This is a genomic window from Acinetobacter sp. ANC 4470, from assembly GCF_002135335.1.
In the GTDB taxonomy this organism is placed as follows: domain Bacteria; phylum Pseudomonadota; class Gammaproteobacteria; order Pseudomonadales; family Moraxellaceae; genus Acinetobacter.
The window spans coordinates 115,343-173,013 of sequence record NZ_NEGC01000004.1 but is presented as its reverse complement, the minus strand read 5'-3'; the positions used below and the strand labels follow the sequence as shown (position 1 = coordinate 173,013).

47 protein-coding genes, 1 tRNA gene and 1 CRISPR repeat array (1 of these 49 cut by a window edge) are annotated in these 57,671 nt (G+C 36.7%); of the genes, 33 read left to right on the top strand and 15 right to left on the bottom strand.

All coding sequences use genetic code 11. From position 1 onward, the window contains the following. Positions 1 to 114 precede the first annotated feature (114 nt). The 3 genes from B9T25_RS07725 to B9T25_RS07715 form a co-directional block, all read right to left on the bottom strand. Positions 115 to 1,074 carry a lipase secretion chaperone gene (locus B9T25_RS07725; protein WP_086187868.1) on the bottom strand — a complete coding sequence of 320 codons (960 nt, stop codon included), beginning with the start codon at positions 1,072 to 1,074 and terminating at the stop codon, positions 115 to 117. A gap of 9 nt (positions 1,075 to 1,083) precedes the next feature. Then, a complete protein-coding gene (locus tag B9T25_RS07720; protein ID WP_228146868.1) occupies positions 1,084 to 2,406 on the bottom strand; it encodes a sphingomyelin phosphodiesterase in 1,323 nt (440 codons plus the stop codon). 334 nt (positions 2,407 to 2,740) lie between these two features. Further along, positions 2,741 to 3,763, bottom strand: coding sequence for an AraC family transcriptional regulator (locus B9T25_RS07715; protein ID WP_086187866.1), 1,023 nt, complete (start codon positions 3,761 to 3,763; stop codon positions 2,741 to 2,743). A gap of 155 nt (positions 3,764 to 3,918) precedes the next feature. On the opposite strand from B9T25_RS07715, the gene B9T25_RS07710 reads away from it, so the two are divergent. From B9T25_RS07710 to B9T25_RS07675, 8 genes are all read left to right on the top strand, one after another. Next, positions 3,919 to 4,689 (top strand): SDR family NAD(P)-dependent oxidoreductase, encoded by a 771-nt coding sequence (locus B9T25_RS07710; RefSeq protein ID WP_086187865.1) that lies wholly within the window; start codon positions 3,919 to 3,921, stop codon positions 4,687 to 4,689. Positions 4,690 to 4,949: 260 nt separating this feature from the next. Further along, a complete protein-coding gene (locus B9T25_RS07705) occupies positions 4,950 to 6,086 on the top strand; it encodes an acyl-CoA dehydrogenase family protein (RefSeq protein ID WP_086187864.1) in 1,137 nt (378 codons plus the stop codon). A 243-nt stretch (positions 6,087 to 6,329) separates the two neighbouring features. Further along, on the top strand, positions 6,330 to 7,976 hold the full coding sequence (locus B9T25_RS07700; protein ID WP_086187863.1) for an AMP-binding protein: 1,647 nt from the start codon (positions 6,330 to 6,332) through the stop codon (positions 7,974 to 7,976). Between the two features lie 79 nt (positions 7,977 to 8,055). Next, positions 8,056 to 12,825: a CRISPR direct-repeat array (repeat unit 28 nt; unit sequence TTTCTAAGCTGCCTATATGGCAGTGAAC). A gap of 232 nt (positions 12,826 to 13,057) precedes the next feature. Continuing rightward, on the top strand, positions 13,058 to 13,831 hold the full coding sequence (locus tag B9T25_RS07695; protein ID WP_171262747.1) for a HesA/MoeB/ThiF family protein: 774 nt from the start codon (positions 13,058 to 13,060) through the stop codon (positions 13,829 to 13,831). Between the two features lie 59 nt (positions 13,832 to 13,890). Beyond that, positions 13,891 to 15,189 carry an ABC1 kinase family protein gene (locus tag B9T25_RS07690; RefSeq protein ID WP_086187861.1) on the top strand — a complete coding sequence of 433 codons (1,299 nt, stop codon included), beginning with the start codon at positions 13,891 to 13,893 and terminating at the stop codon, positions 15,187 to 15,189. Between the two features lie 119 nt (positions 15,190 to 15,308). After that, positions 15,309 to 15,689: a dihydroneopterin aldolase gene (folB, locus tag B9T25_RS07685; RefSeq protein WP_086187860.1), complete on the top strand. Its 381-nt coding sequence runs from the start codon at positions 15,309 to 15,311 to the stop codon at positions 15,687 to 15,689. After that, positions 15,646 to 16,083 carry a 2-amino-4-hydroxy-6-hydroxymethyldihydropteridine diphosphokinase gene (locus B9T25_RS07680; protein ID WP_086187859.1) on the top strand — a complete coding sequence of 146 codons (438 nt, stop codon included), beginning with the start codon at positions 15,646 to 15,648 and terminating at the stop codon, positions 16,081 to 16,083. The genes folB and B9T25_RS07680 overlap by 44 nt, the downstream gene beginning before the upstream one ends. Before the next feature lie 49 nt (positions 16,084 to 16,132). Next, positions 16,133 to 16,606 carry a hypothetical protein gene (locus B9T25_RS07675; RefSeq protein WP_228146866.1) on the top strand — a complete coding sequence of 158 codons (474 nt, stop codon included), beginning with the start codon at positions 16,133 to 16,135 and terminating at the stop codon, positions 16,604 to 16,606. Between the two features lie 71 nt (positions 16,607 to 16,677). Here B9T25_RS07675 and coq7 read toward each other — a convergent pair whose 3' ends face one another. After that, the gene (gene coq7 / locus B9T25_RS07670) at positions 16,678 to 17,313 is read right to left on the bottom strand and encodes a 2-polyprenyl-3-methyl-6-methoxy-1,4-benzoquinone monooxygenase (RefSeq protein WP_086187858.1); all 636 of its coding nucleotides are present in this window, start codon (positions 17,311 to 17,313) and stop codon (positions 16,678 to 16,680) included. A gap of 4 nt (positions 17,314 to 17,317) precedes the next feature. Then, a complete protein-coding gene (locus B9T25_RS07665) occupies positions 17,318 to 18,640 on the bottom strand; it encodes an MFS transporter (protein ID WP_086187857.1) in 1,323 nt (440 codons plus the stop codon). Positions 18,641 to 18,817: 177 nt separating this feature from the next. On the opposite strand from B9T25_RS07665, the gene B9T25_RS07660 reads away from it, so the two are divergent. The 3 genes from B9T25_RS07660 to B9T25_RS07650 all read left to right on the top strand — a co-directional run bounded on the left by B9T25_RS07660 (position 18,818) and on the right by B9T25_RS07650 (position 27,469). After that, a complete protein-coding gene (locus tag B9T25_RS07660) occupies positions 18,818 to 21,550 on the top strand; it encodes an autotransporter assembly complex protein TamA (RefSeq protein ID WP_086187856.1) in 2,733 nt (910 codons plus the stop codon). 22 nt (positions 21,551 to 21,572) lie between these two features. Next, on the top strand, positions 21,573 to 26,087 hold the full coding sequence (locus B9T25_RS07655) for a translocation/assembly module TamB domain-containing protein (RefSeq protein ID WP_086187855.1): 4,515 nt from the start codon (positions 21,573 to 21,575) through the stop codon (positions 26,085 to 26,087). Between the two features lie 431 nt (positions 26,088 to 26,518). Beyond that, a complete protein-coding gene (locus B9T25_RS07650) occupies positions 26,519 to 27,469 on the top strand; it encodes a putative solute-binding protein (protein ID WP_416202358.1) in 951 nt (316 codons plus the stop codon). A gap of 624 nt (positions 27,470 to 28,093) precedes the next feature. On the opposite strand, the gene B9T25_RS07645 is transcribed toward B9T25_RS07650, so the two are convergent. Then, positions 28,094 to 28,303 (bottom strand): cold-shock protein, encoded by a 210-nt coding sequence (locus tag B9T25_RS07645; protein WP_004648869.1) that lies wholly within the window; start codon positions 28,301 to 28,303, stop codon positions 28,094 to 28,096. Positions 28,304 to 29,108: 805 nt separating this feature from the next. Between B9T25_RS07645 and B9T25_RS07640 the strand changes: the two genes are divergently transcribed. The 9 genes from B9T25_RS07640 (at position 29,109) to B9T25_RS07600 (ending at position 37,267) form a co-directional block, all read left to right on the top strand. Beyond that, a tRNA-Met gene (locus tag B9T25_RS07640) sits at positions 29,109 to 29,185 on the top strand. A 157-nt stretch (positions 29,186 to 29,342) separates the two neighbouring features. Beyond that, complete coding sequence (locus tag B9T25_RS07635) at positions 29,343 to 29,702, top strand: hypothetical protein (RefSeq protein ID WP_086187853.1); 360 nt, start codon at positions 29,343 to 29,345, stop codon at positions 29,700 to 29,702. A gap of 157 nt (positions 29,703 to 29,859) precedes the next feature. Then, positions 29,860 to 30,129, top strand: coding sequence for a hypothetical protein (locus B9T25_RS07630; protein ID WP_086187852.1), 270 nt, complete (start codon positions 29,860 to 29,862; stop codon positions 30,127 to 30,129). Positions 30,130 to 30,424: 295 nt separating this feature from the next. Further along, complete coding sequence (locus B9T25_RS07625) at positions 30,425 to 33,064, top strand: bifunctional aconitate hydratase 2/2-methylisocitrate dehydratase (protein ID WP_086187851.1); 2,640 nt, start codon at positions 30,425 to 30,427, stop codon at positions 33,062 to 33,064. A 132-nt stretch (positions 33,065 to 33,196) separates the two neighbouring features. Next, positions 33,197 to 34,468, top strand: a complete 1,272-nt coding sequence (locus B9T25_RS07620) for a PD-(D/E)XK nuclease family protein (RefSeq protein ID WP_086187850.1) — start codon at positions 33,197 to 33,199, stop codon at positions 34,466 to 34,468. 154 nt (positions 34,469 to 34,622) lie between these two features. Beyond that, positions 34,623 to 34,844, top strand: coding sequence for a hypothetical protein (locus tag B9T25_RS07615; protein WP_086187849.1), 222 nt, complete (start codon positions 34,623 to 34,625; stop codon positions 34,842 to 34,844). Positions 34,845 to 35,133: 289 nt separating this feature from the next. Continuing rightward, complete coding sequence (gene gltS, locus B9T25_RS07610; protein ID WP_086187848.1) at positions 35,134 to 36,357, top strand: sodium/glutamate symporter; 1,224 nt, start codon at positions 35,134 to 35,136, stop codon at positions 36,355 to 36,357. A gap of 177 nt (positions 36,358 to 36,534) precedes the next feature. Continuing rightward, the gene (locus tag B9T25_RS14780) at positions 36,535 to 36,660 is read left to right on the top strand and encodes a hypothetical protein (protein ID WP_265733490.1); all 126 of its coding nucleotides are present in this window, start codon (positions 36,535 to 36,537) and stop codon (positions 36,658 to 36,660) included. 424 nt (positions 36,661 to 37,084) lie between these two features. Further along, complete coding sequence (locus tag B9T25_RS07600) at positions 37,085 to 37,267, top strand: hypothetical protein (RefSeq protein ID WP_086187847.1); 183 nt, start codon at positions 37,085 to 37,087, stop codon at positions 37,265 to 37,267. A gap of 233 nt (positions 37,268 to 37,500) precedes the next feature. On the opposite strand, the gene B9T25_RS07595 is transcribed toward B9T25_RS07600, so the two are convergent. Both B9T25_RS07595 and B9T25_RS07590 read right to left on the bottom strand, forming a co-directional pair. Next, complete coding sequence (locus B9T25_RS07595; protein ID WP_086187846.1) at positions 37,501 to 37,716, bottom strand: hypothetical protein; 216 nt, start codon at positions 37,714 to 37,716, stop codon at positions 37,501 to 37,503. A gap of 561 nt (positions 37,717 to 38,277) precedes the next feature. After that, positions 38,278 to 39,138: an alpha/beta fold hydrolase gene (locus B9T25_RS07590; RefSeq protein ID WP_086187845.1), complete on the bottom strand. Its 861-nt coding sequence runs from the start codon at positions 39,136 to 39,138 to the stop codon at positions 38,278 to 38,280. Between the two features lie 123 nt (positions 39,139 to 39,261). Here B9T25_RS07590 and B9T25_RS07585 point away from each other — a divergent pair, with 123 nt between their 5' ends. Beyond that, positions 39,262 to 39,720, top strand: coding sequence for a hypothetical protein (locus B9T25_RS07585; RefSeq protein ID WP_086187844.1), 459 nt, complete (start codon positions 39,262 to 39,264; stop codon positions 39,718 to 39,720). A gap of 61 nt (positions 39,721 to 39,781) precedes the next feature. Here the strand turns inward: B9T25_RS07585 and B9T25_RS07580 are convergent, their stop codons facing one another. Further along, positions 39,782 to 40,024, bottom strand: a complete 243-nt coding sequence (locus B9T25_RS07580) for a hypothetical protein (protein WP_086187843.1) — start codon at positions 40,022 to 40,024, stop codon at positions 39,782 to 39,784. Positions 40,025 to 40,542: 518 nt separating this feature from the next. Further along, entirely contained in the window at positions 40,543 to 41,835 is a 1,293-nt protein-coding gene (gene brnQ, locus B9T25_RS07575; RefSeq protein WP_086187842.1) for a branched-chain amino acid transport system II carrier protein, read from the bottom strand. 349 nt (positions 41,836 to 42,184) lie between these two features. On the opposite strand from brnQ, the gene map reads away from it, so the two are divergent. Beyond that, positions 42,185 to 42,979: a type I methionyl aminopeptidase gene (gene map / locus B9T25_RS07570; protein ID WP_086187841.1), complete on the top strand. Its 795-nt coding sequence runs from the start codon at positions 42,185 to 42,187 to the stop codon at positions 42,977 to 42,979. Between the two features lie 415 nt (positions 42,980 to 43,394). Here map and B9T25_RS07565 read toward each other — a convergent pair whose 3' ends face one another. Continuing rightward, positions 43,395 to 44,294 (bottom strand): LysR family transcriptional regulator, encoded by a 900-nt coding sequence (locus B9T25_RS07565; protein WP_086187840.1) that lies wholly within the window; start codon positions 44,292 to 44,294, stop codon positions 43,395 to 43,397. A 137-nt stretch (positions 44,295 to 44,431) separates the two neighbouring features. Here B9T25_RS07565 and B9T25_RS07560 point away from each other — a divergent pair, with 137 nt between their 5' ends. Then, positions 44,432 to 44,662, top strand: coding sequence for a hypothetical protein (locus B9T25_RS07560; protein ID WP_086187839.1), 231 nt, complete (start codon positions 44,432 to 44,434; stop codon positions 44,660 to 44,662). Between the two features lie 136 nt (positions 44,663 to 44,798). On the opposite strand, the gene B9T25_RS07555 is transcribed toward B9T25_RS07560, so the two are convergent. Together B9T25_RS07555 and B9T25_RS07550 are read right to left on the bottom strand one after the other, a co-directional pair. After that, positions 44,799 to 45,707 carry an alpha/beta fold hydrolase gene (locus B9T25_RS07555; protein WP_086187838.1) on the bottom strand — a complete coding sequence of 303 codons (909 nt, stop codon included), beginning with the start codon at positions 45,705 to 45,707 and terminating at the stop codon, positions 44,799 to 44,801. A gap of 18 nt (positions 45,708 to 45,725) precedes the next feature. After that, positions 45,726 to 46,268: a PadR family transcriptional regulator gene (locus B9T25_RS07550; protein WP_086187837.1), complete on the bottom strand. Its 543-nt coding sequence runs from the start codon at positions 46,266 to 46,268 to the stop codon at positions 45,726 to 45,728. A gap of 134 nt (positions 46,269 to 46,402) precedes the next feature. On the opposite strand from B9T25_RS07550, the gene B9T25_RS07545 reads away from it, so the two are divergent. From B9T25_RS07545 to B9T25_RS07515, 7 genes are all read left to right on the top strand, one after another. Further along, positions 46,403 to 48,427: an FAD-dependent oxidoreductase gene (locus B9T25_RS07545; protein ID WP_086187836.1), complete on the top strand. Its 2,025-nt coding sequence runs from the start codon at positions 46,403 to 46,405 to the stop codon at positions 48,425 to 48,427. A gap of 73 nt (positions 48,428 to 48,500) precedes the next feature. Next, complete coding sequence (locus tag B9T25_RS07540) at positions 48,501 to 48,911, top strand: nuclear transport factor 2 family protein (RefSeq protein ID WP_086187835.1); 411 nt, start codon at positions 48,501 to 48,503, stop codon at positions 48,909 to 48,911. 113 nt (positions 48,912 to 49,024) lie between these two features. Next, positions 49,025 to 50,116, top strand: a complete 1,092-nt coding sequence (locus tag B9T25_RS07535; RefSeq protein ID WP_086187834.1) for a YheT family hydrolase — start codon at positions 49,025 to 49,027, stop codon at positions 50,114 to 50,116. Between the two features lie 250 nt (positions 50,117 to 50,366). After that, complete coding sequence (locus B9T25_RS07530) at positions 50,367 to 50,597, top strand: hypothetical protein (protein ID WP_416202354.1); 231 nt, start codon at positions 50,367 to 50,369, stop codon at positions 50,595 to 50,597. A gap of 1,185 nt (positions 50,598 to 51,782) precedes the next feature. After that, complete coding sequence (locus B9T25_RS07525) at positions 51,783 to 52,004, top strand: hypothetical protein (protein ID WP_086187833.1); 222 nt, start codon at positions 51,783 to 51,785, stop codon at positions 52,002 to 52,004. Between the two features lie 14 nt (positions 52,005 to 52,018). After that, positions 52,019 to 52,222, top strand: coding sequence for a hypothetical protein (locus tag B9T25_RS07520; RefSeq protein ID WP_086187832.1), 204 nt, complete (start codon positions 52,019 to 52,021; stop codon positions 52,220 to 52,222). A gap of 188 nt (positions 52,223 to 52,410) precedes the next feature. Then, positions 52,411 to 52,668, top strand: a complete 258-nt coding sequence (locus B9T25_RS07515; RefSeq protein WP_086187831.1) for a hypothetical protein — start codon at positions 52,411 to 52,413, stop codon at positions 52,666 to 52,668. A 43-nt stretch (positions 52,669 to 52,711) separates the two neighbouring features. On the opposite strand, the gene B9T25_RS07510 is transcribed toward B9T25_RS07515, so the two are convergent. Then, on the bottom strand, positions 52,712 to 52,951 hold the full coding sequence (locus tag B9T25_RS07510) for a DUF2171 domain-containing protein (RefSeq protein ID WP_086187830.1): 240 nt from the start codon (positions 52,949 to 52,951) through the stop codon (positions 52,712 to 52,714). Positions 52,952 to 53,227: 276 nt separating this feature from the next. Continuing rightward, positions 53,228 to 53,842, bottom strand: a complete 615-nt coding sequence (locus tag B9T25_RS07505) for an SOS response-associated peptidase (protein ID WP_086187829.1) — start codon at positions 53,840 to 53,842, stop codon at positions 53,228 to 53,230. A 337-nt stretch (positions 53,843 to 54,179) separates the two neighbouring features. Between B9T25_RS07505 and B9T25_RS07500 the strand changes: the two genes are divergently transcribed. The 3 genes from B9T25_RS07500 to B9T25_RS07480 form a co-directional block, all read left to right on the top strand. After that, complete coding sequence (locus B9T25_RS07500; protein WP_086188014.1) at positions 54,180 to 55,595, top strand: cryptochrome/photolyase family protein; 1,416 nt, start codon at positions 54,180 to 54,182, stop codon at positions 55,593 to 55,595. 228 nt (positions 55,596 to 55,823) lie between these two features. Next, complete coding sequence (locus tag B9T25_RS07495; protein ID WP_086187828.1) at positions 55,824 to 56,294, top strand: hypothetical protein; 471 nt, start codon at positions 55,824 to 55,826, stop codon at positions 56,292 to 56,294. A gap of 1,003 nt (positions 56,295 to 57,297) precedes the next feature. Further along, positions 57,298 to 57,671, top strand: the 5' portion of a protein-coding gene (locus B9T25_RS07480) for an I78 family peptidase inhibitor (RefSeq protein ID WP_086188013.1). 61 nt of this gene lie beyond the right edge of the window; the window shows 374 of its 435 coding nt (coding positions 1-374); the start codon lies at positions 57,298 to 57,300; its stop codon lies beyond the right edge, outside the window.

The following is a 57,671-nucleotide window of genomic DNA, read 5'->3' as shown; positions in this document are numbered from 1 at the left end:
AAACTAAAAAATATCAAAGAAATTCAAGTCATAATGACAAGCTAAAGCAACATTATTTCCATAACTTTGCTTTAGCTGTACTTTTTTGGCTTGAAATGGTGAATGCTTAAGCCACTAATTAAAGTGTTTTTGCCTGAGTTGTTCCAGCCGTAATTGATATTGCTGCTGCCAAGTACTTTCAGGCAAGTTTTGTTTTTGCTGGTTCATTTCTTGGTTTAAAGTTGCAAGCTCCGATTGATAACTCGCTACTTGTTGCTGTTGCTGAACGACTTGTTGTTCACGCGCAGCCAATTGTGCAGCTTCTTTAGGTGAGAAGTAACTGTTAAGCAACTGTTGGGTAATCTTTTGTTGTTGTGCAGGGTCGGTGACACCAATTAAAGCCAATTTAAGGGCTTTATCATAACTGCCACTTTGACCATCAATATTTTTGCTTGGGTTTTTATATTGTTGTTGCAGTTGTGCAAGTTCACTTAGACGTTGCTGTTGCGTCATCTGCGGTGCTCGATTCAGTAGTTCGCCATAGGCAAACTGATAGCTGGAAAATTCTTTTTCTTCAGCAAAACCGAGTTGTGCTTCTTTCTGACCTAAAATCTGCTCACGTAAATGCCAAATTTCCTGATAACGCTGCTGTGGCGTCATTTGCGTTGACATTATCTTGGCTTGCATTTCTTTTTCATAAAGCGGTAGGCGTTCAAGCAATTGCTCTAAGGTCTGGGCAAATTGTTGATCAGGATATTCGGCTAATACCTGTTTTAATAGTGCCTGACAGTTTGCATCAGGGCAGTTTTGCTGTAACTGGGTCAATAATTGTGTGACATTGCCCGGATTTTTTTGAAAGAGTTGAATCATTTGCTTCATCGATTCTTGTTGCTGCTGTTGCTGCATTTTTGATTCGTCATTGTTTGCAGCGGCAAGCTTGTCTTGCAAACTGCTTGGCTGACTAGTTTTTGTGAGGGAGGGTGATGACGTCTGAGTTTGATCTGATGTGGCATATGATGGGCCAAGACCCAACCATATAACCACACCAATCACCAATAAACTCAGCACCAAAGCAATAAGCCCAAAGCGCTTCATTGATATTCCTTATGGGTTATATTGGAATTGACCCATGACAGGGAAGTGGTCAGATAAATCCCAAGTCATAAATAATGGATCGGCAGTTGAGCGGATAATGCGTACATCATTACGTGCTTGCATGGGCTGACGATGATTATTAGACGACACAACATAGTCTAGATATTCAACTGTAGAACCACCCGTTAAGCCAGCACCCGATAGCTTATTCACACGTGGATCAAAAGTTGATTCTGTGTATCCCGTGCTAACTGGATCGGTGCCATTAAGGTTACTCAACATCTGGGCATAATCTTGTGGCCACAGTAGTTTGTTGACGTTAAAGTCACCTCCCATCAGCACTGCATCAAATGATGGAATATTTTGCTTATCGACTAAAGCGCGGATTTGCTTAAATTGTTGTTGACGTAAGTCTCGTGCCGCATCGGTATCAAATGATGCAGTATGAGTAGAAGTGACATGGTAAGCCTTCCCATTTTTCAGAATTTCAGCATAGACCACACCTTTATCGGCAAAACAATCTATGCCTGTACAGCTTGGATAAATAAAGTGATCCGTCTTCACAATTGGATAGCGACTCGCAACCAGTATGCCGCTGTCATAAATATTAAAGCCTGAACCCACTGGAATATAAGTTTGGTAAGGATATTCCTGTGCTAATTTGGCCAACATTGCGGTACGGCCAGAAGCAAAAGTTTCTTGAAATAAAATTGCATCGTAACCTTTTAGGTTTTGCGGCAGTTGATTTAAACGCTCATCAATTTTACTCGCAACCAAAGGAAGCGCATAAATATTATAGGTTAAAACTTTAAATTCATTGGCACTGCTTACCACAGGCTCTGGCACCGTATTTTGATGAATGGTGTAATGGAAATCATCATAGCCACCCGTTAACTCGGCTTTAAATGCAGTCTGGGCTGCTTTACCGGCATAGTTGGTATTAAAACGCTGAATATTACGATCGTTGAACCACGGTGCAGAAAAATCGCTGCCAGAAGCAGAGTGGGTAATATTACTGCCAGACCAAGTTCCGGTCATAGATTGTTTTAGCGTGACACTTGAACCGCCGCCAGTAATCACGGTATCAAAATTATAGGTTTGACCCGACTTGACACCAGTATAACGATTATAACGCAGCAAACGTTTGGTCTCGTAAGGGGCAATTTGGGTGGCTTCTTGTGCCCATTCGCTACCTTGAACTAAAGTGCGTGTACCGTGATGATTAATATTGACGGATACCGTTTCAGGGGTCGTATTGGTCACATAAATGTATGTGTCGGCAATCGCTTGCTGACTGCATAATAACAATGATAGCCAAGCGATATTTGTCATTAAGTTTTTATTTAATGGGGTGCTCATGAGTTCCTTCCATGATGTTTTTGTTGAATATTATGTAAACAATATGAAGAGATCACTATGGCACGAAATTTTTTCAAGTCAGTGACAATGTACGACAGCAACATTACATTCCGACGAATGAAGGTCAAAAAACTGATTTAAATTTAGAGGGCTGTTGACATTTCATAATGGCAACTAGATAAAGCTACAAGTTAGAGCAAGAGAACTTTTATAGTGTCATTTTGGCGCTTGAATTTTATTATTTGCTATTTGTTTGCACAAAAAATAGCAATAGACCTTAATTTTAGTTCATATCAATAGAAAAAGATTACGGTTCTTTATTTTGACGATAAGCACCCGGACTGACACCTGTCCATTTCTTAAAGGCACGATGGAATGCACTTGGGTCATGAAAGCTTAATTCATCACTAATATCTTGTAGTGTTTTGTTTGTTTTAGTCAAAAATTCAATCGCTGTGTCACGTCGGATATCATTTTTGAGTTGTTGATAACTCACGCCTTCACTTTTTAAGCGCCGTTGGATGGTTGCATCAGACATATTTAAACGATGCGCAATTTCATTCAGTTCTAACCATTCCGCTGGTGGAATCTGCATTAAATGTTTACGTATTTGCGTGCTAATGGCATGCGGGTTTTTAAAGCGAACCAATAGGTTTTGTGGCGTTTGTTGAATAAATTGATACCATGATTGTTGGTCTTGCTTGATCTGAATATTTAAATAATTAGCGTCAAACTGAATGTAATTTTCATTACTATTATATTGAATATTTTCACAAAATCTAACTTTATAGTCTTGATCATCTAGAGGTGAATCACATTTAAGTTGAATCTGATTGAGTAAAACTCTTTGTCCGCTTAACCAACACATCAAACCATGAATGAGCATTAAATAAGTGGCGTAGCTGAACATTCTTTTGCTCTGTTTTTGTTCATAGATCACAATATAAGCATAGTTTTCTTGTACGAATAATTGACTGATAAAATCGTCTAAGACTAGATTTAAAAATTGCAAGATATGCTGAACTGCATGTTTTAACGTTTTAGTATACATAACGGATTGTGATAGCAGTTTAAAGCTACCACGGCGCATAGGATGGCTGTCCATACCAAAAAATTCATCGTTCATGGTATCTGCAAGTTCAATCCAGAGTTGTGCATACTGTGAAACTGAAACACGAGCTTTGCTGGACTGCATTAACTCAAGAGGAATACCTGATTTGAGTAAGATGCTTTGCGTGTTTAAGCCTTGATACTGCGCAGAAAGTAGTGCCTCATGCACAAGATTGATCGAGATTGTACCTTTGCTGTAGTTTAAATCTTGTTCATTCATGTGCTGATGTCCATGTTCAGTTCATTTGTACGATAGGTTGAATTGTCCAAATCCATCATAGATGATGCAATATTTGGAAATTGTACTCAAGCTTGACTGCATTTACTCTGCATCTTAAGTCGAGTATTCATTCAAAGAATTAATAGGAAAATAAAATGAAAATTCAAGGAAATGTATTTGTGGTAACAGGTGGTGCGTCTGGTCTGGGTGCTGCAACTGCCACGTATTTGGTTGGGCTGGGAGCTAAAGTCATCATGGTGGATATGAATGATGAACTGGGTATGGAAATGCAACAGCGTTTAGGCGAGCACTCTGTTTTTGTGAAATTGGATGTGACCGATGAACATGCTGTAAAAATATTCTTTGAAAATATTGAACAGCAATATGGTCAATTGAATGGTTTGGTGAATTGTGCTGGGATTGCACCATCTGCCAAAGTGTTGGGTCGAGATGGCATGCATGATTTTGCTATGTTTCAAAAAGTGCTGAATATTAATGTCAGTGGAACATTCAATATGATTCGTTTTGCTGCAAATTTGATTGCTAAATATGAGTTGAAAGCAGGTGAAGAAGAGCGTGGTGTGATTGTAAATACTGCTTCAGTGGCAGCATTTGATGGACAAATTGGGCAGTCTGCTTATGCTGCTTCTAAAGGTGCCGTGGTTGCCATGACTTTGCCTTTAGCACGAGAGCTGGCACGTGAAGCTATTCGTGTGATGACGATTGCACCGGGGATTATGGAAACACCCATGTTGAAAGGAATGCCGCAAAATGTGCAGGATGCTTTGGGGCAAATGGTGCCATTTCCACCACGTTTAGCAAAACCAGAAGAGTTTGCGCATTTGGTGGGACATATTTTTGAAAATGCTTATTTAAATGGTGAAGTGATTCGCTTAGATGGTGCGATTCGTATGGCACCTAGATAAATCAGTAAATATCAAAACAACATGGAAGCACTACCTTGCGCATAACCTCAAATTTTGATCTTCATTTAATTGTGGTTGTGCAGGTATTGCCTTCCTTTTGAAGGATCAAAAGGAACAAAAATCCTTTGCTAGACTGAAGATACATCCGTATATCTCAGTCCAGCGGGCGACATCCATGTCGCCCTGCGCGATAGTACATATTTGTTAAATATTTATAGATTTTCTCTGAAATTTCCAAATTTAAAGAAAAGGGACGCTCAATGCTTTTAAATGAAGAACAAAAAATGGTTCAGGACATGATGCGGAATTATTCGCAAGCTAAACTCAAACCAACTGCTGCACAGCGAGATAAAACTGCAAAATTTCCCGCACAAGAACTAAAAGAACTGGGTGAATTGGGTGCTTTAGGCATGACTGTGTCTGAACAATGGGGCGGTGCGGGATTGGATTATGTCTCCCTTGTGGTGGCATTAGAAGAAATTGCCGCAGGTGATGGTGCTATTTCCACTATTGTCAGTGTTCAAAACTCACTGCCATGTGGAATTACTCAGCGTTATGGTACAGAAGATCAAAAACAAAAATATTTAACTAAATTAGCAACAGGTGAATGGTTAGGCTGTTTTTGTTTAACAGAACCTCAGGCTGGATCAGATGCAGGTGCACTTGAATGTAAAGCAGAGCGTGATGGTGACTTTTGGGTGTTAAATGGAACTAAACAATTTATTACTACAGGAAAGCATGCTCAAGTCGCAATTGTATTTGCGGTGACGGACAAAGCCGCAGGGAAAAAAGGCATTTCATGTTTCTTGGTTCCGACAGAAACAGAAGGTTATATTGTTTCTCGTCTTGAAGAAAAAATGGGACAACACTGTTCAGATACGGCAACCATCATTTTTGATCATTGCCGAATTCCTGCCGAAAACTTATTGGGTCAAGAAGGTGAAGGCTACAAAATTGCTTTATCTAACTTGGAATCTGGGCGCATTGGTATCGCCGCTCAATCTGTTGGGATGGCACGTGCTGCATTAGATGCAGCTGTGGAATATGCCAATCAACGTAAAGCTTTTGGGGTGGAAATTGTTCAGCATCAGGCGGTGGCATTTCGTTTAGCCGATATGGCAACCCAGATTGAAGCGGCACGTCAATTGATTTTCCATGCAGCCACTTTAAAAGATGCAGGATTGCCATGTTTAAAAGAGGCTTCAATGGCAAAATTATTTGCTTCTACCATGGCTGAGCGTGTGTGTTCAGATGCCATTCAAATTCATGGTGGTTATGGTTATGTCTCTGATTTTCCAGTAGAGCGTATTTACCGTGATGTACGCGTGAGCCAAATTTATGAAGGTGCATCGGACATTCAGCGTTTAGTTATTGCGCGTGAAGTGACTAAGCTATAAATAGGCTAAGTTTAAGACTTTAGTGGGTGTTCAAATCCTGCATGTTTTTTGATGGATTCGGAAATTGTAGGATTTCGCCAATCATGTTTATCTAAGTCATGAGTGAAATAGAAGTGGTCAAAATGCTGGATTTATTGGGGCATTTGAAAATGAAAACAACAATGAAAATGGACAGAAAGTAATTACATAAGTGGATGCCCAAAGTAATTACATTTTTATAAAAATGGATAAGAGGTTGTTATTATGAAGACGCTAGAACAAGCACATCAAGAGTTTAATTTTGATCAATTTTTTGCCGAGCAATTGGTGGGTACTCCTCAGGCAATCAACGCCTATATTGAATGTTGTGAGCGCCATCTCGGTTCAAATAAAATAGCTTTAATTTGGGAAGGCAAACATGGTGAATCGGCAGAATGGACATTTGAGCAACTAGCCGATGCATCAGGAAAATTAGCCCATTATTTTACTTCACTGGGCTTAAAAGCCGGTGATTGTATTGCGGGTTTATTACCACGTACACCTGAATTGCTGATCACGATTTTAGCAACTTGGCGAATGGGGGCAATATATCAGCCTTTGTTTACTGCATTTGAATCCAAAGCGATAGAACATCGTATAAATATTGCTAAAGCTCAATTGATTGTAACCAATGAAGAGCAACGCCCAAAACTTAATAGTGTTGATGTACTGCATATTTTAACAGTGCATCAACAGAGTACATTAAGCCTACAAGACGACGACTTTTGGACAGAACTGACTAAGCAATCTTCAGCATTTGAACCCGTTATGCAAACATTTGCAGATGATTTCTTAATGATGTTTACCTCGGGAACCACGGGTTTAGCCAAATCTGTACCTGTTCCATTAAAGGCTGTGTTGGCATTTAAAGGTTATATGACGTATGCCGTGGATTTACGTGCCGAGGATTCTTTCTGGAATTTAGCCGATCCAGGCTGGGCATATGGACTGTATTACGGTATTACAGGGCCGTTAAGTTTAGGTCATAGTATTATTATGGATGAACGTGCTTTTAGTGTAGATAATGCTGTACAGATTATAAAAAAATATAAAGTGAGTAATTTAACAGGCTCGCCTACAGCATTTCGTATGTTCTTTGGCTTTAAAGAAAAATTTGATCCATCTATTAAAGAGCATTTACGTGCAGTAAGTAGCGCAGGAGAGCCATTAACTCCTGAAGTGATTCATTGGTTTAACCATGACTTAAATGTGAATATTTATGATCAATACGGACAAACTGAATTAGGCATGGTGATTGGTAATCATCATGCATTAGCACATGAAATTAAAATTGGTTCAGCAGGATTTGCAAATCCGGGACATCGATTTTGTGTTTTAAATCAGAATAATGAAGAAGTGGAAAAAGGTGGCGTAGGTACACTAGCAATTGATTTTTCACAATCGCCACTGGTTTGGTTTAAAGGCTATGATGGAAATAATCGTAAATCCTTTGTGGGGCATTATTATTTAACTGGTGATACCGTTAGACTGAATGAATTAGGTGGTGTCGATTTTATTGGTCGTGCTGATGATGTCATTACAACGTCGGGCTATCGTGTAGGTCCTTTTGATGTAGAAAGTACATTGCTTGAATGTACTGAGGTCCTTGAATCTGCTGTGATTGGTAAGCCTGATCCAGAACGGACTGAAGTTGTAAAAGCATTTGTTGTGTTAAAACCACAATTTTCCGCTTCGGATGCATTAAGTCATAAATTGCAAAATTATGTACGTTCGCGCTTATCTAAACATGCTTATCCCAAAGAAATTGAATTTGTAGAAGGTTTACCTAAAACCTCCAGTGGAAAAATTCAGCGAAATTTACTGAAACAACAGGAAATTGCTAAAATGCAAGGAATACAAAAAGTAGGTTAATTGGATTTTTCTTTTTAAAGAGTATTTTATTATTTTTAAATTAAAAACCGTCTTATAGGGCGGTTTTTTTAGGTTAATCGTTCTAAGCTGCCTATCTGGCAGTGAACACGGTCTAAGCGAAGGTACGATTCTAGGTTTCTTTCTAAGCTGCCTATATGGCAGTGAACGAGGCTGTTCACCAGGTCGTTGAAGACATTGTGTTTCTAAGCTGCCTATATGGCAGTGAACTGGATAGATAAAAATTATCCCGCTTTATACTTTTTCTAAGCTGCCTATATGGCAGTGAACTGGATAGATAAAAATTATCCCGCTTTATACTTTTTCTAAGCTGCCTATATGGCAGTGAACGTAGTTTCGATTTACAAGGGACTTTAACAGGTTTTCTAAGCTGCCTATATGGCAGTGAACTAGAATTAGAGAATCCCGTTAGGGTTCGAACTTTTCTAAGCTGCCTATATGGCAGTGAACAAATACATATCTTTATCAGTATGGCCTATCTTTTTCTAAGCTGCCTATATGGCAGTGAACTATTAAAATTTAATGTGACTGCAACTGGTAATTTTCTAAGCTGCCTATATGGCAGTGAACGAAAAATGCATTATGGCAATGTTCAGCGTTGTTTTCTAAGCTGCCTATATGGCAGTGAACATTTCATTCCCCAGTGATTGGCCACATTCATGTTTCTAAGCTGCCTATATGGCAGTGAACACATCGATTGTCATAAATGACGAGATTGAAAATTTCTAAGCTGCCTATATGGCAGTGAACGAGCTACAAAATCAGGCGCAAGAGATTTTAGATTTCTAAGCTGCCTATATGGCAGTGAACGAAAGGCAAAGGCAGATCTGCATCTTGCAAATTTTCTAAGCTGCCTATATGGCAGTGAACCAGCAGAGCACTTCACCAACTTAATTAAAGGCTTTCTAAGCTGCCTATATGGCAGTGAACCCGATGCTCCCTACCATGTCCCCACGGTTCGATTTCTAAGCTGCCTATATGGCAGTGAACCGCATCTGTTACGCCAACTGTTGCAAGCTTAATTTCTAAGCTGCCTATATGGCAGTGAACTTATACGAAATCAGTCTTATAGTTATTTATCATTTCTAAGCTGCCTATATGGCAGTGAACAGCGCGTCTATTTTTTCCCTGCGGACTTCGGCTTTCTAAGCTGCCTATATGGCAGTGAACCTTTTTTCAAACTTTTTACCTGTGAAGCATACTTTCTAAGCTGCCTATATGGCAGTGAACCTGTAGACCCCATTAAAAGCCAAAACGCAAAATTTCTAAGCTGCCTATATGGCAGTGAACTTATTTATTTGCAACGGATTCTTTCTACAAAATTTCTAAGCTGCCTATATGGCAGTGAACGTATCGTTAAAGATGTTTCACAGAAATCAACATTTCTAAGCTGCCTATATGGCAGTGAACTTAAGGCTTGTACTAGAGCGCCAATGCTTTTATTTCTAAGCTGCCTATATGGCAGTGAACTTTAATCGCGAGCTTGGACGTCGAAAGGATCGTTTCTAAGCTGCCTATATGGCAGTGAACACGAACAATTATTCGTGCGCAAATGGGTTTTGTTTCTAAGCTGCCTATATGGCAGTGAACGACAGCCCCGTCACTAACGGTTAAATTTAAATTTTCTAAGCTGCCTATATGGCAGTGAACCTCAGATCATTTTTTGAAGCGATTGCCCCAGATTTCTAAGCTGCCTATATGGCAGTGAACGATTTTATTTGCTCTGACTATTCAGCTATTGATTTCTAAGCTGCCTATATGGCAGTGAACGGTAGCTTTTTAATTTTAGGATTGATCTAAATTTTCTAAGCTGCCTATATGGCAGTGAACCCCCAAGGCGTAACGTCTGGATGCAACCGTGGTTTCTAAGCTGCCTATATGGCAGTGAACAATATAAAGACTATCGCGGCACTTGAAAGTGTTTTCTAAGCTGCCTATATGGCAGTGAACGAACTGGCGACCTTGCAACTGAACAATATTTCTTTCTAAGCTGCCTATATGGCAGTGAACAAAAGAAAAGAGTATTACCCTTCAAGCCGAAATTTCTAAGCTGCCTATATGGCAGTGAACAAAAGATTTTACAAAACCTATATCATTTGTTTTTTCTAAGCTGCCTATATGGCAGTGAACGTCACTTGTTGTTGTGATCAAAGTCTTTAAATTTTCTAAGCTGCCTATATGGCAGTGAACAAACGCATGGCAAAAAGAGCTAAAAGTATCTTTTTCTAAGCTGCCTATATGGCAGTGAACTTGATGTTAAAACATCGTAACAAATTTCAATCTTTCTAAGCTGCCTATATGGCAGTGAACTTAAATTTCTTAGCAGATATAATTTTAATCATTTTCTAAGCTGCCTATATGGCAGTGAACTTGTTCACGCTCATCTTTTCGTTTTTGAAACTTTTCTAAGCTGCCTATATGGCAGTGAACAATGTAGAACAACAATACGAAACTTACTTTGATTTCTAAGCTGCCTATATGGCAGTGAACGGGATTGGGGTTTTTTAATTGGTGTTGGGATTTTTCTAAGCTGCCTATATGGCAGTGAACCTTCAACAGGTACAGGCCGTCAATTATCCGTATTTCTAAGCTGCCTATATGGCAGTGAACCATTCGAGACGCAGGCAGGGACGACAGGATTCTTTCTAAGCTGCCTATATGGCAGTGAACGTGTTGGGGTCGTAAACACTAATAGATGTACCTTTCTAAGCTGCCTATATGGCAGTGAACAAGACACTGGTTTTAAAGTGGGCTGTCTTTTATTTCTAAGCTGCCTATATGGCAGTGAACAAATTCGTGTTTATCCACAAGAGACTTTATCGTTTCTAAGCTGCCTATATGGCAGTGAACAGTCGACAGCTTGAACGTCATTCAAAATGTATTTTCTAAGCTGCCTATATGGCAGTGAACTGGCGAGGGCGCGCAGTCCAGTTTTTTTAGTATTTCTAAGCTGCCTATATGGCAGTGAACCTTTGCCCCCTTTATTGACACCAATTGCAAAATTTCTAAGCTGCCTATATGGCAGTGAACCCTTAACTTTTCTACCAACACGGTATTTAAAATTTCTAAGCTGCCTATATGGCAGTGAACTTAATGCTGCCATATCGAAAAATGGGGGTGTATTTCTAAGCTGCCTATATGGCAGTGAACAAAGTGATGTCTGATCCTGATTTACAAGCGTGTTTCTAAGCTGCCTATATGGCAGTGAACCAGAACAAGAAATTAAGGACGGTGCGCCTAGTTTTCTAAGCTGCCTATATGGCAGTGAACGAGATACCACTCGATTCAGTACCAAATCAAAATTTCTAAGCTGCCTATATGGCAGTGAACTTCTTGACCGCCTTTGCCATCACCAACCTTTTTTTCTAAGCTGCCTATATGGCAGTGAACTGATCGACTAACATCTGCAATGTTGGATAAGTTTTCTAAGCTGCCTATATGGCAGTGAACGATTTCTTCAAGCCGACCCAATGGTACGTTATTTTCTAAGCTGCCTATATGGCAGTGAACTTCGACGCACAAGGCCGTGAAGTTGCGTACTGTTTCTAAGCTGCCTATATGGCAGTGAACTCATGAATATGAATAACTGGCGGGTATCCTGCTTTCTAAGCTGCCTATATGGCAGTGAACAGATGGTATTAACTGCCAAAGATTCTTTACTATTTCTAAGCTGCCTATATGGCAGTGAACGTGGACGCGTACAAAATAAGTAACGATACGGCTTTCTAAGCTGCCTATATGGCAGTGAACTACTAAAATGGACAGGAATGTCTAGTGTAGTTTTTCTAAGCTGCCTATATGGCAGTGAACGTTTTTGCCATGCGATATTCCTCAAGGTCATCTTTCTAAGCTGCCTATATGGCAGTGAACGCTTGAATATGAAGAATTGGCAACAGGTACAATTTCTAAGCTGCCTATATGGCAGTGAACGATTTTTCACAGTAAGAGTTTTGGCCAAGTATTTTCTAAGCTGCCTATATGGCAGTGAACTTTGAAGTCTTTCAACCCCTGCTGCATCAACTTTTCTAAGCTGCCTATATGGCAGTGAACTAATTATGGCAACTGGTGCTCATGCAGCAGAGTTTCTAAGCTGCCTATATGGCAGTGAACGCGAATCCGAATTATTAAGGATTGCTCAAACATTTCTAAGCTGCCTATATGGCAGTGAACGTTTAAAACAATTGATTCCACCGCCTTGTCTTTTTCTAAGCTGCCTATATGGCAGTGAACATGATGCTGAAGGGCGATTGGTTATGCGGTCATTTCTAAGCTGCCTATATGGCAGTGAACGTCAGCTTCAGGCTATTTCAGATGGCTTCAGATTTCTAAGCTGCCTATATGGCAGTGAACGTTACCAATGTTGTAATTTCATCTGAAAACATTTTCTAAGCTGCCTATATGGCAGTGAACGGATGTTAGAACTTCCTTCCGTTAAGCTGTTTTTTCTAAGCTGCCTATATGGCAGTGAACGCCCAGGGGAAAGTATGAACGCAATTATCAAATTTCTAAGCTGCCTATATGGCAGTGAACTTAACTGTGATAAATCGGGCGTCACAAGTAAATTTCTAAGCTGCCTATATGGCAGTGAACACAATCTCAACTTCTGCATTCTGCAACTCACATTTCTAAGCTGCCTATATGGCAGTGAACACGATGTAGCCGACAAAGTAGAACAAGCAACTTTTCTAAGCTGCCTATATGGCAGTGAACAAAAAAAATTCGCCCTGAAAATGCAATTATCAATTTCTAAGCTGCCTATATGGCAGTGAACGTCACACATCATCATATTGCTGATAAAATCAGTTTCTAAGCTGCCTATATGGCAGTGAACAGTAAATATAAAGGACAAAGCTCTAAAATAACAAGGATTTAATGCCGAAAAATGCAAAATACCCAAAGTTTTTTTTAAAATCGTAACTTATTGATTTTATAGGGCTGTTAAAGAGTGCTTGAAATATTGGGGTAAAAAAGGGTTCTTGTCAAAGACTTCTACAGAACAGAAAGAAGATATCCTTTATAATCTACACAGGTTTTAAATCAACAAATGCAAGTGGGACAACTTAGTGACTAATCTACTCGACATGGACTTAGAGTTAAATGATGATGAAATGCACCTTTATTCGCGCCAGATTCTCCTTGATGGTTGGGATATAGAAGCACAGGAAAAGCTTAAACTTGCTAATGTCCTTATTGTCGGTTGTGGCGGTATAGGCTGTACAAGTGCGGAACTATTAGCACGCGCAGGCGTGGGTCAAATTACCTTGATTGATGCCGACACTATTGAAATGAGTAATTTACAACGGCAAATAGCCTATGTGGAAGAAAATATTGGCTTCTACAAAGCAGAAATACTAGCGAAGCGCTTAAAGCAAATTAATCCACATATTCGTATAGAAAGTTATACCTCTAAACTTGATGAAAGCAATGCAGCACAACTCATTGCTACTCAAGATTTAATCTTGGATGGTTGCGATAATTTCACCACTCGCTATTTGGTTAATCAAATTTGTACACAATTAAATGTCGCTTTAATTAGTGCATCAGCCATAGGCTTTCAAGGTCAATTGTTTATGGTAGAAGGTGATTCGGCTTGCTATGAGTGCTTATTTTCTAAAGAAGAACATATAAACGAAAGTTTACGTTGTGCAGATTCAGGTGTACTTGCGACAACACCTAATGTCATGGCAAGTTTGCAAGCCCATCATGCCTTGCTTTATTTAGGTTTAGCTAAAACCCCATTAAAGCAAAAACTATTGCTTTGGGATGGTTTAAGCATGAAACAACGCTTACTTACTTTTGCAAAAGATACAGATTGTTCAGTTTGTCAGGCAAGATAGTCCTGCAAAAGAATATTTTTTTGCTACACTCACTACCAATTTAATTCTACTTAGACATTATGAAAAACAATATCTGGTTAGATGGACTGCGTTCAGTTGCCCGAGTTGGGGAAACAGCTGTCATTGCAGCAAAAGCGGGCATTAAATACGCCACTGAAAAACCAAGTAACGCAAAATTGATGCGTGAAACTTTTGAATCTTTAGGTTCAACCTATATTAAACTTGGGCAGTTTATTGCCAGTACGCCATCTTTATTTCCTCGTGAATATGTTGAAGAATTTCAAGGTTGTTTAGATCAAACACCATCTTTGCCATTTAGTTATGTACAAGGGGTTTTAGCTTCTGAATTTGCAGGCAGAAATTTAGATGAAATTTTTACTTCGATTGAGGAAAAACCTTTAGCTTCAGCATCCATTGCACAAGTTCACGCAGCTAAGCTTGTAAGCGGTGAAGATGTAGTAATTAAAGTGCAAAAGCCGGGTGTAGAAACCATTCTTTATACCGATTTAAATGTATTACATTGGGCAACCAAAGTTTTAGAAAAAGTCGTACCTAAAGTAAAATTTGCATCACTTGCAGATATCGTCGATGAAATTAAAACCCGTATGGTACGTGAAGTTGATTTTATTGAAGAAGCGCAAAATTTAGATGATTTTGTTAATTATTTGAATGTCACTCAAAACAATAAAGCCACTGCACCAAAAGTCTATCATCAATATTCAACGCGCCGTGTGCTGACCATGCAACGTTTGTATGGCGTACCTTTGACTGATTTTGATGTGGTTAAAAAAGTCTCTAAAGATCCATCTCAGGTTTTAATTACAGCCATGAATACATGGTTTGGTAGCCTGATGATGTGTAACAGTTTCCATGCTGACTTACATGCAGGCAATCTAATGTTACTTGAAGATGGTCGTGTTGGTTTTATCGATTTCGGTATCGTTGGGCAGTTAAACCCAACAGTGTGGACAGCAAGTATTGCATTTATGGATGCACTGCAAAAAACGGATTACAATTTGATGGCAGAAAACATGCTGAAAATGGGTATGACGGATAAGAAAATTGATACTCAAGTTCTGGCATCTGATTTAGAGCGGTTATTTAGCGGCGTATTAATGGCAGATCCTCAGCAAATTTTAAGTTCAAATCCTGCCGATTTAAACGATATTATGATGGATATGGTGGGTGTCGGTGAGCGTCATGGTATTCGCTTCCCACGTGACTTTGCATTGTTATTTAAGCAAATGTTGTATTTCGATCGCTTTATGCGCATTCTTGCACCGTATACTGATATTTATGCAGACCAACGTTTGCAAATGGTGCAAACACTTGATCCGAATGTGTTGTTAAAAAACTAAATTGTTTTTAAGAAAATCCCCCTAAGTCCCCCTTTTTCAAAGAGGGACTTAAAAGCTCCTCCCTTTTTAAAGGGAGGTTGGGAGGGATTAAAAAGTCAAAATCTGTTAAGGGTAAAAATGTGGACGCAATTATCATTGAAGGTTTGAAAGTTGAAACAGTGATTGGCTGTTTTAATTGGGAACGTCAAATTATTCAGCCTTTAATGCTTGATATGACGATTCAGACCAATTTAGAGCAAGCATCGAATTCGGACGAATTGAAAGATACGCTGAATTATGCGGAAATTTGCGAAATTTCAGCCACTGTTATACAAAAAGCACAGCCAGAATTGATCGAACATGCAGCAAAAATTGTGCTAAATGCACTTTTTACTACCTTTCCCGCAGTCGAATCTATTATGATTACGATCAGGAAGCCTGCCATTATCGCGCAAGCAAATTCTGTAGGAATTCGTCTTGAACGCCACCGAAACGATATTCGCCTTAGCTCTGGCGAGTAATTGCAATCCTGAACAATACTTTAAGCAGGCATTTTCCCAGATTGCTGAAATGGGTCAGGTTCAATTCTCTAAAATTTATTTAATTCCATGTCGAGATGCGATTGGGGCAAACTATTGGAATGCTGCCTGTTTGCTTAAGTCACATTTGGATGTTGAAGAAACCATTCATTTACTGAAGAAAATGGAAACGGATGCAGGTCGCGTACGTCCTTCACATTTTATTTCGTTAGATGTGGATTTAATTGCTTGGGGTATGGATTTAGAGCACATGCAATTTAATCCGAAAAAATTACCCTTAGCTTTAGATGTAAAAATTCCAATGCAAGATGTTTGGACGCATGTTGCATTTAATCATTTACATACGGATTTTCCAATTGTTACATGTGAACCTTAAGCAAGCCATTAAATAGACATGTATGGTATTGCAAAATAGAGAGATCGCTATGAAGTTAAATATCCTTTTTATTATCAGCTTAAGTTTCTTAATTTCGGCATGTGTCACAACGGCAACACCGATGGGGAAAGATCCATCTGCATTGCAAAAAGCAGTTCAATCTTTTACACAAGATCAAGCGCAGTTTATTCATGCACAAGTCGATTTGAATCACGATGGTATTCAAGACGCAGTCGTGTTGTTAAAAGGGACAGATTGGTGTGGTTCTGGTGGTTGCACCATGTTGGTGTTTCAAGGTTTGAACAATAAAAATTTCCAATTGTTAAGCCGATCAACAGTAACTAACACACCGATCTATTTATTAAAATCAAGTCATCAGGGTTGGCGAGATTTGTCGGTCTATAGCCGTGGTATTGGTCAGGTAACCTTACAATTTAATGGGAAGAATTATCCTGCTAATCCATCTTTGCTCACTGAAACCAAGATTGACCCAACAGAGGCTCAGCTATTACTTGAACATTAACTAATAAGATTGATGTGGTTGTATCAAAAAAGCAGTGAATATTCACTGCTTTTTAGTTCTTAAATGAGCAATTAAATATAATAACTGGTCTTGGTCATTAGCTTGGAAATTGCAGTCATGGTAATGCGTACAGGCGCGGGTAAGTCTACGCCGCCAGCATTAAGTGCTGTATCTCTATGTTGTAATTCATCTTCATTCATTTGCACTAAAATTTTACGTGAACGATCATCTTGCGCAGGTAGCTGTTTAATATGATCTTCTAAATGCAAACTTACTTGACGTTCAGTTTCAGCCACAAAACCTAAGCTGTATTTATCACCTGCAATGCCTGCAAGTGCTCCCATACCAAATGAAAGTCCATACCAAACAGGATTAAATAAACTGGTATGGCTATCGAGTTCTTTTAAACGATCTTCACACCAAGCCAAATGATCTTGTTCTTCAACGGCAGCTTGTTCCATTTCATGGCGTACATTGGGCAATTTCGCCGTCAGTGCTTGACCATGATAAAGCGCTTGTGCACACACTTCACCGCTATGATTGACGCGCATTAAGCCCGCAACATGGCGTGCTTCACTCACTGCTAGTTTGGTTTCAACATCATTGCTCGGATTTTCACGATGTGCAGCGGTCGTTCCAGGAACGAGACTGCGTAGCGCTTGGTCAAATGAATGAATAAATTTGTCGATACCCGTATATTGACGCATAAAATTAATCCTCTAAAGCATTTTGTTGATGTGCAGCAAGCATGGGTTTAAGTTTAAACAACAGCCATGTGGTGAAAATGGCACTTAAAATAGCGGTAATACTAAAAAGTATTTTAATATCAATCTTAAATATACTTAGGATGATAATAGAAAACACAGCAGAGGATACCATGAATACGGCATTTAAGATGTTGTTTGCCGCCACCACACGTGCACGATGTGAGCGCGGAGAAAAGGCTTGCATCATGGCGTATAGCGGTACGATGTAGAAACCACCACTAATCCCAAGTAATGTCACAGCAAGCATGACGTGGTAATAACTTAAACCTTGGGTAAAGATATCTTTTAAACCCAGCATTTCACCTGTGCGTTCGGGAACAAATGCCAAACTTGCTGCCAAATAAAAAGCAAAAACAGTTAAGCCAATTGCACCAAGCGGCACCATCTTTAAATTAACCTCTGCACCACCAATTCTGCGGCACAATAACGAACCAATACCAATACCCACAGAGAAAAAGGTTAAAAGTAGACTGACAACATTTTCAGAGGCATGTAAATTTTGTTGGGTTAGCTGTGGAATTTGGGTGAGATAAGTTGCACCATAAAACCAATACCAAGAATTTCCCAGTAAAATCAGAAAGACAATCGGTAAGCTTTTGGCATATTTTAAGGTTTGTAAACTGGTTCTAAAAAAGTTCCAGTCGATTTGAATATCAGGAGAGGTGACATTTTGCTTTAAAACAAAGCGACTTGATAAATAACCCAAAATGGCAATGGTTACCACAGTTAAACTAATCCAAATCAGATTGCCTTGTGACATGGAAATAACGGCACCACCTAAAATCATCCCCATTAAAATAGCAATGGATGTACCCGATTGAAATAATGCATTTCCAGACATTAATTCATTTGGTTTTAAAATTTCAGGTAAAATGGCGTATTTAATTGGCCCAAAGAAGGTGGAATGTGTTCCCATCAAAAATAAAGCCAATAATAATAGCCATAAATGACCGAGGATAAAGCCAGCCGAACCAATCAACATGATCACAATTTCAAGAATTTTAATACCACGTACAAGTTGTGAGCGTTCGTACTTATCAGCAATCTGTCCAGCTGTCGCAGAGAAAATAAAATAGGGTAAAATAAAGAGTAAGGCTGCGAGATTATTTAGTGTACTTACATCCGCACTTTGTTGATTAATCCAACCATAGGTAATGACTAATAACAGTGCTTGTTTATATACATTGTCATTGAGTGCACCAAAAAATTGAGTAACAAACATCGGTAAAAATCGACGTGTGCCTAAAAGAGATTCATTTTTTTCCATGGTTTCTGGACTTCATTAAGTTTTATTAAGAAATGTGGGTATTTGGTAAAACACGATAAAAATCATGTATGATGTTTTTAACCTATACTTTAGTGAAAATTCCAATAGATTTTAGCTTGTTAGCAATTTTTCATTGGGTGTTTTCATTACATATATTATATGAGTTTAAAGTTTTTTATGCTTTCAAAACTGGATTTTAAAAAGTCGACTCTTACACTAAGTGTCCATTCCATCATACAGTGGAATGATCAACATGCACGATTCTGTTTAAGCTTCTTTTTAATCTTACTTGCACAACAAAGTTTTGCACAAGAAATACAGCCAAATACAACCAGCACTCAAGCAGAATTTCAACAACAACTCAAGAACGAAGCTGTTAAACAAGATATAAACAGTAGCGAAAAATTCGAGAAAATTGCAAATTTTCCAGAAAAAAAGAGCGAGCCTGATAGTTTACAAATGCTGCAACAACAAGAGCAAGCCATACAGCCTTTAAACGAATTTAAGCCGATTGAGTTTGAAGCTCTAGAAGAGTTACCTATAGAACCTGTCAATCAAATGATGGCAGATGAAATTTTTCGTATGGCAGAAGGTGCGAAAAATGAAGCACAACATTATCGCGCAGAGAAAATTCCTGAAATCGTGGTTTCTGATGCAACCCAACAAGAGTTAGTTGAAATTAATCAATCACCTGTAGATGTTGATCAATTAATAACAAGTATTCAAGCAGATAGCCAAATTATTGTTGAAGCCAATGAGTCAGGAACAACGTTACCTGAATTAGGTGCAACTGATGCTGATGAAATAGAAGATCCCAATTTTTTCAAGCGCTGGTTCTATAAAATAAAACCATCAAGTCAATTAAGTGCGACAAAAGTGCAGCGTATTAGCGCGGATGTTGTTATTAGCTCGACAGAAAATAATAGCGATGTTTCAAATCTAGCCTATAGTCAGGCAGTAGATAATTTAAAAGCCAATATTAAGGGTAAGCTTTCTAGTTTTACCCAAGAATCATTCAGTGATTTTCCTTCAGCACTGCCACAGCTTAGAACATTGTCCAATCAAGCAGCGCAGGCAGTTGGCTTTTATAATGCAGCGTTTAAATTTGAAAAACTTAGTGAGAATCGTGTTCGAGTTAGAGTAACACCAAATGCACCAGTACAAATTAAACAGCAGAATATTGAATTTAGTGGTGCGGGTGAAAATCAATCACAGTTCCAAGTCATTCGTATTTTACCCGATCAAGAAGTCGGTGATGTTTTTAATCATGGTTTATATGAACAGACCAAAACACGTATTACAGATGCCGCCAGCAATAATGGTTTCTTTGATAGTTATTGGCGACTACACGATGTAAAAGTTGCCCAACCGCAAGATACGGCAGATGTTAATTTACGCTATGAAACGGGTGAGCGTTATAAATTAGGCGCTGTTGAATTTCGGATGGGTGATCCAACAAAACCATTTCCGATTGACTTAGATGTCTTGCAAAGCATGGTGTCGTGGCAAGATGGTGCAGATTATGCTTTTTGGCGTGTTAATGGTTTGGCAAATAACTTAACCAACTCACGTTATTTTAATTACACCTTAGTCGATGCAGTACGACCTGATCCAATAGAAAAACCGTTAGAATTAGCACCTGATATTCAAGCTTTGGTCGATCAGCAAAAAATATCAGAAAGTGCTGCAAGTGTTCAGGAGCAAAAGAAAGTCGCTTCCTCCCGTGAAGTCACTCAATCTGTGGTGGATGAAGGTAAATTTGCAGGCACTACCGATGCTCAAAGCGAACAGAATTTACGTCAATTACGTGTAGCACAAGAAAGTAAAGAAACTGAAGAGGATCGCTTAAAAGCCCAAGCGCGTGAAGAAAAGAAAGTACCTGTTATTGTGACACTAAATGCTGACCGTTTAAATAGTGCTGAAATGGGCGCAGGTTATGGTACAGACACTGGGGTACGTTTACGTGGTCAGTATCGCCGAGCTATTGTGAATCGCCGTGGTCATTCATTTGATGCTAACTTAGAATTATCTCAAATTCGTCAGTCCCTTGATGGTCACTATAATATTCCATATAACCATCCTCTAAATGACTATATTAGTTTAGTGGGCGGGTATGAGCGTGAAGAGCGAGAAGGTGTTGCACAAGGGATGGGCTTGATGATTGAGTCTGCCGTTGTAGGTGCGGATCGTGTGATTAAGAATCCTCGTGGAAGTTGGCAACACGCTTTTGGTCTGCGTTATCGTTTAGACCGTATTACTCAAGATGGTTTGGTTGATTTTGATCAAATTCCAGAAGCATTCTTAGCGAACAAGAATGAGCAACAAGAATCATTGTTGTTTGGCTATGAAGTATCACGTACCACCAGTGATAAACGAGTTAATCCAAGTAAAGGCTTTAAGCAAACCTATAAAGTAGAACTTGGTAGTGAAACTTTATTGTCCGATGCAGATATGGCCATTGTAAATGCAGGTTGGCGTTTTATCTATTCATTGGGTGAAAATGATAACCATCAGTTTGTAGGACGCGGTGATTTAGGTTATATCTTTGCACAAGATTTTAGTAAAGTTCCTTATAACCTGCGTTATTTTGCTGGTGGTGATCAAAGTGTTCGTGGTTTTGATTATAAAAGTTTAGCTGCTGAGCAAGATGGATTTAGAATTGGTGGGCAGGCTTTAGCTGTCGGATCTTTGGAGTATAACTATCAATTCAAAGACGGTTGGCGTGCAGCTATATTTAGTGATGTGGGGAATGCCTATGATCGAGATTTTAGTACGCCAACAGCATATAGTGTTGGTTTAGGGCTTCGTTGGGCATCGTCAATTGGTCCAATTCGTATCGACGTGGCTTCAGGTATTTCCGATGATAGTCACCCAATACGTATTCATTTCTTTATTGGTCCACAATTATAGATTTTAGGTTTTAGAGAGCATTATGGCTGAAGTAGAACAGCAACCAGAAACAGGATTACCTCGACCTAAAAAACGTCGTATTATGAGAAGTGTATTATTCACATTGCTCATAGTGTTGGTTTTGCTTGTTGCTTCCTTCGCTGTCATGTTCACGACCGATAAAGGCAGTAAATTTTTACTGGACCGTGTTTTACAAAGCCAAAGAATTATTCATTATGAATATGAGGGCGGTAATCTTTTACACGGCATTATTCTAAAAAATATCTTAGTCACCTTAAAACCCGTTGACGTTAAAATTGATCGTGCCGATGTAAGCTTAGGTTGGCGTGCGATTCTCAAAAAAGAAATTCATCTGAATCGTGCAGATGTGCGTAATTTGCAAATTATCAGCAAGAACCCACCGAGTGATGAACCCTTTAAATTTAGTGAAATTCGTTTACCTTTTGTCTTGCGCTTAGATACTACTGATGTAGATCATTTGGTGATTAAAACTTCAGCTACCAGCATAAAATTTAATGATATTCACTTAAATAATGCACTTTGGTCGGGCACAGAACTTAAGTTTGAAGATTCCCGTGTGAATATGGAATATCTCGCGGTTAAAAATGCAACGGGTGAAATGAAGTTTGAAGGGAAATATCCTTTAAATGCTGTTGCTGATTTAAATATTCCGTCATTGAATGAGAGTCTAAATATTCATGATATCAAAGTTGTGGCTAAGGGGACTCTAGATACGATACAAGCTGGTGTCGCGACAAATACGCCTGATTTATTAACAGGTTGGGCGGTGGTGCATCCTGTACGCGAACATGTTCCGATGTTTGGCGAGTTGCAGTTTAAAAAATATCATTGGCCCTTAATGACTGAGCAAGAGTTATTTAGTAAAGATGGTGTGGCTAAATTTAATGGTGATATCAAACGTTTAAATCTGGATATTACAACGGACTTAAGTGGTAAAAATATTCCACAAGGTCAATATAACGGTAGCATGCATACCGATTTAGCCCATCAATTGGATATTACTCATTTAAACGCTCAATTGATGAAGGGTGCAGTGAATGTTGCTGGTGTCGTCAATTGGAAAGATCATGTCACTTGGGATGTAAATGGGCGCGTAGATAAAATAAATCCAAAAGATAAATTGATTCCATTGGTCATTCAAGATTTTTTACCGCCAAGTTTAGACGCTAAAATTGCATCCACAGGTCGTTTAGAAAAAGGCATGCATTTAACGGGATTGGTTGATTTTGATCGTTATGAAACATGGAATTTAAAACTGGATCAAGCTGAGCAAAAAGGTAAAAAACCGAATCCAATGTTATTGGATGTTGCTTGGAAAAATATTGATCGCGCCGTACCTTATGTAGGTTGGCTAAGCAGTAAATCAGGCAACGCTAAATTGGCTTTAGTGGAAGGCAAACAAGATATTCATATGGCAACTTCTATTGCTAAGCATGCTAAAGGTGTATTGCCTGAAGGTTCATATAAAGCACAATTGAACCTTAAAGATAATAATTTAAATGTACCAAACTTTAGTTATATTACAGGTAAAGGCAGTTTAAGCGGAAGTGCAAAAGTAGTGTTGCCTTCAGATAAGCGTCAATTGAAGTGGAATGCTATTTTAAATGCAAAAGATTTTAATCCGCAAACTGTGGTGGGTGCGGCACCTGTAAACTTAATCAATGGACAGATTAAAGCCAATGGTTTTGCTAAACCGAATCAACAGATTATTCAGTTAGATTCAATTAATTTAATGGGTCGTTTGGCACAGCAAAAGAATAATGAAACGGTTCGTTTAACTGGACGTAGTACCGCAGCAATTTTATTTCATGATCAAAAATCAGGAGGGGCTTTTAAAAGCTTTGCAGTGAATTATGATGGTGCACTCAATGCCAGTCATATTCAAGTCAGTCAGGGTTTGCTTAAATTAAAAATTTCTGGCACCCCAGAGTTGATTAAAATTGCTGAATTACAGCATTCAGGTGTTGCAGGGAAAATTTTTGCCAGCGGTTTAGTTAATCTTAAAAATGGCATTGGTTGGAATGTAAATGCATCTTTGGTTCGTTTTAAACCACATTATTTTGTTTCGAGTGTGCGCGGTGAATTATCCGGTAATGTTAAAACGCAAGGTGTTTGGTCAGACACATTAAAGCGGATTAATATCGAGAAATTGAATTTAGCCGGTATGATTAATAATAAACCTGTTCGCGGAACAGGAAACTTGGCTGTTGTATTAAATTCCAATCAAAAAGGTTTCTTGCCACAACAATTTGAAGCGAATAATTTGTATTTATCCTATGCAAAGAACCAAATACAAGCCACAGGTAATGCACAAAATTTAAGATTAAAAGTAAATGCACCAGCTTTGTATGAACTGTACAGTGGGCTTCGTGGTCGCGCTTATGGTTATTTAAATGTGCAATCACAACCAAAATTACAAGCAAGTGCAAATTTGGCTGTAGATAATTTTGGCTTTAATGATTTAGTCAGTATTAAAAAATTACGCATACAAGGTCAATTGCCTACTTCAGAACTCACCCCTACGTTACTGACTGCAAAAATGGAAAGTTTACGTAGCGGTTCGCGTGAAATTCAGCAAGGTGAAATTTCACTGGCAGGTACACGCAAAGCGCATATATTGAAAGTCCAGGCAGAAAACAGAGTTTCTAAATTTTATGTGCAATTGGCAGGTGGCTTTAATGCGCAAAATGATTGGTTGGGGCAAATTCAAAAAGGTGACTTTGATTCATTACGTGCGCGTTTAGTTCAGCGTCAAAATGCATCTGTTATTTACAGTTCAGCGCGAACAGAGCTACAAATAGGAGCACATTGTTGGTCAAGCCAGCAAAGTCAATTATGTTTTGACCAGCCTATTCGTGTCAGTAAAACCAAAGGTAATGTGTCCTTTATTACCCAAAATGTCGATTTAAATGATTTTGCTGCATTTATGCCAGACGGTTTGGCAATTACAGGTAAAGTGAATGGTTATGCAAAAGCTGCATGGGCTCAAGGTGCTAAACCAAAAATTGATGCAAGATTGGTGACGCGAAATGGTGTGATCGGCTTGGCAGCGGAAGATCCTCAAGATGTTGGTTCTACACTAAGTTACAACGAAATTGCTTTGGTTGCGAAAAGTGTCTCAGAGGGCTTGCAGGTTCGTTTAGATGTTAAAACACCTGAAATTGGTGCAGGTTATGCCAATGTCATTATCGACCCTTATAAAGACAGTAAACCAATGCGCGGTGAAGTTGCCTTTGATCAAGTGCAACTCAAAGTCTTTAAGCCCTTTATTCAAGATATTCGGTCACTTGCTGGAACTTTATCATTTGCAGGGAAAATCTCTGGCACCTTAACTCAGCCTTTATTCAATGGTGAAATGCGCCTTAAAGATGGTGCAATCAGTATGATTTCATTGCCTGTGAACTTAAATAATATTCAGGTGTACTCTTCAATTAGACAAGACCATGCCAGTATTAATGGGGCATTTAATAGCGGTCAAGGTGTAGGTTTGTTAACTGGGAATGTAGATTGGAAAAATGACCCACGTATTCAATTGCACCTAAAAGGTAAAAACTTACTTCTTCGTCAAGCGCCATTAATCACAGCAGTCGTTACACCTGAGTTAACTTTAGATGTCTTGCCATTAAGTAAAAAATTAACCTTAAGTGGTAAGGTTGAAGTTCCGCGTGCCTTAATTTCAATGCCTGAGGCTTCAGCTCCTGTGGTTAATGTCTCCTCAGATGTGCGTATTGTTCATGAAGGGCAAGATCAGCTTGCAATATTGAAAGCTGCTCGACCATGGGATATTCGTGCAGATGTTATGGTTGATCTGGGTAATCAAGTCATTTTTCAAGGTTTTGATAGTCGTATTCCATTAATTGGACGTTTGTATTTATCACAACGTGGGCTTGAAACTGCAATGCGTGCCAATGGTGCCATCGGTGTTAGCCAGCGAGTGAAAATTGAGGCGTATGGACAAAGCTTAGATTTGAACCGAGCGATTGCGCGTTTCAATGGGCCTTTGTATAACCCAACTTTAGATATTGATGCCAATAAGAGTGTGCAAGGTAGTACCGTTGGTGTTCGTGTTACGGGAACTGCGACCAGCCCGAATATTCAAGTTTATAATGATGCTGGTTTATCTGAGCAAGAAGCTTTAAATGCTTTAATTACTGGTCGTATTAATGAAGGTACCAGTGGTATTAGTCAGACAGAAGGCTTTAAATCCGATGTAAATAATACGATTGCTGCTGCTGGAATTAGTATGGGCTTGGGTGGTACTCGTGCGCTAACCAATCAAATTGGTCGTACTTTTGGTTTAAGTGGTTTAGCACTAGATGCACAGGGAACAGGCGATGATACACAAGTCAGTGTGACTGGTTATCTCACACCAGATCTCTTTATTCGTTACGGTGTGGGTGTGTTTACGCCAGTCAATAAGTTGACCTTGCGTTATCAAATGAATAAACGTTTATATTTAGAGGCGAGTCAATCTCTGGAGCGTGCAATTGATGTTTTCTATAACTGGCGCTTTTAATAATATAAAATGTAATTAACTGTTTTATTTGGTTTTTACTAATATTTATCTACATTTTTTTGTTGATGCTGTTGCATTGAAATAAAGGATAAGTCATTTACCTAGATTTAGATTTGATCGGCTTTTTGGTTAGAGCAACCATTAATTTTTTATATTGTTGAGCTAAGATATGCTGTTATAGAGGCTTTATCAGGAAGATCAGGGCTTTAATTATCAAGAAATAGGGCTTTTATCCTCTATCGTAATTGTGATACCTATTTTTTAGTCATTTCATCAAGTGTTGTATTCAAGTTGGATTTTATGACATGAATTTTTTTTAATGAGCAATAACAAAAATAATGAAAATCTATTCATATAGGGCTCAAGCTATAGTGTATGTTGATCATAATTAAGGGATATATATGAAAACAATAAAAATAATATTTGGTGCTATGGCATGCTGTATAAGTGTTGCTGGACAGGCAAAACAAACTGTTTGCGTATTTGACCCAATTGGTAAAGCTGGTGATGCATTCGCATTGGCAAAAGATTATGCAATTGAGGCAAAAAAATGGGGGGCTGATATTGAATTACGCGCTTATGTTGATGAGCGTATTGCAGCAGATGATCTTAAAGTTGGTAAGTGTGATAGCGGTTTGAGAGGTCGGCAATTCAATAAATACACAGGTTCTCTGGATGCAATTGGTGCTTTAACAGATATGAAAACTGCAATTACTGCATATCAATTGTTATCCAGACCTCAAGCTGCAAGTACAATGATTAATGGAAATTATGAAATTGCAGGTTTAGGTACTATTGGTCCTGCTTATTTATTTGTGACTGATAAAAATATCAATACATTGGCTAAGGCTGCAGGGAAAAAAATTGGAGTTTTTAAATATGATGAAGCCCAACCTAAATTAGTTCAGTATATTGGTGCGCAAGCTGTATCGGTAGATGTGACTAATGCTGGAGCAAAATTTAATAATCATGAGCTTGATATTATTCCTGCTCCAATTGTCGCTTTTAAACCATTAGAATTATATAAAGGTTTAGGTGAAAAAGGAGCAATTATTAAATTCCCTCTGACTCAAATTTCTGCAAATTTTATTATACGTAAAGACAAATTTCCTGAAGGTTTTGGTCAAAAATCGAGAACATGGGTTTCTAGTCAACTTAGTCGTACTTTTGCTATTGTTAATAGATATGAAAAAGATGTACCGAGTAAGTATTGGATGATTATTCCAGCACAAGAACAACTTACTTATATGAAGATGATGCGAGAAGCACGTATCCAACTCACAAAGGCTGGAGTTTATGATCCCAAAATGATGAATCTTTTAAAAAAGGTGCGTTGTAAGCAAAATCCTAGTAATTTTGAATGCGCTTTGAATGATGAATAAGTAGTAAGTTTATTTGAAAGTCCTTCTGAAGTGGTCACTTGAATAGGAGTTGGGAAGCCCTCTATGAAGGTTAAACTTTGCCTTAATTTTTATAACTCACTGATATTACGCAGCGATTTAAATCTGTCAGACTAAATTATAGAAAAAATTAATTTCGCGTGAGGGTACTATCTGTTGGTCTACTGTACAGGGATCTTTGCTCAGAGCAACAAAAAGATTTTTCTTGTGGACTCAAAATATATTTTGAGATCCTTATTTTGATCTTTCAAAAGTAGAAATAATGTCTATGCAAGGGTCTTTTAAGCTTTGTAGTACATCTAAGGTAGTGCATATTGAATAACATCAGCTAAGTTATTTGTATATAAATCTAATCAATTTTTATTCATGACTGAAATTATCAGGCTTTTTAAAATGACTGCGTAACATCAGTAACTTATTATTTCTACAACTGCAAAACTCACTATATTTTTAGCTAAATCACTATCATTAGCCCAATAAAACTGAGTTAATAATTCAATATTGATTTTTTGGGATATTTTATAAAGCCCAGATATGCAAAAACGAGAGCAGGGCTCTCGTTTTTTAATCTTAAACTACCTTACCGATGTAAGAGTAGTTTTAAAATTATAGTGCTACGATGTTTACAGCATTCGGGCCTTTTTGACCTTGAGTGATGCTGAATTCAACTTGTTGACCTTCAGTCAAAGTTTTGAAACCAGAGTTAGCGATTTCGCTGAAATGAGCAAAAACGTCAGGACCGTTTTCTTGTTGAATAAAACCGAAACCTTTAGTTTCGTTGAACCACTTAACAGTACCTTTAACAGTATTAGACATAATACAATCCTATAAACTTTAATATTTTTTGGCTTACTAAAAAACCGATGTTAACTTGAAAATAAGAATGGAACTTTAAATCTGAAAAAAACGAAGGATTATGACTAAAACTGCGATATAAGAGAAGATTTACCAGAACAAACTTTTTTCTAGTTGAGGTACATAGTATACACATTCATAAGAATATGCAACCTAATATCTAACTATTTTTAATTTTTTATGCTTAATATTTAGGGGTGGTTTTTTTTATTAATATAAATCAGTTGTTTGTGTGTTTGTTTGGCTGTGTTTATGGGAGGTAAATTAATCAAGGTAAACAGATTAAAAAGTGAATCATGAGTTTGAAATCCTATTTATATAGTTTTAGGAAGTGTGGCTACTTCATGTTAGGGGAAGTAAAAGTATTGTATGCATGGCGATAGAGCATTGAAAATAAAGTGTTTTTAAGATGGTTCTGGATTTGGATGTGAATGAAGATATATGCTGGTGATGCTTTATCTATAGTTTAGTTATTTATAAAGTAGTCTAATCACAAGCTCTGTTTGGCCGTTGTAGGGCTTTGTTTGCAGAAAGCATTTCTAAATCACGATGTGAAATTTCTAAAGTTTAAATGAGGAAATAGAGACTTTAGAAAACAGTTGATTCGTGAGTACCATATATAACGCCATATCCATTTTACAAGCCATACAATTGTGTGAGTTGCTTATAATTTATGCTTAAATAGGTTTGAAAGCGTTAATTTTCAATTAAAGTTGAATAAAGTTTGCTTTGTCACTGTTTAGGGCGTATAAAGTCACTTCGTTGATGCGGGATGGAGCAGTCTGGTAGCTCGTCGGGCTCATAACCCGAAGGTCGTTGGTTCAAATCCAGCTCCCGCTACCAACGAGAAAAATTTAAAGTTTATAGCCTAATCTACATAGATTAGGCTTTTTTTATGCCTTTAATTTAAGCTTAAACTGAAGTTTTTTCTTATATAAAGGCTGAGTAATTTCGTATTTTTATGAACTTTGATTATGATATGAAGAATAGGAGAATGTTCATGAATAAATTATTCACTTTAATTGCATTGGTTGCTTTAGTGGGATGCGCTGAAAAAAAGCCACTAACACTTGAAGAGCAGTGGAAAGGGTATTGTACCAGTGTCGGTAATGCTGCAAATACGATTATGTTTGACCGTCAAAATGCAATTGACAAGAAAGCGGCACTAGCACATGCGAATAAAATTGAAGATGCAACGACAAAAACATTCGTCTTAGATATTATCGAACAAGTCTATGCGTTTCCACTCGCTGAAATTAGTGCGGATCCAGAAGCTAGCCGTACTCAATTTAAGCAAAAAATTACAGAAAAATGTATTGCAACCCCGCATGACAAACTACCCAATTACAAGCCGTTCTAAGGAACGGTTTTTTTATCGAATAAGTATTTAAATTCCTTAAAATAGCCTAAGCTTAATAAAAGAATAAATTGTCACATTTAAGCTAATCATAAATATAGAAAAGCATATCTGAATAGTGAATAATGAAATTAACAACAACAAAATTAAAGAGTACCTTATGGACGTTGTGGGTTATCTACATCATGCAGACTTGCTCTTAGAAGATGAACAGGGCGTTGCAATAATTAGCGGAAATCACTATGTGCTTAGTTTAGGTGACAAAGTTTATATTCAACATATAATTGATCAAGAAGCGAAGCTTTATCAAGTTCATATTTCATTTGCCAGCGCAGAGCATGCTATGCTGCATGAAGATAAAATTCAGATTAAATTTGAGGGCTGTCGAGAAAGTTTACGTGAATATATTCATGCAACGACAGTACACTAAGGTTGAATATTTTTCTTTTTAGAAAAAGGGCAACATTAGGTTGCCTTTTTATGTATGAATTTTAGTCAAAAGTTAATTGTTGCCACGATTAAAGGTGTAAATTAGAGCTGATTTGATTGTTAATTAATCAAAAGAGGCACCATTTAGCTACAAAATAATGAGCATCACGAAGAAACACCGCTACTGCATTAACTTTTAACTAGATTTTTAGTAAAATTTAGTTGTCCATATTACTTGTGAAGCTTAGAAGAAGCTGGAATTCATAAGTAGTTTTTTAAAAAAGAGGAATAACACCGTGCTAGAAGCTTACCGCCAACACGTAGAAGAACGTGCCGCACTCGGAGTCCCACCGAAGCCACTAGATGATGCTCAAACAGCTGACTTGGTTGAACTATTAAAAAATCCACCAGCTGGCGAAGAAGCATTTTTAGTTGACTTGCTAGAAAATCGTGTTCCTGCAGGTGTTGACCAAGCTGCTTATGTTAAAGCTGCTTTCTTGGCTGCTTTGGCAAAAGGCGAAGCAACTTCTCCTTTAATTTCTAAAGAACGTGCAGTTTATTTATTAGGTACTATGCTTGGTGGTTATAACGTAGCCCCTTTAGTTGTATTGCTAGATGATGCTGAACTTTCTGAATTAGCTGCTGAAGCGTTGAAAAAAACACTTTTAGTATTTGATGCGTTCCATGACGTAGCAGATAAAGCTAAAGCAGGTAATGTAAATGCTCAAGCGGTTATGCAATCTTGGGCAGATGCTGAATGGTTCACTTCGCGTCCTGACGTTCCAGAAGAAATTAAACTGACTGTATTCAAAGTTACTGGCGAAACGAATACTGATGATTTGTCTCCAGCTCAAGACGCTTGGAGCCGACCAGACATTCCATTACATGCAAATGCGATGTTGAAAAACGTACGTGATGGTATTGATCCAGAAGTTCCTGGTGAAGTTGGTCCATTAAAGCAAATTAAAGAATTGATCGCGAAAGGCAACCAAGTTGCTTACGTCGGTGACGTTGTTGGTACGGGTTCAAGTCGTAAATCAGCAACGAATTCTGTACTTTGGTTCTTCGGTGACGACATTGCTCACATTCCGAATAAAAAAGACGGTGGTTACTGCTTAGGTTCTAAAATCGCGCCTATCTTCTTCAATACGATGGAAGATGCGGGTGCGTTACCGATCGAAATCGATGTTGCTAACATGAACATGGGCGACGAAATCGTTCTTAAAATTGATCATGCTGCTGCAAAAGTAACTGCATTCAAAGCTGGCGAACAAATCGCTGAATCTGAATTGAAAACGCCTGTTCTTCTTGACGAAGTTCGTGCGGGTGGTCGTATTAACTTAATCGTTGGTCGTGGCTTAACCACTAAAGCGCGTGAAGCTTTAGGTCTTCCAGTTTCTACATTGTTCCGTGTTCCAGTACAACCTGCTGCTACTGGCAAAGGTTTTACTCAAGCACAGAAAATGGTTGGTCGCGCTTGTGGTCTTGCTGAAGGTCAAGGTGTACTTCCGGGTACTTACTGTGAACCACGTATGACGACTGTTGGTTCGCAAGATACGACTGGTCCAATGACACGTGATGAATTGAAAGATTTGGCTTGCTTAGGTTTCTCTGCAGACCTCGTTATGCAATCTTTCTGTCATACAGCAGCTTATCCAAAGCCAATTGATGTACAAATGCAGCATACGCTTCCTGATTTCATCATGAACCGTGGTGGTGTATCTTTACGTCCAGGTGACGGTATTATCCACTCTTGGTTAAACCGTATGTTAATGCCTGATACCGTTGGTACTGGTGGTGACTCACATACGCGTTTCCCAATTGGTATTTCTTTCCCTGCGGGTTCTGGTCTTGTAGCATTTGCTGCTGCAACTGGTGTTATGCCATTAGACATGCCTGAATCAATTCTGGTTAAGTTCAAAGGTAAAATGCAGCCTGGTATCACTTTACGTGACCTTGTACATGCAATTCCTTACTATGCGATTCAAGCGGGTGACTTAACTGTAGAGAAGAAAGGTAAGAAGAACATTTTCTCTGGTCGTATCCTTGAGATCGATTTAACAGAAATGGAAACTGACCTGACTGTTGAGCAAGCATTCGAACTTTCTGATGCTTCTGCTGAACGTTCTGCTGCTGGTTGTTCTATCACGCTTTCTGAAGAGAAAGTTGCTGAATACCTTCGTTCAAACATCACCATGCTTAAGTGGATGATTTCTGAAGGTTATGGTGATGCGCGTACGATGGCTCGTCGTGTAGAGAACATGGAAAAATGGTTAGCGAACCCATCACTTCTTAAAGCTGATGCTGATGCTGAATACACGAAAGTGTATGAAATTGACCTAGCTGACATTAAAGAACCAGTTCTTTGCTGCCCGAACGATCCAGATGACGCTAAACTTCTTTCTGACGTTCAAGGCGTTAAAATTGACGAAGTATTCGTTGGTTCTTGTATGACAAATATCGGTCACTTCCGTGCGACTGGTAAATTGTTAGAAAAAGTTCCAGGCGGTGTATTGTCAACTCGTTTGTGGATTGCTCCACCAACGCGTATGGACGAACGTCAATTGATGGAAGAAGGTTTCTATAATATTTATGGTAAAGCTGGCGCGCGTACTGAAATGCCAGGTTGTTCATTATGTATGGGTAACCAAGCACGTGTAGCTCCGAACACAACTTGTGTATCGACTTCTACTCGTAACTTCCCGAACCGTTTAGGTCAAGGTGCTAACGTTTACTTAGCGTCTGCTGAACTTGCATCTGTTGCTGCTGTACTTGGTAAATTACCAACTCCAGAAGAATACCAACAATATGCAGCTCAAATTGACAGCATGTCTGCTGACATCTATCAATACTTAAGCTTCGATAAAATGAGCGACTATACTGACGCTGCTGCGAATGTTGATACGAAGAAAATTGCTGCTGCTCAATTGACTTAATGAGCTAGGATTAAGAAAAGCCAAAAAGGCTTTTCCCTAGTGCAAGAGCAAGTCTATGATTTGCTTGGAAATTAAGCAATAAGCGGTATAAAATAAGGGCTGATTAATCAGCCCTTATTTTTTGAGAAGAAAATGGAAAAACATGTAGATAATTTGATTAAGCAGACTATAGAAATAATTTATAAGAATAAAAGTCATGGTGATTATTTTAATTTATTAAAAATTGCTGGAATTAGTAGTAGTGAGGTTTTCACCCATACTCCAATATTAAAAGAGCTATTAGATCCAAATGGTTCACATGGTCAAAAAACATTCTTTTTGAAAAGTTTTATAAAATATTTAGGCTTAGATTTTCAGTTGGATGAATATGTATCTATAAAAAAAGAATTTAGATGTGAACATGGGCAAATTGATTTACTTATTCAAAATAAAAATAAAGCGATGATCATAGAAAATAAAATTTATGCAGAAGATCAAAATAAGCAATTAAATAGATACTATAATTATTGTATTGGGCAAAAAAAAGATCCATTAATTATATATTTAACATTAAATGGCGACGAGCCTAGCGCATCTTCTTTAGGTGTAATAAAAAAACTAAATGATCAATATGTAATTGTGTTAGATGATAAATATCATTTTGTGGATTTACGTTGTATAAGTTATGCAGAAAATATTATTAATTGGCTTGAGAGTGTATTAACTGAAGTTCAATTTAGCAACAATCTGGTCTCAGCTATAAGTCAATATGTAAATTTATTGAAATTGTTGACTGATAAGGTGATAACTGGAGGTAAGGAGCTTAATATGATGTTGGAAAATTTAAACTCAGAAGAACTCGCTGCAATAAAACTCATTTCACGACAATTTAATAGTAGCGAATATCGTGGTTATCTACTTTTTCAATTATTTAGCAATGTTCAGAAAAAAATTATAGATAGTGGAAATTTTATAGTTTCTAATGAGTATGAAAATATTCTATTCACTAAAGAAAATTGTGTGGCGTGGTTTGAACAAGCTAGCGCAAAAAATCCAGCAATTAAAAGAAATGTAATAGGATGTGCTTTAAAATGTAAAACAAATTCAAAGCTTACTTTTTTATTTGTAGTGGCAACAAACGATCTTCATTATGGAATAGTTTTAGATGGTGTGAGTTCTGAACAATTAAAAGTAATAACTAACAATTTTCCAACTTGGAAGATACGACCAGTTTGGAAAAAAATAAAATATGAGTGGATTAGTCACGATATTGGAAATTTAAGAAAATTTTCTGGAGATACTTTTAAGTTGCTAGGCGTAGATAATAGTTTTTTAGATAATTTTATTAGTGATCGAATTAATGATTTAGAAATTTTAAATGGACTATTAAGCTTGGAATATTCTGGTATTTCCAAAACCAAATAATTGGTATAGCCCATGACTCCAATCTTTCAGACCAAGGCTCACTTTAACTGATCGATATTTCCTTTATGTATGTCATTTGTTACACTTTACAGCTAGACCAATAAATCGTTTAATCCACACATTGTGAAATGATTTAAAAAGTTGATGTAAATAAATGGCAAAACAGGCGCGGTTTTTATGTATTGGTGGATTTCTCAACGGATCAGCCGTGAAAGATCAAGGTGAAAGCTTTGAATGTATTGAGAAGTCAAAAAAAGTGATCTATCGAAAACTCGAAATTTTTCATCCAGATTCTTGGGATGACTATTACTATATCTGTGAAACAACCACGGATAAACAAGCTAAAAGTTGGGTGTATGGCATTGAGTCTAATTAATTGTTTATTTATTAATTATATTTTCAATGAAATGCTCAAATATTTTTGATTTCTTACGATATGTGAAGATAGGTGTTTTTTGCATTACCAAAAAACATCGGCATCTTCCATATTTTTAATCTTTCATACCAAGTTTTTTTTTGCTGATTCTCTACATTACGTGTATGTATTTTATAAACGATAGTATTTGTACAAATAAAGTCTAGATAGTCCAAGAATAAAAATAAAATCTTGTCCATAAGTTATGACTCTGTTTAAAATTAAGTAAATAAGCATCATTGGATATCACATGAATTATCAATTAGATGCCTTTTTGACAATAGTTGTGGCAGTTTTTGTTCTATTGGTCGGGTATGTAGTCGTCAACAAGGTGAGTATTTTAAAAAAATACAATATTCCAGAACCTGTCGCAGGCGGGTTAGTGGCGGCAGTGATCACATATTTCTTATTTAAAAGTTTTAATATTACGGTTAACTTCGACGCGAATATTCAACAAATTTTTATGTTGATGTTTTTTACCTCAGTTGGTTTGAGTGCGAGTTTGATTAAACTTAAAGAGGGTGGAAAAGCACTTGTGCTATTTTTGGCATGTGTCATCGTCTTTGTACTACTGCAAAATGCAGTGGGTATTAGCCTTGCTAAAATGCTGGGTTTAGATCCTTTAATTGGTTTAATTACTGGTTCAGTGACGTTAACTGGCGGGCATGGTACTGCGGGTGCGTGGGGTACTGTTTTTGAACAAGATCATGGAATAAAAGGCGCAATTGTCTTAGGTATGGCAAGCGCTACATTTGGTTTAGTCATTGGTGGCATGATGGGTGGGCCGGTTGCAAAATTTCTCATTCGTCGTTTTAAATTGGCTGAAGAAATTTTACCATCAACAGGTCGAAATGAAGCACCACCAGCAGCGGAAACAGCACCATTTGAGTATCCTGAAAAGACCCGTTTAATTACTGCAGATGATGCGGTTAAAACTATGGGGATGTTTGCCATCTGCATTAGTTTCGCTTATTTCATGACAGCTATTGCCAAAGGACAATGGTTTGAACTTCCAACTTTTGTTTGGGCGCTCATGTGCGGTGTTATCTTGCGAAATATTTTAGAACATGGTTTGAAAGTTCAAGTATTTGAGCGCTGTATAGATGTATTTGGTAATGCATCATTGGGACTGTTTTTGTCCATGGCTTTAATGTCATTACAGTTATGGTTATTGGCAGACTTGGCAGGGCCCTTGATTATCATTCTTATTGTTCAGACACTTTTCTTGGCACTCTATTTGTACTTTGTGACCTTTCGTATTATGGGCAAAAATTATGATGCTGCGGTACTGTGTGCAGGTCAATGTGGTGTGAATTTAGGTGCAACCCCAACTGCAATTGCTAATATTCAAGCGGTAACCAATACTTATGGCCCATCACATAAAGCCTTTTTAATTGTGCCGCTGACTGGTGCATTCTTTGTAGATATTGTGAATGCATTTGTGATCCAATTTTCAATTGGCATCTTGAGTTAATTTGCTTGGTTGATATTTCAAAAAATAAAAAAGCACCCGTAGGTGCTTTTTTATTGCCTAGAATAGGGAGTGGCCTATGAATGATCCGTTAAGCATCTAACTGCTTCGGTCAGCTTGTGTACACAAACCATTTAAGCGGGAAAGCTTCAAGATGTAGAAATTGCATGTGATGCACGCGTGGAAAAAGCCATTAAGCCTTATGAGGATACAATTTCTCAAGCGACAAAAGAGAAAGCCACCATCGAAAAAGTTTGGTCAGATAAATACATAGAGATAGAGCAAAATGCGATTAAAAAAATATAAGCATGCGAATGCTGCCGCTCGTAGTGCTGAGCTGGCTAATAATGGGTTGTCAAAGCAACTCAGTGAGGCCAACAAACGTTTGTCCGAAGCCCCATTGTTTGAGTTACACCATGACTAACAGTGAATTACTCGAAGCGTGCACAGCTGAATATCGAAGCATGGTAGAAAAAGCAGATGGCTACGCAATTGATGTCGAAAGATTAAGTAACATTTGGCCAAAAATGGAACTCGTTGACTAAGAGCTTTCGGTAATAATTGTTAACATGGTTTAAATAGTTCTATTAAGAAACAGCCAGCTATATTTATTCCACTTACATTAACGCATGTTGATACATACATAGTAGGGTATCACCAGATTTAAAGAGTAGCTTGATAAGGTTGCTACCAAAGCAACGTATTCCAAAACTATAGGATGGAAACTAAAATGGCTAATCAACAGAACCAACCAAATCAAGAGTCTAGTCAGCCACACCAGCCAAATCGTCAAAATGATCCAAAAAATCCACAGCAGCAAACAGACCCTAGAAAACAATCAAATGAACAACCCGAAAACCCACAAAAGCAACCCGACGAACCATCTGAAAACCCACAGAAACAACAGAGGTAATCTTTGGTAGAAATAAAAACCCCAAACACGCAGTTTGAGGTTTTTATTTCTGGTCTATTCCTTTATGGATAATTTTTATATGGTTATACCAATGAGAAGCAGGATATTCCTTAAATAAAAAAATCATTATAATTATGAGTATAGGATGCTTGCTGCTACAAGAATTAGACTTAAAGATGTATAAAAAAAGCCTCAATAATATATTGGGGCTTTTTTTTATATTTATGAGCATTTTACTGATTCTGTTGATCTTTTTGCCGTTGTATATCTTCTCGATCCTTCTGATTTTGTTGGCGCTGTTGATCTGGCTTATAGTGTTGATGTTGTTGATGATCTTGCTTTTGTTGCTGATCCTGTTTGTTTTGATGATATTGTTGATCTTGCTGTTTGTTTTGGCGCTCTTGATCACTCTCTTGTTGCCGATGTTGATCACTTTGTTGATTAGTCATGCTAAATCCATCCACTTTTAAAATGAGTTAATTATAAATTTGCATATTTATCATTATAAAGCTACCTACTGCATGTGACATTTTTTTTCATTGTAAAATTTGTGATTTAAAATAAAAATATATGATTAATTAGGATGAAGTTATTTAAATTTTTAAAAAATATAAATTACATTGGCTACTTGATAAAACATATATTATTTTTAGGCTCTATGGGAGTAAGACATAAAAATTTCTTAATTTTTATACTTGCATTCTTAAAAAAGCTTTCCATTTTTCACAGTGTGTTCAATGTAGAAGTAGAGCCATGTTTTCATTTTTATTCTTTCCAGTGTCTTTATTTGATATATAAAATAGATGATACAATGAGTGTATAAAGACCTGCTCACTTGTGGATAACTTGCGCTTTACGCCAATTAATTATAAGTTATTGTTTTTAATCGTTAAAAAGCCCCATGGTTAGGGGCTAGTCGTATATAGGTCAAGCCCATATACTGTAAGAGGCTCATCTCAAACTAAGCGTATTAGAACACACCAGCTATCAAATAACTATCTATATCTTATTTAAACAGCCAATTGTTGTTCAATCACAGACCATAAGTTTTGATGTGATTTTTTAAACATTAACATATGACCAATTGCTTTATGGTTGTATTTTTTTGGCTCTAATTCAATCATTTGTGTAGCTGCATTTGGGTATAAGCGCAGTAAGTCTTTCACATTTATAGCAGTGGCAATTTCATCATCTGAAGACCATAGTACAGTAATGGGGCATTTAATTTCCGTGTGATAATCTTCAAACACAGTTTTGCCCATTGCATTCATGACATAACCTGGTTTGCTACAAAATTGCGCCCATTGTTTGGCCACATCTTTAGGTAAGTTTTCACCCATGCCAATAGCCTGTGTTGGCCCATATCCTTTGGTAATGCGCGCTAATGGAAAAATGACATTGAACATAACAGGAGCTAGAAGTTTAGTTTTACCTTTTAGACCTTTCACATGCCCAGTTGAGCCTGAAACTGCAATAACTTTTGCAACTTTTTGATAATTTGGGACAATGCCTAAAAGCTGACCGCCTGCACTATGACCCAATAAAATAACCTGATCTGTTTGTGTCTTACATAACAGGGTATCTATTGCAGCAGGAATATCAAGCTGCCCCCAATTGACAATACTGGCTTCAGATTTCTTTAAAGGGCCATGTAGGGAGCGACCAATTCCACGGAAATCAAAGCTCAAAACATCATAGCCTTGTGTACTTAACCATTCTGCAAAAGCTTGGTAGAAGTGTTGAGTGATTCCAGTTGCAGGGCAAATTAAAATGGGGTAATTATTTTTACTTAAATTTTGTTTTGGGTAAAAACATCCACTGAGAGAATATCCATCTTTACAGCTGATTTCTAATGTTTCAAAAATACTCATATTTAGAACATGCGTTAAATTTAACTTGCTACTACTGTAGCGAAATTCTAAAAAGAAACTTGCATAAAGAATGACTTTAAAGTCAGAATAGCGTTCTAAAAATAAGGATATAAATCAATAGATATGGAAGATTTAACTCAATCTGTTTCACTCGCAATTATATTTAGCGGTATTTTTCTTTGGGTGGGGATGCTGACTGGAGTATGGAAATACTATCAAATACGCCATTCTGAGCAGGCTCGTGCGCATTATTATGTTGATATTGCACATAGAAGTAGTTTGCTTTATGCACCAGCCAGTTTGATTATTGCCGTTTTAGCCTATTTTTCAGTATGGTCTGAAGGGATTAATTTAATTTTTGTATTGATCAATCTTTTCTTTTTTAGTTTTTCAATTTTAAGCTATGTGTTACATGGTTGGCTTAAAGATACCAGTAATCAATTTAAAGTTCCGCATCAAATGGGATGTTGGCAATTGCCAAAATGGATGCTCACCAGTGCAATGATTTTTTTAGTGATAGGGGAATTGGGTGCGACAGCAGGGTTGTTACTTGGGGCAATTTTTGGTTTGGGCGTGTTTTAATTTTTAGATGGTATAAATGATTGTTTTTCTTTTCTTAAGATGGGTGATAGTCACCCATCTTTTATTCTGTAGAATTACTTTGTTTCTGCTGACGATACTTTTGATCGACCACAGCCCAAATATAAAAGGCAATTGAGACAATAAAAGCATACATAAAGAATTCAGGTTTTAAATTGCCTTGAATTAAACCATGAATAATTAATGTCATCATTAGAGCAACAGTGGTACTCAAATAGGTGACCATATTCTTATTTGCTTTTAGAGCGTTAATGAAGACTTCCTTATTGAAATGTAATGATAACATCTCCACCCCTCCTGTCATTTTGACCTAAACCTAATTGTTTTAGTCAGATTGGTTTCTATTGTTTTACTTGTTATTTACAGCTATTTCAAGAGTCAATGTCATTATTTTGTAATAAAATTATGCTATGTGAATAAAAGTATATGTTAATTTTATTAAAATCGTAAATACCAAGTATTTATTGAATACATGTAGACCCACACTTTTAGTGTAGCAAGCGTTGGATGACTGGCGATATTCAACAATAGTCGAAGCATAGATAAGAATAAGCAATATTGATGCCAGCGAGTTGAATGGTTTTATTTGAATGCGGCTAGGAATGTAAGTGCGTACTGTATACTGAGGTAAAAGATAGATCTTTGAGAATGTCACATGTACATAGCATGTGGAATATAGTGGTTTAACCAAAAATGTCTGAAAATGTAAACAATAAAACGCTGTTTGGGTAAAACATGATGTTCTATTGATCACGACTAAAATCAGGTTTGGGTAAAACTTGATTTTAATGACATTGGTTTTGGTTATTTTTTAGCTTTATCAATCACGATAGCAATAATCAGCACAATAAGTGATGGAGTAAGCCATGCTAAATTTTGTGCATTTAAGGGTAAATGCTGAACAAATTCAGGTAAATAAGCTTCAAATCCTGCAACTTTAAGTCCATCTAGAATACCAAATATAAATGAAATTGCTGTGACTGGTGCAATAACATAAGCTGGTCGATTGAAACATTTCCAAAAGAAACTTAGTAAAATAACGACAATTGCTGGTGGGTAAATTGCACTTAAAACAGGTACGGACACGGCTATAAGTTTGGTTAAACCCAAGTTTGAAATAATGAAAGAGAAGCCGATTAAAATAAAAACTAAAATTTTATAAGGAATTTTAGTGAGTTCTGAGAAGTATTCTGCACAAGCACAGGTTAAGCCAATGGCTGTTACCATGCAGGCAAGGAAAATCATACCCGTTAAGAAAAGAGAACCGACATCACCAAAAGCATGTTGTACATATGCATGCAAGATCACTGCACCATTTGCTGCATTTGGAGCGACTTCATGGCTTCCTAAACCGAGTTTGAACAAGCTTAAATAAACTAAGGTTAGACCAACACCTGAAATTAAACTTGCGATCACTGCATATTTAGTCACCAGTTTTTTATCAGTTACGCCACGCGAATGAATCGCGTTAATAATGACAATACCAAAGACCAATGCACCTAAAGTGTCCATGGTTAAATAACCATTCACAAAGCCTTCAGAAACAGGAGCAGTTACATAGTTGTTAATGGCAGGTGGAATAAATCCAGCAGGAATTGCAAATGCGGCTATACCTAATACAGCTAAAGAAATAATCTTTAACGGTGCAAGGAAGTGACCTACGGTATCTAACAGTTTATTTGGATAGAGCGATACAACTGTCACAACTGCAAAATAAATTGCACTGTAAATGAGCAAGCTGCTACTTGATGTACCAAAATAAGAAGAAAAACCGATTTCATATGAAACCGTTGCTGTACGTGGAATAGCAAATAAAGGACCAACGGCTAAGTAACACGAGATAGTTAAAATCAAACTAGCAATTTTACCTAAAGGAGCACTTAAATTTTGAATGGACCCTTCTACACGTGATAGCGCCATAATGGTGATAACAGGTAGACCAACGGCAGTGATTAAAAAACCTAATGCAGCTAACCAGACGTGTTCACCAGCTTGCTGAGCCACGATTGGTGGAAAGATAATATTGCCTGCACCAATAAACAGTGCAAAGGTCATAAAACCTAAGGCAATAATATCCCGTGTACGGAGATTTGTCATGAAAAGGAGAGGGATTAACGAAAAGAGGTGATTTTAGAGGATACACAAGTTTTTTGGTAATTTATTTTATGTAATGTATGAATTTTATTTATATGAAAATCAATCTAAATGAACAAATGGCTAAATTTAGGTTGATTTATATTGTTGATTATTGAATAAAAAAAGAAAAATACTCTTTTTTTTTAAGAGATTATTACATTTTACTTTCTTTACAACAGCATTTTTAAATGTTTGTAAATTAGGCATTAAAAAGCTGGAAAATCTAAGTTTAATTGCTTTATACACAGGGATTAAACAAAAAAATACGAAAAGGTCTATAATCAAAAGCCTTATATATGAGGGTGAAACAATGAAGGCTTCCGCTATTACCATTAAAACTGAGCAAGATATAGAAAAACTCCGTATTTCCGGGCGTTTAGCAGCTCAGGTTTTGGAAATGATAGGGGAGTATGTCAAGCCAGGTGTAAGCACAGAATACTTAGATGATATTTGTAATGATTTCATTGTGAATACACTCAAAGTGATTCCAGCAAACGTTGGTTATTATGGTTATACCAAAACAACCTGTATTTCTCCGAATGAAGTCGTGTGTCATGGTATTCCATCTGCAGCGACTATTTTGCAAGACGGTGACATTATTAATATTGATGTTGCGATTATTAAAGATGGTTATTTTGGTGATACCAGTCGTATGTATTACGTAGGTACAGTTAAACCAGAAGCCAAAAAATTAGTTGAAACGACCTATGAAGCGATGGTTGCTGGGATTCATGCAGTTAAACCGGACGCAACTTTGGGTGACATAGGTTTTGCCATTCAATCTGTGGCGCATCGCGAAGGTTATAGTATTGTGCGTGAGTATTGCGGTCACGGGATTGGTCAGGTTTATCATGAACAACCGAATGTTTTACATTATGGTCAGGCAGGTCAAGGTCTTAAACTTAAAAAAGGCATGGTCTTTACCATTGAACCTATGGTTAATGCAGGAAAACCCAGTGTTAAAGAATTAAAAGATGGTTGGACAGTTGTAACAGCAGATCGCTCTTTAACTGCACAATGGGAACATATGGTTGTTGTCACCGATACAGGTTTTGAACTTTTATCGCCATGGCCAGAAGGCACAGGTTCATATCCAGAAATTTAAAATCTGATGGTTTGATGGGAAGTGAATGGTTTTATACTTTAGTATGGTTTGGTCCGTTTTATACATTCACAAAGTTATTTAAACGATTAGTTAATGTTGGTTAATAATATAAGGTGTTGTTTTATTTTTGATAAATTATATTTTTAAGAGGAATATAATATATTTTAAATATTAGTTTGGGTTGTATTTTATTTGTACTATACGTACATAGATTCTAGCTGTAGTCTCTTGTTTTTAGTTTATAAGCTTATCCACATCGGGTAAGCTTTTTTTTGTCTAGATTTTTATCCATTGCTTTTCTTTGTGTATCTATTCGTGGTGTTTGGCGGCTTGAAGCGTAATGGCTAAAATTGATTGATTGATCATTTTAAATTTTGAGCCATTACGTTTTTTATCGCTTCATGATTTGGGGGCTTTATTTTTTGCTAAACTGTGCAACCAAGTAGTCGATAAAGACACGAACAGCGGGGAGCAGTCCACGACGTGATGGATAAACAGCATGGAAAATGCCATGCGGCGCTTTCCAGTTTGGCAGTACGCGGACTAGTTCACCACTTTGTACGTAGTCTTGTACAATGGTGTCAGGCAGTAGAGCAATTCCACAATTTTGTCTGGCCAATTGAGCAAGCATCATTAAGTCAGAACCCATAACAATTGGATTAACCTTGATTTTTTTCTGATGATTATTTTCATCGTGTACCACGATGTGCTGATCTAAATGTTCATCCGCCATACTGAGAATTTGATGTTGGCTTAAATCTTCGGGTTGTTTCAAATCACCAAATTCATTCAGGTAAGCTTGGCTGGCAAATAGATGCTGCTCAATGTTCTCAAATTTGCGTAATATTAAACTTGGGTCATCATCTAAATTTGAACGTACACGTAAGGCAACATCAATACCTTCATTGATAATATCGACACGGCGATTGCTGACAATAAGTTGGATTCTAATTTCAGGATAGGTTTTTAGAAATTGGGGTAAAATTTTTGCAATTTCATTTTGTGCGATAGATACAGGTAAACTGACTTTAATCACGCCACGAGGTTGAGTACTTAAATGATCTACTAAATCATGCGCAGCTTGGGCGGCATTCATCATCACTTGTGCATGGCGATAAATATTCATGCCAATTTCAGTCACGGCAAAATGGCGTGAACTGCGTTGAATTAATCGGACGCCTAGATGCTCTTCAAGATTATAAACTCGACGACTTAATTTTGATTTTGGAATATCTGTGGCACGTTCAGCGGCACTAAATCCACCATGTTCAACCACCAATGCAAAGCAATAAAAATCATCAAGATCAGACAGCATTTAAAAATTCCATTTATGCAACAATATTGCAGATTAAAGATAGATCGTTGCATTTTGTCAATTTTATATTTGTTTAATTTTCAGCTGTGCACTGCCTAGAATCAATCATCTTTATAATTCAAAAATGTGCATATATTTTGTTTTTGCAATCAGCACAACCGTATTTAGATTTTAATTTTTTGCATCATCAATGGCATAACAAGGTCTATTTTTCTGAAGATGGTTTAAAATCAAAAAATTTAATAGTAGTTGGTGGAGCTCAACTGGCTTTAGGTTTGGTTGTCACTGAAAAAGGAATCTGTATTGTTCCAGAAAAGTATGAAAAACAGATCGCTTCACCATCTCAGATAGAAACATTGTTTAGATGATGAAGCGATAAGTTCTGTATTTCTAATGATTCGAAACGCTGAAGATGTTATATCCATTCATTATTTGATAGTGTCTATCATTATGATCTAGGCGCTATAAAATATGACCATCCAAGGTTTTTATTTACTTAATACCTTATGCTGAATTTTTTAGAAACTGAGCAATTTCATGAGAAAATTTGATGGGTTCACTAATGAGAGGCATATGCCCAGATTTTTTAAAGATAATTTGCGTTGAATTTTTGACACTATTGGCAATGATTTTTTGCCCTGTTGAAGGGTAAAGCGTCGATTTTTCTCCAATGAAAAAAGTGCTAGGACAAGAAAGCTGTGCAATGGCGTGGCGATAGTCTTCATTATGATGTAAATAATTATTTACATACCATGCCAAATAATCCAAACGCTGAATAGGTAAAACTAGGGGGTGTAACTTGGGTTGCTTCAAGGCCAGTTGAAACAGTAAAGGTGTAACCTTATTGCTGGTTTGGAGTTGAATAAACGCCAGCCAAAGTGCTAATAAGTGTTGGCGAGATGCTGGATTTAGGTCAGACAGCAGGCGTACATGCGCGTTGCATGCAAGCAAGTCTGATATTTCAGCCAATAGCTGTTTAAACTCAGGTTGTTGTTGGCTAAATAAACCATACTGCCACGTGTCATCAACAGAAATTTTGGGTGTCTGATCGATATGTAAATAACGGTTTAATTTTTCATTTAAATTACCATATTGCATACCATGCATTGCTGTGGTTGCACCCATAGAATAAGCAATCACGGAAAATTTATCGAATTGAAGTTGTTCAGTTAAACTGTTGATATCACGCCAGTGACTGGAAATAGCATCAAGTTGCGGAATAGCACAATGATGAGAGCCACCAAAACCACGCCAATCTGGAATAATGAATTTATTGTTTTTCGCTTGAGGGTAGAGGAAAGGCAGCCATTGCCAGCTTTGCATGCCCAAACCCGATAAAACTAAAACAGGCTTGCCTTGACCAAATTCACGAACAAAGAGTTGTTCACCATCAGGCATGCGGTAATGTGGCATGGTTATGTCCTTATATAATTATTTTTCATAAAATATTTTTAATTGTGGAATGATGGTTTCCAACCAGCTAATCCAACCAATTTCTAAATTAATTCCAAGTTGTAGAATCATTTTATGAATAAATTGGGTTCGGTCTTGATCATGCCCATTTGCAAAATCTTTTGCAAAAATAGTTTGGTAAATTTTTAGGTTTTCTCGGTGCAAAATCAGATGGCGTTTCAATTCAGGAAGGACACTATTACCTCCCAGTTGTGCCTCAGCACGTAGACGAACCATCAACTCTTCACGTAATTGAGCTGGAGGACTTTGTTTGACCATCCAATCGGCTAATTCAGCACGCCCTAATGGTTCAACCTGATAGGTCTTTTTACGGCTATTGGTATTATGTTCTTCAATGGTTGAAATCCAGTTTTTTTGCTGCATACCACTAAGTTCACGGTAAATTTGCTGATGTGTTGCATTCCAAAAGAAGCCCATAGAACGGTCGAAACGGCGTGCTAAATCAATCCCAGTACTTGGTTTTTCAATTAAGCTCGTTAATAAAACATGGGCTAAAGACATAAACGACTCAGTCAGTAAAATTTACCAGATCATTATGCAACATGTTGCATAAAAAACAAATCTAGAATATAAGTTATGCAACATGTTGCATTAAACACAATTAGCTAGCTTAGAAAGCACGCCAAGGAGATCATATGTCTAATTACCCTCATTTGTTAGCCCCTTTAGATTTAGGCTTTACCACACTGAAAAATCGTGTATTGATGGGATCTATGCACGTGGGATTAGAAGAAGCACCGGGTGGTTATGATCGTATGGCCGCATTTTATGCTGAACGTGTTCAAGGTGGTGTAGGGCTAATTGTCACTGGGGGGATTGCACCAAATGATGCGGGTTTGACATTTGCACATGCATCTAAGCTAGATAGCATTACCGAAGCAGAAAAACATAAAGTCATTACTCAAGCAGTACATGATGCTGGCGGTAAGATTGCATTACAAATTTTACATACAGGTCGTTATTCTTATCAGGCTGACTTAGTAGCACCTTCTGCTATTCAAGCGCCAATTAACCCAATGAAACCTAAAGCCCTAACGTCAGCAGAAGTTCAGCAAACCATTGATGACTTTGCCAACTGCGCCAAGCTTGCCCAATATGCAGGCTATGATGGCGTGGAAATTATGGGTTCAGAAGGCTATCTCATTAATGAGTTTATTGCAGCACGTACCAACCATCGTGATGATGAGTGGGGCGGTAGCTATGAAAACCGTATTCGTTTCCCGATTGAAATTGTCAAACGTACCCGTGAAGAATTGGGTGAAAACTTCATCATTATTTATCGTTTATCTATGCTGGATTTGGTTGAAGGTGGTTCAACTTTAGATGAAGTGGTGCAACTTGCTAAAGAAATTGAAAAAGCGGGTGCAACCATTATCAATACAGGTGTAGGCTGGCATGAAGCGCGAATTCCGACCATTGCGACCAAAGTGCCACGTGCTGCATTTACGTGGGTGACTGAAAAGCTTAAAGGTCTGGTTAATATTCCACTAATTACATCGAATCGTATTAATACGCCTGAAATGGCTGAGCATGTATTGGCTTCAGGTCATGCCGATATGATTTCTATAGCACGTCCCATGCTTGCGGATGCATTTTTTGTTCAAAAAGCCGAACAGGGCCGTAGCGATGAAATTAATACCTGTATTGGTTGTAACCAAGCGTGTTTAGATCATATTTTCTCAATGAAAATTGCAACCTGTTTAGTCAATCCACGTGCTTGTTATGAAACAGAACTGATTTTTAAACAATCTGCTGTTGCTAAAAATATCGCCGTGATTGGTGCAGGCCCAGCTGGTCTAAGCTTTGCAACGTATGCAGCAGACCGCGGACATAATGTCACGCTTTATGAGGCTTCTCATCAAATTGGTGGGCAGTTCAATATTGCGAAGACCATTCCGGGTAAAGAAGAGTTTTATGAAACCTTGCGTTATTTCCAACGTAAAATTGAATTACAACCGAACATTAAATTAGTTCTTAATCATCAAGCGACGTATGAAGCATTAAGCCAGTCAGATTTTGATGACATTGTGGTTGCAACAGGGGTTACACCGCGTAATTTAGACATAGATGGCATTGATCATCCGAAAGTACTGACTTATATCGAAGTATTAAGAGAACGTAAGCCTGTTGGGCAGCGTGTTGCTATTATTGGTGCAGGTGGTATTGGTTTTGATACGGCTGAGTACTTAAGTCATGAAGGTGAAAGTGCAAGTCTTAATCCTGAAAAATTCTACAATGAATGGGGCATTGATACCACGTATGAAAATGTCGGTGGTTTAAAATCAGCAGAAGTAGAAAAGTCGAATCGCGAAATTTACTTGCTACAGCGTAAAGCAAGTTCTGTAGGTGCAGGCTTGGGTAAAACCACAGGCTGGATTCACCGCACAGGTTTAAAACATCGTGATGTGAAAATGGTTTCAGGTGCAAGTTATGAAAAAATTGATGATCAAGGTTTACATATTTTAGTCAATGGTCAGCCTACCGTACTTGAAGTCGATCATGTGGTGATTTGTGCAGGACAAGAACCATTTACCGCAATGTTCGATCAACTTAAAGCAGATGGGAAAAATGTTCATTTGATTGGCGGTGCTAAAGAAGCCGGTGAGCTGGATGCAAAACGTGCAATCCGTCAAGGTGCAGATTTAGCCGCGGTCATTTAACCAAGTCGTATGGAGGAAATAGAAATATTTCCTCCATTTTTATGCTGTAAAAATAATTGAAAAGGACTTGAAAATGTCAGTACAACAAACACAAACATCAATAAAACGTTGGCATGAAATGCTAGATACAAAAGATATGTCAATTTTGAATGAATTATTGGCTGAGGATGTGGTTTTTCGCTCACCGGTTGCATTTAATCCTTATCTAGGAAAACAAGTGGTTTTCTTTATTTTAACCAATGTGATTCAAGTCTTTGAAAACTTCACCTATCACCGTGAATTTTACACAGAAGATGGTCTAAATGTAGTACTTGAGTTTTCTGCCAACGTGGGTGAAAAGAAACTCAAAGGTATAGATATGATTCGTTTTAATGAAAATGGTCAAATTGTTGATTTTGAAGTGATGATTCGTTCAAAAAGTGGTTTGGAAGCATTGGCTGTGCAAATGGGGCAGCGTATGGCTGCATTTATGCCTAAAGCATAAAGGGTTATAAGTGTTGTTACATAAATGAATGCTTGTTGTTATCAAAAAGGTATACTTTAAATACAATTATGACAGGCAAGCATTTTAACTAGGTAAATGAAGGTTTGAGAACAATGTGGTCGGTGCTTAAAACAATCAATCAATTGACGCAAACATGGCTTGATCAAGTGACAGGTGCTGAGGTGCCAACGCTATACTATGACCCAAATGGTCAGGTTAAACAGTTATTAAATGAGTTACCTCAGCTAAAACAAAAGTATCGACCAACACCGTGGTTATCCAACACACATGCTCATTTGCTATATTTTGATTTAATTAAGAAAAAAACCATTCATTTAAAATACGATGCAATTGAACAGTTAAAAATGTCTGATGGCGGTGTCACTGCAATTGCATGGTATGGTCTATATTTACCTGATACTGCACCCACCATTGTATTAATGCATACCATAACGGGTTCACCAGAAAGTATGCGTGAATTGGTGCGCGATTTACATGCCCATACGGGTTGGCGTGTAGCATTATGTTTGCGCCGTGGGCATGCTAATTTACCGATGCCAGTGCCTAAAATGTCTATTTTTGGCTCAACGGATGATTTGCGAGAGCAAATTACTTACATTCAAAATAAATTTCCAAACTCTGCTTTATATGCCGTAGGTTCATCTGCTGGAACAGGTCTGTTGGTTCGCTATTTGGGTGAAGAGGGCGTACAAACACCATTTAAAGCCGCTTTTGCATTATGTCCGGGCTATGATACAGAGCTTGGATTTAAAAATGTACATCCTTTTTATACCAAAGTGATGACCAAAAAATTGTTTAAGGCTTTTATTTATCCTTATGAAAATACGTGGAAATATACAGCATCTTTAGAACAAGTTTTAGCGACAAAAAGCTTGGAAGAATTTCAATATCACTATTTTGAACTGGCGGGTTACAATAGTTTTGAAGCTTATAATCAGGCAACAAATCCAGTTTTTGTGTTTGAAAATGTCAAAATTCCTTTGATGATTTTAAATGCTGAAGATGATCCTGTTTGTAATATTCGTAATTTTGAACCTTATAAAGAAATGATTCAAAAAATGCCCAATATTATGGTGGTCACCACGAAAAAGGGTAGTCATTGTGGTTTTTATGAGGGGCTAAATACACAATCGTGGTCAGCACGATTGATATCAGATTACTTAATGGTACAACATCAAGAATAACTGCCTGATATATGCTTTAAACCTACAACCTTTGAAATATTTTGATGCAAATACTATTGGTAAGATTGATAAATACTTGGTGTTGGAATCAGTATTTCTGTTATAATTATTGCAACAATAAAAATAACATGAAAATGTTATCTTTTAAAATTGATATATAAGTCTTATCTAGTTTGAATTGTCAAAATTAAAGTTGTTATTTCGAAATGCCAATGGTGGTATTTCTATATATGTATGAAAATTGGTGTAAATGTTGAATAATATTGAAAATTTAGTAGCAAAATCTGTAAATGGTAGTGAAATTATTGTGTCGTTGGTACCTTCAAAAAAAATGCAAAGTACTCGCGATGGGTTTAAATGGGTTGAAGTAGGAAAGAAAGTTTTGCTTCAGTCTGGTGTTGAAATTGATTTGAATCTTGATGGTCGTAGCTTCTATACAGGTATTAATGAAATGTTTCGGTTCACCTCACGTGTGAATTAAACAATAAATAGTCACTGATCTAAATATAAAAACCGTCTTTTAAGGCGGTTTTTTTCTGCCTAAAATTTGTAATTGGTATTTTATATCAACACTAATGAGCAAGAAATGGGTATTTCAATAATGCTTTGAGCATACAAATATATCATTTTGTAAATGTAAGAGTGGACAGATCAAGGTTCTTGGCTTTATTCCTAAGTAATATAGGTTGGTAGACTTTTTTTTCGCCACAAATTAAAGAAATTAATTTTTACATATTTGTATCTTTAGAGGGGTTCTTTGTCACTTTTTGTCATTTATTGGTAAGCAATATTTGAGTATAAATAATACTCCACTTTAAGAGAAGTGAGTGGTGTATGAAAACTTTAGAATTATTAATAACTTCATCATCTGCACTTACGATTATGTTTGTGATTTACGCATTTGGGCAAATGTTTAATTAAAAAGCAATAAGTTGAATAAAAAAAGCACCTTAAGGTGCTTTTTTTATTTGTATCAATTAAATCCCTATCATGGTTAAGTCATTGTAAGCTTTAGTTTCTTTTCACCATTTATCTTTTAGATATATAACCAGTAAATCAATGAATACTACATTTTGATTGATATTCTATTGTTGGATATTTTGTTGAGTACTAAGTATTAAGAACATGAATTAATTCAATTGTATTCGTAAATATTATTTTAAACAAATTATAAAATTTATTTTAGTGTTTTTATTGCCATTTTTAAGCTGGAACTTTCAATCATAATTTATGTACTTATTTTTTATATCATAATTAAATAAATTATATCTATCTAAGGTTTATGTTGATTATGTGTTTTTAAATGTATGTGAAATAAAGTAATTATATTATTTTTTTAATATTATATTTTGATACGTTAAATATGTTTTTATTAAATTGACTTAGGTATATGCTAATAATGTCATTAATAATTGGGCTGATATTGCTGTAAATTAAAAATTGAATAGGAATATAAATATGTCTATATCACAGTCTCAAAATCAAACAGATTCTAATCAAAGAAATCAACCGATAAAACAACCTCACCATTTACCACAGCAAGACCATAGGCATAATGAACAGAGATCATCTGAGAAGCAATCACAGGTGCAAAAATAAAATATTTTGTATTGAAAACTTAAGTTTAATGGGGCTCAGGTCCCTTTAAATAGTTAAGGAGTAGGCTATGCATACGAGACCAGTTAAAGCATATAAAATGAATGAAGACTTTAAAGTCTTACCCAAGATAATGTATATGGGTGAATATGATGACGATGATAATTTAATTAACGTATATGACGCATCAAAGGAGAAATTAACAAAAATTATGGGTACTTATCAATGGATATTGGATTCTACTGGTGAGATATTTTTTATAGAAGATGATTTTTCTTATCTAAAAAATTAATAAGGTCATGTGAGATGAATGTAATATATCCACAAAAATTAGTTACATTTTATAAATTGGAAAGCCCTGATATTCAGAGAGGTTTATGGGCTAATTATGATAAAAATGGAATTTTTATCAATCTTACTAATTATTACGGTAAAGAGTTGATACTCTTTGAGCCTGACCGGGTAAATATAGATGGTAAAATATGGGTTTGTAAAGAGTTGTTTAGATAGATAAAAAAAAATTTATATAAATGCTGAAGTGTGAATTTATAATTTTTAATATGTAAACTTTTATAATATGAATATCTTTAATTGAAGTAAAATAAATAAAAATATCAGTGAATAAGAAAATATTAAGGCAATGTTTGAGATTCTCATGTATATTTATTTTCTTGTGCTGCGAATACAGCGAGTAAAAAATGCTACCAAAACAATTGAAAATACTAAGCACTGTTTTAGCGATTCTGGGTATAGCTGCATTTTTAATATTTCAGTATGTTATACAGCCAGAAAAGTTGGGTGGTTTTACAGAAGGAACAGAACAATATAATGGTTATCGCTATGCTAAAGATAATCAATTTAAGTCTGTAGATCAGTGTGATGATGAAAAAGATGATCCAGCAATAAATTTTAATCAAGAGTTTTTTGAAGGTTGTAAACAGTATTTTAATCATTAATAAGCCCTTCCAAATAAAAAGGGCTTATCTTTGAATTGTTAGCTTAGTCTTGCGCAGTAACCCAGTGGCTTTTTACTGCTTCAGCGTCTTTATTGAGCATAATTTGATTATTTTTAATCTCCTCAACCCATGTAAGAGGAATAAAATGATGATGACCATCCTCATATCTTGTTAACTTAAGTTGATCTGAACCTTGAAGATGATCTACTGTTCCTACTTTTGTACCACATAATGCAATAACATCTGCATGTTTGGTAATGTCATTCACATTGATAGTCGCCATGTCATACCTCTCCTATAATAGTGGTAATCTTGCCTATCTAATTTAAGACATTCTGAAATTTTTATCGCATATATATGCAAAAGGGAACAAAACGTTAACTAAGTTTACCTTTTGTGGATGGGGGCATTTTTAACCCGTCATTTTGAAATGATTGAGGTTGAAATATGAGTTGTTTTTTATTCAGTGTTACTCAATAATATTCTTCATCTGATTGAAATCATATATTTTTAATAATATTGTAAATAAATAAAGAGTCATCAAAATGGATTTTTCTTATTAATATTTTTTAGGTGTAGCAATATATTCATCTTTCATTTCAAAGAAAAATTGAGTGGCTTCATTGGGTGTGCAATTTAGCCAATCGATTCTATTCTCTTCGGGTATGACAATAATTGAACGCTTTTCATGGTTTGGTGTATGGAATTGCTTCATAAAAGGGTGCTGATCAGCATTGATGGTTAATAAGCTCATAGAGCGAATCGGTTGATCATTGATCACAGCATTTTCATAGATTGCAGCCATAGTGAAGGGTAAGCCATCTTCGCGAGAAATTTCATACCAATGAGGTTTTCCATCTATATATTTGGGTTCAAAAATTGCGTCGACCGGTATTAAGGCAAATTGGTTATTATGCCATGCATGCCGAAAACTTGGCTTTTCCGCAACAGTTTCAGTTCGGGCATTATAGGTGTGATGACCATACTTTAAGTTTTTAGCCCAAAATGGAATAAGACCAAACTTAGCAAGATCCCATTCAGGTTGATCAGCACCATGGATTAAAATGGGCGCATCATATAAAGGGAAAACATTTTCAGGAAATTCAAATGGAGGTTCAGATAGGTCAAGAAGATATGCTTGATTTCGTTTGATCGCTTTAAAATTTGCACACATCAGTGGTCTCTTTATTTTTATTCATCACGATTATTAAAGCAAAAAGAATGAACAAGAATCATAGATCTTACAAATTGAGTACTTTAAAGATTTTGACTGAGTAAGCTTTATAAATATTTTCAGGATAGAAATCTAATCAGCTGAACAGTGAATAGGAGTAGTCGAATGTGAATTGAATTGTTGAACGTGATTTGAGTGAATTTTGAAAATTAAACAAACTAAAAATAATTTTAATAATGAATGATTTAAAGTGAAAAACTTGTGTTTCATGCTGTTTTTATTTGTTTATTTTTCATAAAATAACAATGAATAAACATCTTGAGACCTTGTAATGTCTATGCAATTAATTTGGTTTCGACAAGATTTACGCATTCAAGACCATGCTGCACTTTGGCATGCCACACAAGCAGGTCCTTGCGTTGCTTTCGTCGCAATATCATTTGGGCAATGGGCTTTACATGATGATGCAGCGGTTAAAATTGATTTTTATTTAAGACAATTGCAAGAGCTTAAAAAACAGTTAAAAAACCTCAATATTCCATTAGTGATTCAGGAAGTTTCTTTTTGGAAAGATATTCCCGAAGTCATTTCTAAGCTTACACAAAAACTGGATATTGAATGTCTACATGCCAATATTGAGGTTGGGGTAAATGAGTTAAAGCGAGATGCAGAAGTTCAACAACTGCTCGAAAAATATAATAAAACATTTGAGTTGTATCATGATCGGACGCTATTTCCTGTAGGGGTTATTCGCAATAAAACACAACAACCATATCAAGTTTTTACTGCATTCAAGAAAACATGCTATGAACAGCTTAGTTTAGGCTTGCCACAGTGCTACCCTCAAATTGAAGTGCAGGCTGATCTTCCGAATAATGCGATTTGGGATGAGTTGGCTTTGATGGTTACATATGAATATCCAGAATGTGTTAAAAAACAACAAGATCACTGGCCTGTAAGTGAAGAATATGCCTTAACGTTATTAGATGATTTTATCAATGATAAAGTGATTAACTATCATAAAGAGAGAGACCTTCCTTATTTAGATTCTACAAGCCAATTATCACCTTATTTAAATTTAGGCATAATTTCCATTCGTCAATGTATTCAAGCTTTATTTCGCCTACAGCATGGGCATTTTCATATAGAGCAATTAGGTCAGCAAACATGGTTGGATGAATTATTATGGCGTGAGTTTTATCAACATACGCTTTTTGATTTTCCACAGCTGTCTAAACATTATCCATTTAAGGCAAATACACAAAGAATCCAATGGCGTGATGCACCCGAAGACTTAGCCGCTTGGCAGCAAGGGCAAACCGGTATTCCAATTGTAGATGCAGGAATGCGCCAATTGCTGGAAACAGGTTGGATGCATAATCGTGTGCGTATGATCACCGCCATGTTTCTGACGAAAAATTTATTGATAGATTGGCGATTGGGTGAACAATGGTTTATGCAACACTTGGTTGATGGTGACTTAGCGGCAAATAATGGCGGATGGCAATGGTGTGCCTCTACAGGTATGGATTCAGCGCCTTATTTTCGGCTATTTAACCCGATTAGCCAATCACAAAAATTTGATCATCATGGTGATTATATTCGTCAATGGGTTCCCGAATTGGCACATTTAGATGCTTCAATCATCCATGAACCTTATCATAAAAATCCCGATCTGAGTTTGAATTATCCTAAACCGATTGTAGACTTGAAACAAACTCGAATTCGGGCAATCGAAGCTTTTAAGCTGTAAGAATTCGTCAACTGAAAAATGAACAGGGTATGTATGACCTCTGTTTTTATCTACGATAAAAGTCTATATTTGAGCTTGAAACCATCTGGTTACATCAGCGATGATCCTGATTGAATTTTAACAATAATTTTGATGAAACGGCGATTTTTTGTCGCGATTAACAAGCCTTTCCCATTATTCGGTATTATATCAATATCGAATACTGCTAAAACAACAGGAATTTTCTATATGATGAAAAAACTAGCGCCATTGGTATTTGGCTGCGTACTCATGACTGGCTGCGCAACAACGCCAAATGTTGAAAATGTCGGTACAGTAGGACTTTTAATTTGTGCGCCAAATGAACTGTGTCCTATCGTGACGGTCAGCTGGAATGAATCACATAAAGATTTACTGAAATTAAAGATGAGTTTAAATAGTACAAAAACTCAATATGACATTCAGAAAGTTATTTTTGAAAATGGCAATCAATCCTATTTATTTAGCCCTGTAGGCAAGACAGAGCAGGACTTTGTTCTGGGAAATTATCGTTCACGTAACAGTATTATTACACCAATTAACCTCATGAATAATTTACGTGGCTCAGATTGGATTTTAATGAACATCCATACAGATAAAGGTGTTATTTCACGTTATGTCTATAAAGATGGTCAGGAAGCGCTAATCTATAAAGAATTTAAAAGCGTTTATAATAAATAGACGTTAATAGCTAAGAATGAAATACAGCATAAAGCCGTTCGAAAGAATGGCTTTTTTCTTGGAACTATCCATTTTTACAGAAGCGCATATCTTTAAAATATATTAGAAAATATAAAAAATTTAGTTAGTTGATTTGTTGTATTTTGCGATATATGTCTCGTTTTTGTTTAATTTGTTTAATTTGTTTAATTTGTTTAATTTGTTTAATTTGTTTAATTTGTTTAATTTGTTTAATTTGTTTAATTTGTTTAATTTGTTTAATTTGTTTAATTTGTTTAATTTGTTTAATTTGTTTAATTTGTTTAATTTGTTTAATTTGTTTAATTTGTTTAATTTGTTTAATTTGTTTAATTTGTTTAATTTGTTTAATTTGTTTAATTTGTTTAATTTGTTTAATTTGTTTAATTTGTTTAATTTGTTTAATTTGTTTAATTTGTTTAATTTGTTTAATTTGTTTAATTTGTTTAATTTGTTTAATTTGTTTAATTTGTTTAATTTGTTTAATTTGTTGATGTTTGTTGATGTTTGTTGATGTTTGTTGATGTTTGTTGATGTTTGTTGATGTTTGTTGATGTTTGTTGATGTTTGTTGATGTTTGTTGATGTTTGTTGATGTTTGTTGATGTTTGTTGATGTTTGTTGATGTTTTATGTGGAATTTTGACATTGCTTTTTTATATTTAGAGATGACTATGATTTTTTGGGATGGAGAAAATACACGTTTCTGAACGGGCTGGGAATTTCAAAAAATATTTAAAAAATTACTTGGTTAATTTGAGCCGTGAAGACCTGTTGGATGACAAAAAATTCAATTACGACAGTGCCAGTGATGAATTTCTGGATACAGAGATTCAGGAGTTCTATCATCTGTGGACTATTGCTTAAAGAGAAATTCACGTTGATATTTAAAACCGTCTGAAAGGGCGGTTTTTTATTTGCAACAATAAGAAATTGATAATTTTTATATTTTTGCTATCTTTAGATTTTGCTAAGAGTTTTTAAATGATGAAAAAAATTGTATTTTTGGGATTGATGGTTTCTTCTCTTGCTGCATGTTCAGCTACACAAAACAAAGATACGGCTGCACCAAAGATAGGTATAGCCAATCCTGCCAGTGAGTATTGTATTAGCCAAGGTGGAAAACTAGAAATTAAAAACGAAGCTAAGGGGCAAGTGGGTTATTGCCATTTATCAAATGGTCAAGTTATAGAAGAGTGGAAGTTTTTTAGAGATAGTCAAAAAGAATGTTTACCTGAAAAGACGAAGGAGCTAATAGGTCAATCTAATCTTACTGATGATCAAATTAAACAAAAAACTCAATCTGAACTTATTCGACGTGTTGCGCCTGGTCAGCCAGTGACTATGGACTATCGTTCAAA

Excerpts from the sequence above, each read along its gene's own strand:
- B9T25_RS07725 (WP_086187868.1), bottom strand. The coding sequence starts at position 1,074 with ATGAAGCGCTTTGGGCTTATTGCTTTGGTGCTGAGTTTATTGGTGATT.
- B9T25_RS07720 (WP_228146868.1), bottom strand. The coding sequence starts at position 2,406 with ATGACAAATATCGCTTGGCTATCATTGTTATTATGCAGTCAGCAAGCG.
- B9T25_RS07715 (WP_086187866.1), bottom strand. The coding sequence starts at position 3,763 with ATGAATGAACAAGATTTAAACTACAGCAAAGGTACAATCTCGATCAAT.
- B9T25_RS07710 (WP_086187865.1), top strand. The coding sequence starts at position 3,919 with ATGAAAATTCAAGGAAATGTATTTGTGGTAACAGGTGGTGCGTCTGGT.
- B9T25_RS07705 (WP_086187864.1), top strand. The coding sequence starts at position 4,950 with ATGCTTTTAAATGAAGAACAAAAAATGGTTCAGGACATGATGCGGAAT.
- B9T25_RS07700 (WP_086187863.1), top strand. The coding sequence starts at position 6,330 with ATGAAGACGCTAGAACAAGCACATCAAGAGTTTAATTTTGATCAATTT.
- B9T25_RS07690 (WP_086187861.1), top strand. The coding sequence starts at position 13,891 with ATGAAAAACAATATCTGGTTAGATGGACTGCGTTCAGTTGCCCGAGTT.
- B9T25_RS07675 (WP_228146866.1), top strand. The coding sequence starts at position 16,133 with ATGAAGTTAAATATCCTTTTTATTATCAGCTTAAGTTTCTTAATTTCG.
- coq7 (WP_086187858.1), bottom strand. The coding sequence starts at position 17,313 with ATGCGTCAATATACGGGTATCGACAAATTTATTCATTCATTTGACCAA.
- B9T25_RS07665 (WP_086187857.1), bottom strand. The coding sequence starts at position 18,640 with ATGGAAAAAAATGAATCTCTTTTAGGCACACGTCGATTTTTACCGATG.
- B9T25_RS07660 (WP_086187856.1), top strand. The coding sequence starts at position 18,818 with ATGCTTTCAAAACTGGATTTTAAAAAGTCGACTCTTACACTAAGTGTC.
- B9T25_RS07655 (WP_086187855.1), top strand. The coding sequence starts at position 21,573 with ATGGCTGAAGTAGAACAGCAACCAGAAACAGGATTACCTCGACCTAAA.
- B9T25_RS07650 (WP_416202358.1), top strand. The coding sequence starts at position 26,519 with ATGGCATGCTGTATAAGTGTTGCTGGACAGGCAAAACAAACTGTTTGC.
- B9T25_RS07645 (WP_004648869.1), bottom strand. The coding sequence starts at position 28,303 with ATGTCTAATACTGTTAAAGGTACTGTTAAGTGGTTCAACGAAACTAAA.
- B9T25_RS07635 (WP_086187853.1), top strand. The coding sequence starts at position 29,343 with ATGAATAAATTATTCACTTTAATTGCATTGGTTGCTTTAGTGGGATGC.
- B9T25_RS07630 (WP_086187852.1), top strand. The coding sequence starts at position 29,860 with ATGGACGTTGTGGGTTATCTACATCATGCAGACTTGCTCTTAGAAGAT.
- B9T25_RS07620 (WP_086187850.1), top strand. The coding sequence starts at position 33,197 with ATGGAAAAACATGTAGATAATTTGATTAAGCAGACTATAGAAATAATT.
- B9T25_RS07615 (WP_086187849.1), top strand. The coding sequence starts at position 34,623 with ATGGCAAAACAGGCGCGGTTTTTATGTATTGGTGGATTTCTCAACGGA.
- gltS (WP_086187848.1), top strand. The coding sequence starts at position 35,134 with ATGAATTATCAATTAGATGCCTTTTTGACAATAGTTGTGGCAGTTTTT.
- B9T25_RS07600 (WP_086187847.1), top strand. The coding sequence starts at position 37,085 with ATGGCTAATCAACAGAACCAACCAAATCAAGAGTCTAGTCAGCCACAC.
- B9T25_RS07595 (WP_086187846.1), bottom strand. The coding sequence starts at position 37,716 with ATGACTAATCAACAAAGTGATCAACATCGGCAACAAGAGAGTGATCAA.
- B9T25_RS07590 (WP_086187845.1), bottom strand. The coding sequence starts at position 39,138 with ATGAGTATTTTTGAAACATTAGAAATCAGCTGTAAAGATGGATATTCT.
- B9T25_RS07585 (WP_086187844.1), top strand. The coding sequence starts at position 39,262 with ATGGAAGATTTAACTCAATCTGTTTCACTCGCAATTATATTTAGCGGT.
- B9T25_RS07580 (WP_086187843.1), bottom strand. The coding sequence starts at position 40,024 with ATGTTATCATTACATTTCAATAAGGAAGTCTTCATTAACGCTCTAAAA.
- brnQ (WP_086187842.1), bottom strand. The coding sequence starts at position 41,835 with ATGACAAATCTCCGTACACGGGATATTATTGCCTTAGGTTTTATGACC.
- map (WP_086187841.1), top strand. The coding sequence starts at position 42,185 with ATGAAGGCTTCCGCTATTACCATTAAAACTGAGCAAGATATAGAAAAA.
- B9T25_RS07565 (WP_086187840.1), bottom strand. The coding sequence starts at position 44,294 with ATGCTGTCTGATCTTGATGATTTTTATTGCTTTGCATTGGTGGTTGAA.
- B9T25_RS07555 (WP_086187838.1), bottom strand. The coding sequence starts at position 45,707 with ATGCCACATTACCGCATGCCTGATGGTGAACAACTCTTTGTTCGTGAA.
- B9T25_RS07550 (WP_086187837.1), bottom strand. The coding sequence starts at position 46,268 with ATGTCTTTAGCCCATGTTTTATTAACGAGCTTAATTGAAAAACCAAGT.
- B9T25_RS07545 (WP_086187836.1), top strand. The coding sequence starts at position 46,403 with ATGTCTAATTACCCTCATTTGTTAGCCCCTTTAGATTTAGGCTTTACC.
- B9T25_RS07540 (WP_086187835.1), top strand. The coding sequence starts at position 48,501 with ATGTCAGTACAACAAACACAAACATCAATAAAACGTTGGCATGAAATG.
- B9T25_RS07535 (WP_086187834.1), top strand. The coding sequence starts at position 49,025 with ATGTGGTCGGTGCTTAAAACAATCAATCAATTGACGCAAACATGGCTT.
- B9T25_RS07530 (WP_416202354.1), top strand. The coding sequence starts at position 50,367 with ATGTTGAATAATATTGAAAATTTAGTAGCAAAATCTGTAAATGGTAGT.
- B9T25_RS07525 (WP_086187833.1), top strand. The coding sequence starts at position 51,783 with ATGCATACGAGACCAGTTAAAGCATATAAAATGAATGAAGACTTTAAA.
- B9T25_RS07520 (WP_086187832.1), top strand. The coding sequence starts at position 52,019 with ATGAATGTAATATATCCACAAAAATTAGTTACATTTTATAAATTGGAA.
- B9T25_RS07515 (WP_086187831.1), top strand. The coding sequence starts at position 52,411 with ATGCTACCAAAACAATTGAAAATACTAAGCACTGTTTTAGCGATTCTG.
- B9T25_RS07510 (WP_086187830.1), bottom strand. The coding sequence starts at position 52,951 with ATGGCGACTATCAATGTGAATGACATTACCAAACATGCAGATGTTATT.
- B9T25_RS07505 (WP_086187829.1), bottom strand. The coding sequence starts at position 53,842 with ATGTGTGCAAATTTTAAAGCGATCAAACGAAATCAAGCATATCTTCTT.
- B9T25_RS07500 (WP_086188014.1), top strand. The coding sequence starts at position 54,180 with ATGCAATTAATTTGGTTTCGACAAGATTTACGCATTCAAGACCATGCT.
- B9T25_RS07495 (WP_086187828.1), top strand. The coding sequence starts at position 55,824 with ATGATGAAAAAACTAGCGCCATTGGTATTTGGCTGCGTACTCATGACT.